Source organism: Deinococcus multiflagellatus, from assembly GCF_020166415.1.
Taxonomy (GTDB): domain Bacteria; phylum Deinococcota; class Deinococci; order Deinococcales; family Deinococcaceae; genus Deinococcus; species Deinococcus multiflagellatus.
Window position 1 is genome coordinate 1 of record NZ_JAIQXV010000027.1, and the last position, 47,725, is coordinate 47,725.

Annotated in this window: 50 protein-coding genes and 1 tRNA gene; 36 read left to right on the plus strand and 15 right to left on the minus strand. The window is 64.9% G+C overall.

Annotated elements, in window-relative coordinates:
* Positions 1-176 precede the first annotated feature (176 nt).
* On the plus strand, positions 177-788 hold the full coding sequence (locus K7W41_RS21445) for a hypothetical protein (protein WP_224612425.1): 612 nt from the start codon (positions 177-179) through the stop codon (positions 786-788).
* On the opposite strand, the gene K7W41_RS21450 is transcribed toward K7W41_RS21445, so the two are convergent.
* Together K7W41_RS21450 and K7W41_RS21455 are read right to left on the minus strand one after the other, a co-directional pair.
* On the minus strand, positions 775-1,107 hold the full coding sequence (locus K7W41_RS21450; protein ID WP_224612427.1) for a hypothetical protein: 333 nt from the start codon (positions 1,105-1,107) through the stop codon (positions 775-777). The two genes, K7W41_RS21445 and K7W41_RS21450, sit on opposite strands and share 14 nt — an antisense overlap.
* A 122-nt stretch (positions 1,108-1,229) precedes the next feature.
* On the minus strand, positions 1,230-1,877 hold the full coding sequence (locus K7W41_RS21455; protein ID WP_224612429.1) for a hypothetical protein: 648 nt from the start codon (positions 1,875-1,877) through the stop codon (positions 1,230-1,232).
* A gap of 668 nt (positions 1,878-2,545) precedes the next feature.
* Between K7W41_RS21455 and K7W41_RS21460 the strand changes: the two genes are divergently transcribed.
* From K7W41_RS21460 to K7W41_RS21490, 7 genes are all read left to right on the plus strand, one after another.
* Positions 2,546-2,797, plus strand: a complete 252-nt coding sequence (locus K7W41_RS21460; RefSeq protein WP_224612430.1) for a hypothetical protein — start codon at positions 2,546-2,548, stop codon at positions 2,795-2,797.
* Between the two features lie 749 nt (positions 2,798-3,546).
* Positions 3,547-4,173 (plus strand): 3'-5' exonuclease, encoded by a 627-nt coding sequence (locus tag K7W41_RS21465; protein ID WP_224612431.1) that lies wholly within the window; start codon positions 3,547-3,549, stop codon positions 4,171-4,173.
* 537 nt (positions 4,174-4,710) lie between these two features.
* A complete protein-coding gene (locus K7W41_RS21470; RefSeq protein ID WP_224612432.1) occupies positions 4,711-5,436 on the plus strand; it encodes a hypothetical protein in 726 nt (241 codons plus the stop codon).
* Between the two features lie 385 nt (positions 5,437-5,821).
* Entirely contained in the window at positions 5,822-7,522 is a 1,701-nt protein-coding gene (locus tag K7W41_RS21475; protein WP_224612433.1) for a hypothetical protein, read from the plus strand.
* Between the two features lie 589 nt (positions 7,523-8,111).
* Entirely contained in the window at positions 8,112-8,885 is a 774-nt protein-coding gene (locus K7W41_RS21480; RefSeq protein ID WP_224612434.1) for a hypothetical protein, read from the plus strand.
* A 147-nt stretch (positions 8,886-9,032) separates the two neighbouring features.
* Complete coding sequence (locus K7W41_RS21485) at positions 9,033-9,731, plus strand: hypothetical protein (protein ID WP_224612435.1); 699 nt, start codon at positions 9,033-9,035, stop codon at positions 9,729-9,731.
* A gap of 15 nt (positions 9,732-9,746) precedes the next feature.
* On the plus strand, positions 9,747-10,145 hold the full coding sequence (locus K7W41_RS21490; RefSeq protein ID WP_224612436.1) for a hypothetical protein: 399 nt from the start codon (positions 9,747-9,749) through the stop codon (positions 10,143-10,145).
* Between the two features lie 10 nt (positions 10,146-10,155).
* On the opposite strand, the gene K7W41_RS21495 is transcribed toward K7W41_RS21490, so the two are convergent.
* Both K7W41_RS21495 and K7W41_RS21500 read right to left on the minus strand, forming a co-directional pair.
* On the minus strand, positions 10,156-10,407 hold the full coding sequence (locus K7W41_RS21495) for a hypothetical protein (RefSeq protein WP_224612437.1): 252 nt from the start codon (positions 10,405-10,407) through the stop codon (positions 10,156-10,158).
* Between the two features lie 47 nt (positions 10,408-10,454).
* Positions 10,455-10,530: transfer RNA gene (locus tag K7W41_RS21500), tRNA-Gln, on the minus strand.
* Between the two features lie 317 nt (positions 10,531-10,847).
* Between K7W41_RS21500 and K7W41_RS21505 the strand changes: the two genes are divergently transcribed.
* From K7W41_RS21505 to K7W41_RS21525, 5 genes are all read left to right on the plus strand, one after another.
* On the plus strand, positions 10,848-11,084 hold the full coding sequence (locus tag K7W41_RS21505) for a hypothetical protein (protein ID WP_224612438.1): 237 nt from the start codon (positions 10,848-10,850) through the stop codon (positions 11,082-11,084).
* A 436-nt stretch (positions 11,085-11,520) separates the two neighbouring features.
* Positions 11,521-11,958 (plus strand): hypothetical protein, encoded by a 438-nt coding sequence (locus tag K7W41_RS21510; protein WP_224612440.1) that lies wholly within the window; start codon positions 11,521-11,523, stop codon positions 11,956-11,958.
* A 150-nt stretch (positions 11,959-12,108) separates the two neighbouring features.
* On the plus strand, positions 12,109-13,275 hold the full coding sequence (locus K7W41_RS21515; protein ID WP_224612442.1) for a class I SAM-dependent methyltransferase: 1,167 nt from the start codon (positions 12,109-12,111) through the stop codon (positions 13,273-13,275).
* Positions 13,276-13,433: 158 nt separating this feature from the next.
* On the plus strand, positions 13,434-14,372 hold the full coding sequence (locus tag K7W41_RS21520; protein ID WP_224612444.1) for a glyoxalase superfamily protein: 939 nt from the start codon (positions 13,434-13,436) through the stop codon (positions 14,370-14,372).
* Positions 14,373-14,465: 93 nt separating this feature from the next.
* A complete protein-coding gene (locus K7W41_RS21525) occupies positions 14,466-14,936 on the plus strand; it encodes a single-stranded DNA-binding protein (RefSeq protein WP_318010933.1) in 471 nt (156 codons plus the stop codon).
* Between the two features lie 99 nt (positions 14,937-15,035).
* Here K7W41_RS21525 and K7W41_RS21530 read toward each other — a convergent pair whose 3' ends face one another.
* Complete coding sequence (locus tag K7W41_RS21530) at positions 15,036-15,359, minus strand: hypothetical protein (RefSeq protein WP_224612446.1); 324 nt, start codon at positions 15,357-15,359, stop codon at positions 15,036-15,038.
* A gap of 59 nt (positions 15,360-15,418) precedes the next feature.
* Here K7W41_RS21530 and K7W41_RS21535 point away from each other — a divergent pair, with 59 nt between their 5' ends.
* The 6 genes from K7W41_RS21535 (at position 15,419) to K7W41_RS21560 (ending at position 21,179) form a co-directional block, all read left to right on the plus strand.
* Positions 15,419-16,198, plus strand: a complete 780-nt coding sequence (locus tag K7W41_RS21535) for a hypothetical protein (protein ID WP_224612448.1) — start codon at positions 15,419-15,421, stop codon at positions 16,196-16,198.
* A 59-nt stretch (positions 16,199-16,257) separates the two neighbouring features.
* On the plus strand, positions 16,258-16,890 hold the full coding sequence (locus K7W41_RS21540) for a hypothetical protein (protein WP_224612450.1): 633 nt from the start codon (positions 16,258-16,260) through the stop codon (positions 16,888-16,890).
* A 69-nt stretch (positions 16,891-16,959) separates the two neighbouring features.
* Positions 16,960-17,622 carry an adenine nucleotide alpha hydrolase family protein gene (locus K7W41_RS21545; RefSeq protein WP_224612452.1) on the plus strand — a complete coding sequence of 221 codons (663 nt, stop codon included), beginning with the start codon at positions 16,960-16,962 and terminating at the stop codon, positions 17,620-17,622.
* A 102-nt stretch (positions 17,623-17,724) separates the two neighbouring features.
* A complete protein-coding gene (locus K7W41_RS21550) occupies positions 17,725-18,459 on the plus strand; it encodes a site-specific integrase (RefSeq protein WP_224612454.1) in 735 nt (244 codons plus the stop codon).
* Positions 18,460-18,546: 87 nt separating this feature from the next.
* Positions 18,547-18,909 carry a tyrosine-type recombinase/integrase gene (locus tag K7W41_RS21555; protein ID WP_224612456.1) on the plus strand — a complete coding sequence of 121 codons (363 nt, stop codon included), beginning with the start codon at positions 18,547-18,549 and terminating at the stop codon, positions 18,907-18,909.
* A complete protein-coding gene (locus K7W41_RS21560; protein WP_224612457.1) occupies positions 18,906-21,179 on the plus strand; it encodes a tyrosine-type recombinase/integrase in 2,274 nt (757 codons plus the stop codon). Before K7W41_RS21555 ends, K7W41_RS21560 begins: the two co-directional genes overlap by 4 nt.
* A gap of 122 nt (positions 21,180-21,301) precedes the next feature.
* On the opposite strand, the gene K7W41_RS21565 is transcribed toward K7W41_RS21560, so the two are convergent.
* Positions 21,302-21,721, minus strand: a complete 420-nt coding sequence (locus tag K7W41_RS21565; RefSeq protein ID WP_224612459.1) for an SH3 domain-containing protein — start codon at positions 21,719-21,721, stop codon at positions 21,302-21,304.
* Positions 21,722-21,904: 183 nt separating this feature from the next.
* Between K7W41_RS21565 and K7W41_RS21570 the strand changes: the two genes are divergently transcribed.
* Positions 21,905-22,594: a response regulator transcription factor gene (locus K7W41_RS21570; protein WP_107139216.1), complete on the plus strand. Its 690-nt coding sequence runs from the start codon at positions 21,905-21,907 to the stop codon at positions 22,592-22,594.
* Between the two features lie 135 nt (positions 22,595-22,729).
* On the opposite strand, the gene K7W41_RS21575 is transcribed toward K7W41_RS21570, so the two are convergent.
* From K7W41_RS21575 to K7W41_RS21585, 3 genes are all read right to left on the minus strand, one after another.
* Positions 22,730-23,629 (minus strand): prolipoprotein diacylglyceryl transferase, encoded by a 900-nt coding sequence (locus tag K7W41_RS21575; RefSeq protein WP_224612461.1) that lies wholly within the window; start codon positions 23,627-23,629, stop codon positions 22,730-22,732.
* A 136-nt stretch (positions 23,630-23,765) separates the two neighbouring features.
* The gene (locus K7W41_RS21580) at positions 23,766-24,554 is read right to left on the minus strand and encodes a WD40/YVTN/BNR-like repeat-containing protein (protein ID WP_224612463.1); all 789 of its coding nucleotides are present in this window, start codon (positions 24,552-24,554) and stop codon (positions 23,766-23,768) included.
* Positions 24,555-24,578: 24 nt separating this feature from the next.
* Positions 24,579-25,697, minus strand: coding sequence for a sensor histidine kinase (locus K7W41_RS21585; protein ID WP_224612465.1), 1,119 nt, complete (start codon positions 25,695-25,697; stop codon positions 24,579-24,581).
* 69 nt (positions 25,698-25,766) lie between these two features.
* Here K7W41_RS21585 and K7W41_RS21590 point away from each other — a divergent pair, with 69 nt between their 5' ends.
* The 5 genes from K7W41_RS21590 (at position 25,767) to K7W41_RS21610 (ending at position 30,289) form a co-directional block, all read left to right on the plus strand.
* Entirely contained in the window at positions 25,767-26,399 is a 633-nt protein-coding gene (locus K7W41_RS21590) for a DUF305 domain-containing protein (RefSeq protein WP_058979647.1), read from the plus strand.
* Between the two features lie 386 nt (positions 26,400-26,785).
* Positions 26,786-27,643 (plus strand): C39 family peptidase, encoded by an 858-nt coding sequence (locus K7W41_RS21595; protein WP_224612467.1) that lies wholly within the window; start codon positions 26,786-26,788, stop codon positions 27,641-27,643.
* A 197-nt stretch (positions 27,644-27,840) separates the two neighbouring features.
* On the plus strand, positions 27,841-28,410 hold the full coding sequence (locus K7W41_RS21600; protein ID WP_058979813.1) for a TlpA disulfide reductase family protein: 570 nt from the start codon (positions 27,841-27,843) through the stop codon (positions 28,408-28,410).
* Between the two features lie 91 nt (positions 28,411-28,501).
* A complete protein-coding gene (locus tag K7W41_RS21605; RefSeq protein ID WP_224612469.1) occupies positions 28,502-28,996 on the plus strand; it encodes a DUF3105 domain-containing protein in 495 nt (164 codons plus the stop codon).
* A gap of 618 nt (positions 28,997-29,614) precedes the next feature.
* A complete protein-coding gene (locus K7W41_RS21610; RefSeq protein ID WP_189059743.1) occupies positions 29,615-30,289 on the plus strand; it encodes a response regulator transcription factor in 675 nt (224 codons plus the stop codon).
* A gap of 12 nt (positions 30,290-30,301) precedes the next feature.
* Here K7W41_RS21610 and K7W41_RS21615 read toward each other — a convergent pair whose 3' ends face one another.
* Positions 30,302-31,762: a peptidoglycan D,D-transpeptidase FtsI family protein gene (locus K7W41_RS21615; protein ID WP_224612471.1), complete on the minus strand. Its 1,461-nt coding sequence runs from the start codon at positions 31,760-31,762 to the stop codon at positions 30,302-30,304.
* 1,040 nt (positions 31,763-32,802) lie between these two features.
* Between K7W41_RS21615 and K7W41_RS21620 the strand changes: the two genes are divergently transcribed.
* A complete protein-coding gene (locus K7W41_RS21620; RefSeq protein ID WP_224612473.1) occupies positions 32,803-35,139 on the plus strand; it encodes a copper-translocating P-type ATPase in 2,337 nt (778 codons plus the stop codon).
* A 2-nt stretch (positions 35,140-35,141) separates the two neighbouring features.
* Here the strand turns inward: K7W41_RS21620 and K7W41_RS21625 are convergent, their stop codons facing one another.
* Positions 35,142-35,855: a hypothetical protein gene (locus tag K7W41_RS21625; RefSeq protein WP_224612475.1), complete on the minus strand. Its 714-nt coding sequence runs from the start codon at positions 35,853-35,855 to the stop codon at positions 35,142-35,144.
* Positions 35,856-36,486: 631 nt separating this feature from the next.
* Here K7W41_RS21625 and parS point away from each other — a divergent pair.
* The 3 genes from parS (at position 36,487) to K7W41_RS21640 (ending at position 38,343) form a co-directional block, all read left to right on the plus strand.
* On the plus strand, positions 36,487-36,933 hold the full coding sequence (parS, locus tag K7W41_RS21630; RefSeq protein ID WP_224612477.1) for a type II RES/Xre toxin-antitoxin system antitoxin: 447 nt from the start codon (positions 36,487-36,489) through the stop codon (positions 36,931-36,933).
* The gene (locus K7W41_RS21635) at positions 36,930-37,439 is read left to right on the plus strand and encodes an RES family NAD+ phosphorylase (protein ID WP_224612479.1); all 510 of its coding nucleotides are present in this window, start codon (positions 36,930-36,932) and stop codon (positions 37,437-37,439) included. The genes parS and K7W41_RS21635 overlap by 4 nt, the downstream gene beginning before the upstream one ends.
* A gap of 460 nt (positions 37,440-37,899) precedes the next feature.
* Complete coding sequence (locus K7W41_RS21640) at positions 37,900-38,343, plus strand: hypothetical protein (protein WP_107139223.1); 444 nt, start codon at positions 37,900-37,902, stop codon at positions 38,341-38,343.
* Positions 38,344-38,416: 73 nt separating this feature from the next.
* On the opposite strand, the gene K7W41_RS21645 is transcribed toward K7W41_RS21640, so the two are convergent.
* From K7W41_RS21645 to K7W41_RS21655, 3 genes are all read right to left on the minus strand, one after another.
* Positions 38,417-39,022, minus strand: coding sequence for a methyltransferase family protein (locus K7W41_RS21645; protein ID WP_107139224.1), 606 nt, complete (start codon positions 39,020-39,022; stop codon positions 38,417-38,419).
* Positions 39,023-39,089: 67 nt separating this feature from the next.
* A complete protein-coding gene (locus K7W41_RS21650; protein WP_199188435.1) occupies positions 39,090-40,274 on the minus strand; it encodes a ZIP family metal transporter in 1,185 nt (394 codons plus the stop codon).
* Positions 40,271-41,416: a multicopper oxidase domain-containing protein gene (locus K7W41_RS21655; protein WP_107139225.1), complete on the minus strand. Its 1,146-nt coding sequence runs from the start codon at positions 41,414-41,416 to the stop codon at positions 40,271-40,273. The genes K7W41_RS21650 and K7W41_RS21655 overlap by 4 nt, the downstream gene beginning before the upstream one ends.
* A gap of 100 nt (positions 41,417-41,516) precedes the next feature.
* On the opposite strand from K7W41_RS21655, the gene K7W41_RS21660 reads away from it, so the two are divergent.
* Positions 41,517-42,182, plus strand: coding sequence for a metal-dependent transcriptional regulator (locus K7W41_RS21660; RefSeq protein ID WP_107139226.1), 666 nt, complete (start codon positions 41,517-41,519; stop codon positions 42,180-42,182).
* Between the two features lie 126 nt (positions 42,183-42,308).
* Here K7W41_RS21660 and K7W41_RS21665 read toward each other — a convergent pair whose 3' ends face one another.
* Positions 42,309-43,943, minus strand: coding sequence for an IS1182 family transposase (locus tag K7W41_RS21665; RefSeq protein ID WP_224612485.1), 1,635 nt, complete (start codon positions 43,941-43,943; stop codon positions 42,309-42,311).
* 63 nt (positions 43,944-44,006) lie between these two features.
* Here K7W41_RS21665 and K7W41_RS21670 point away from each other — a divergent pair, with 63 nt between their 5' ends.
* Genes K7W41_RS21670 through trxB form a run of 6 tightly spaced genes read left to right on the plus strand, consistent with a single transcriptional unit; the run spans position 44,007 to position 47,586 of the window.
* Positions 44,007-44,327, plus strand: a complete 321-nt coding sequence (locus tag K7W41_RS21670; RefSeq protein WP_107139227.1) for an ArsR/SmtB family transcription factor — start codon at positions 44,007-44,009, stop codon at positions 44,325-44,327.
* A 9-nt stretch (positions 44,328-44,336) separates the two neighbouring features.
* Positions 44,337-44,798: an arsenate reductase ArsC gene (locus tag K7W41_RS21675; RefSeq protein WP_107139228.1), complete on the plus strand. Its 462-nt coding sequence runs from the start codon at positions 44,337-44,339 to the stop codon at positions 44,796-44,798.
* A gap of 1 nt (position 44,799) precedes the next feature.
* On the plus strand, positions 44,800-45,486 hold the full coding sequence (locus tag K7W41_RS21680) for an MIP/aquaporin family protein (RefSeq protein ID WP_224612481.1): 687 nt from the start codon (positions 44,800-44,802) through the stop codon (positions 45,484-45,486).
* Positions 45,483-45,914 carry an arsenate reductase ArsC gene (locus K7W41_RS21685; RefSeq protein ID WP_107139230.1) on the plus strand — a complete coding sequence of 144 codons (432 nt, stop codon included), beginning with the start codon at positions 45,483-45,485 and terminating at the stop codon, positions 45,912-45,914. The genes K7W41_RS21680 and K7W41_RS21685 overlap by 4 nt, the downstream gene beginning before the upstream one ends.
* Entirely contained in the window at positions 45,911-46,630 is a 720-nt protein-coding gene (locus K7W41_RS21690) for a metallophosphoesterase family protein (protein WP_107139231.1), read from the plus strand. The genes K7W41_RS21685 and K7W41_RS21690 overlap by 4 nt, the downstream gene beginning before the upstream one ends.
* The gene (gene trxB / locus K7W41_RS21695; RefSeq protein WP_224612483.1) at positions 46,627-47,586 is read left to right on the plus strand and encodes a thioredoxin-disulfide reductase; all 960 of its coding nucleotides are present in this window, start codon (positions 46,627-46,629) and stop codon (positions 47,584-47,586) included. Before K7W41_RS21690 ends, trxB begins: the two co-directional genes overlap by 4 nt.
* Positions 47,587-47,725: the final 139 nt, after the last annotated feature.

Here is a 47,725-nt window from a genome sequence, read left to right on the forward strand (position 1 = left end):
CCCAGGGCACTTTGCCTGAAGTGCCTCTTGGAGAGGTCGTGGACACAGTGGCCACTCCAAACCAGTGAACGCCGGAGCGGGGAGGGTCTGGCCAGCTTCAACCGCCGGAGCAAGTCACCCTCCGCTTCGGCAGAGGGTTTTGAGCGCCGTATGACCAGAATGTTCAAGGTGCCGGCATGGTAGTGCTCGAAACCGTCTGCTTAACTGACCACGGCGTTCGCATGACGCAGCGTCTGCTCTCTGCCGCCCTGACGATGGCTGAGCGCTCTGCGCTGCTTGATCACGCGGCCGAGGCAGTCAGTGAACCGGAACAAAACGTAGGCCTCGTCTTTGAAGCCGAAGCCCATTTCACCCGGCGCCTTGTGGTCGGCGCCCAGGATCGCCTGGGAACCGACCTCGTGGTGATCGGCATTCGCCCTGCGCGGCAGGCTGATTACGTTCGTGAACTTGCCCCTGCCCTCCAGGCGCTCGCCGCTCTGGGTGAGGCGGAAGTGACCATGACGGCGTGGCACACCGCTGGTCGGTATCTGGACGCCGGCAGTCTCCAGGCGCTTGGCCTGTCCGAAACGTTTGCACAGACCATCCACTTGGTGTCGCTGCCGTACGCGCCCATGACGATTCAGGCGCAGCAGGCAGCCGAGCTGATCAGGGCAGAGTATGACCTGCCCTTGAAAAACCTCCGGGCGACACCTGAAGAGCCGCACGGGCCGACCCAGGATGTCGGCCCGTGCGAAGAACAGAAGACAGGTTGCCCGCCGGACGTGGTGGCCCCGATCAGGAGGACATGAACTCCACCGGCCCGAAGGACAGCGTGGCGTGGGCATTGAGTTTCGCGAGAATGGGCGCCCGCTCAGGCGAAACGCTGGCCAGGGCGTCAATCTGCGCTTGCACCCAGGCCAGAGACACCTCGGCCAGAGGCCCAATCTCTACCATGAACCGCTGACCCTTGGGGCCGAAACCATCAAGGACGGACGCCTTGACGCCCAGGGCGACGGAACCTGGAGGAGTGGGCAGATGCTCCAGAGCGGAGGAGAGCGCGTCGACCAGATCATTCTGGTACAGCGGGTGGGTGGAACCAACAGAGAATTGAACAAATTGAGTGGGCATAAAACCCTCCTTTGCCGACCAGTTTGGCAAAGACGTCGGAGCTGCACAGTCAAAAAAACTTCAGCCCGAGGTGGCGCTGAAGTATTGAAATGTGCGGTATCGCACGTGGTGGGACTGATGCTTCAGATGGCAGTGCCGTCGGCGAACGACGGGGTCATGCGAAACGACAGGGTCTGACCGATGGCAGGCAGGGGCCACGCGTCCTCATGGAGGTCGTGGACGGAGCAGGAAAACACCACGGTGCCGTCTGGGCGCATCCATAAGTGGGCCCGCTCAGGCTGGGGTTCGTGGCCTTGCCGGTCCGCCAGGTACAGCCGGACATACTCGAATGGACTGCCCGCATGGTGCTCAATCTGCGGAGAGGCCACCACTACACCCCGGCCATGACTGATACTGGTGACGTACTCAATGCGTGCCAGGAAATCCAGAGGGTGCTGCCACTCATGCACGGCCAACTTCTGCCGCAGGACGTGCATTGCTTGCAGCAAAGCCCGCGAGGAGAAACCCGAATCAGGATGACGCTCGTGGAACGCCTGCACCGCTTCACCTCGCCCCTGTAGCAACCGCTCCACCAGTTCCTCTGGACTGGCGTCTGGTGCCTGGGCGAGCAGATCTGCCAGGACCGTGGTATAGAGGCCCCGCCAGTTGTCCCAGGGCGAGAGCAGTGCCCGGACGCGCTCAGGAACCCTCAAACCGCTGGCCATCAAGATGTGCTGCGCCCGGATAGGGGCAAGTTCTACGCCGTAACCACGAGCAAACCGCTGAAGCATAGGCGTCATCCTTTCTAAAGACTGCGGCGTCAGGGTAGGCTGATCCCCCAAGACGTTTGAATTACGGAAGCCGCACAGCTGGGCCAGGAGTGAATACACATGGCCACGCTTGAACTCTGGGCTGTGACGGCCAAGCTGCGTCAGCAACGACGTCGCGACGGCTCTTCTCTCTAACATCTCGTCTCCTTTCTCAGAGGCTTGAAAGGTCCCCGTTGTTTCAGCCCTCCATCAGGATGACGAAACAGAACATCTCTTCACTGCTGCGATTTACCGTTATTTCAGGGGACGGACAGGCCCGCAAAGCCACGGCCAGTATGGTCTGTTGGCTGCACGGTTGGGGGTAAGTGTCATCACGTTTGCGAGAAGATGCGCTGGCCTAGGATGAGTCGTTTTCTGGAGTCAGTCGTTGAAGGGAGGAGCGTCACCGCAGGCACGCCTGCGGTGACGGCACAGGCATGTCGCTTGTTACACCAAACCTGGCCCGTCCGCCCGTCGCACTCCGGCGCATTGCTCCCACGTCACAGGTGGCCCCCGCCTTGCCGTCTGCGCGTCCTGTAGCGCCATTAGGGCTCCTGTTCGCCCATTTGGCCCATTTGGGTGATCCAGACGGTGCACAGTTGGAGTGCAGCGTCCGCTCCGGCACACTGCTGGGGGGACCTTTCACGCCGTTGACGCCCCGGCGCCGCGGTTACCGCGCGCTTTCAGACGAGGAACTTGCTTCCGCTCACCTGGTCTTCTTGCGCCAGGCTTACCGGACTTGCCCCAAGGCCAAGCAGATTCTCGATGAGCTGGCATTCTCATATGCTTTCAGGCCGAACCGAATTGCCATCATCGGCGACGCCACGGTCGTCACCCGCAACGTCATGATTGCCGTCGAGGCCCTCGCAGCGAAACTGACACAGGCGAAAAACACGTCATAGGCGAAATTCATCGCACACTTTCCGTATTTGGCGTATTCTCTAACCATTCACCCGAAGGAGGTGAGTCGTGACCACTCAGGCTCTCGGGCAAGTGTTGCTGGTCGTCTGGCATCACGGGCCTCTCCCTGAACAAGAATTCTCAGCTCTACTGCCTGATCTTCCGTTCGCTACAGTGTCGACCGCGCTGACGGTGCTGATCCATGAGGGCCTGGTGGAGTCGTGCGTGGATCACAGCGGCACACTCTACGGTCCGGCGGTCATGTGTGATGAGGACGTGGCCCAGCGGGCCTACGCGGCATACACCGGGGCACACAGTTGCTCGTCCTGCGGATGTACGGAGGCTTGGCCTTGCCTTGAGGGCTGCTGGTGGGTGACGCCTGCCCGCTGTAGTGCCTGCAGCGAAACTGGGATGGTGGCATGACCGCGCTCCCGCACCTCAGTCAGTTGTCAGACGAAGAGTGGGCGCAGTACGTGGAGACGGCTCGCCGCCGCTTACGGTCATGGCAGGAAGCTCGCGCTGGGACACTCACAGAAGCCGCTGCTGGATCAGGCTCTGGCCCTCGCCAGTCAGGCCAGTGTTCACCGCTGTAAATGCAAAGACGCGAGTGGCCGGGCACATCTAGACTGCTGGCGCTCTCAGCCAATCTGTTCCCTTCGTCCCAGAATGCCCGCTTCGGCAGGAGGCGTCCGGGCGAAGAACTGCTTTCACCCCGCAGTCGCGGGGTTGAGGGAATTAAGGATGATGCCCTATGACGCAGACTGAGCAACCCGCCACTCCAGCCTACCCGCAGCCCAGCGCCGAAACGACCGCCAAAACCCAGGCGGCCGCCTTCGCCCAGTTCCGCGCCTGGGCCACGGACCCCCGCGCCCTCGTGCTTGATACCGAAACCACTGGCCTTAAGGGCCAGGCTTGGGAGATCGCTGCCGGCCGTCCTGGGCACACCCGGATACTCCTCGACGTGCGCGGCGAGCCTGAAACGCCCTGGACCGAAGGGGCCCTGGCCATGCAAGCCCCGGACATCCGTGAGCAGCTGCGCGGCCTCCCGCACCTGCGCACACATGTCGCTGAGGTGCTTGAGCTGCTGACCCTTAACACGCCCTTGGCGTATGTCGAAGCCTTTGACCGGCCCGTCATCGAGCGCACCTTTGATCTACGCGGCCTGCCGGAATTCGGCTGTGTGGCTTTGGCCTACGCTTCGCTCTTCCCCACGCCACGTTGGAGCACCAGCCGCGGCTTCTGGAAAACTGTCAAGCTCGCGGAAGCCTGTGAGGCTGAGGGGATCGACACCACCCAGGTCCGCGCGCACAGCGCTGCCGGCGACGCCTGGCTGGCCGGCCAACTGATCCTCGCGGTCGCCCGCCGCGCCCCAGCCTGACCAGGCCCCACTGCGCTGGGCCCCAGTTCCCTCGCCCCAGCGCTGCCTGCCACAGCAGGTGCATTGAGGCACTGTTCACCCTCCACCCGACCTGCGCGGTGGAGGGTTCTGCTGTTCACCCCAAGGAGCGTCCACCATGCATCACGCTAACCCTGATACACCTGCCATCGGCCGTCCGGCCCCTTGCTGCACCCAGTGCCACCAGCCATCCCGTCGCCCCTTGAACCAGAGCGGTCAATGCGAGGCGTGTGCCATCACCCAGTTCACTGCGTTTGTGCAACAGCGTCGCCGGGCGCCGCGCACCCAGATCATGGCCGAAAGTCACCGTCTTGGGCTGAGCCACGCGCAGACCAACCTGGTCATGATGACCGTCCGGATGAACAGGTGAGGCCGGGCAAGAAGATTGTCCTGCCTGCTCGCCGGGGCGAAACGACCCCACACAGATCCAACCGCGCCATTCGCTGAGCGACCTTCTCAACCCACCCTCTGGCCCAGGCGTCCGCCGTCTGGGCCACACTCGTTTTCATTGGAGCCCAGATGACCCTGAATGCTCTCCTGGACCTTGACGTATTCTCCGACGACTTCCCCCAGCCCCTCACCCTCCGGGCCTACCTGCAGCACCTGTTCACTGCCCTGCTCAACGACGAGACCTTCAGCGCCAAACGGCCATTTGGCAACGGCGGGTGGAAATTTGACGTGTACGCCACCCTGATCCGTGCGGGCGCCGTAACCGGCACGCTGGACGCGGACGGCGGCGTCTGCACGGTGGATCTTCCGCAGGCTCAGCAGCGCCTGACTGACCTGGTCGCGCAGCTCCTCCAGTCGTCGGCGCCGGCAGCCGCACCACCGGGAGCGCCTGCACCCCGTCCACCGTTCATCCAGCCGCCGGAGGACCCCATCGCTGACCCCCGAACAGCGCTCTTCCAGGCCATCGTTCAGGACGCCCTCGACACGCTCCCGGACCTGCGCGACACCTTGGACGAGACCTTCGCGCAGGTCAATCAGGTCACCGAGCGCCGGAGCGTACACCTGGTCGACACCCGCACGCTGGTCGGGCACTTGAGTACCCCAGGGCCCACCGTCGCGGTGATGTACCCCACCGATGACGACCACCCGAATCCCCTTGATCTGCCGACCGTGTCGCATTATTACCTCGTGATGCACGATGAGCGCATCGGGGATGTGCTGCACGTCGCCCGCTTGGAGGGTCAGCCCGCCGAGTTCACCTTCACGGACGGGATCAGCGACTACCACGCGCTCTAGGCGCTCCCGCTGCTCGTGCAGTTGGCGCCCGCAGCCACCCACCCTTCGAACGCACCGGCTCCTCAGGGGGTTGACGTTTCCGTGCAGGCGCTTCGGACGGTGCCGGCCAGTTGGGCCGCAGGGCCAATATTCACCTTGCCGGATGGATCCTGTCTACCCGGCGCCCCGTCTGGGGGCGGCCGCCTGTCCGACTTGACATCGGGCACCGGCCACTGCCTAGACTCTGGGACAGAGTGGGGTTCACTTCCCCCGTGCCGCTGGCAATTGGCAAAGGCTGTGCCGCGAAGTGTTGAGTGTCTCTCTTCCTCTCCGGTTCCCTGTTCATGTCCGCAGCGGATTCGGCCAGCCAGCACCTGAATCCCGCGCTGCGGCAAGGACCCTTTTCATGCGCATCCCCGTCACCACGGCCGATCTCCATGGACCGCTGACCCGCTCCGCACGCGGCCTGGCCAAGGCGGCCCAGCTGCCGCTCGCCACCGCCCAGACCTGGCTGGCCCAGGCCCTGGGGTACCGCGATCTCCACGATCTCCAGCAGGAGGCGCAGCCCACCCTGGACTGGACGGGTCTGCCGATACACATCCCGCCCGCCCTGCCTGTTACTGACCTGGCCACGGGCGAGCGGGTGCCACCAGACCGCTGGCCCCCGGCTGTAGCTGACCTGCTGCGCCCGACCTTACCGGCCGGTTGGATCCAGGGGCAGGTGACCTGGGCCCTCTTCCAGCGCACGACCGTCCCGCTGGACCAGGCGCAGCGGTTCGCGCAGGCCGCTCACCTGGAGAACTTGGCTGTGGCCGCGCTGGACCGCCAGTTAAGGCCGCCTCCGTCTCCCCCTTCCCGCACCGGGTCCCGTTCACTGTTCTACTTGGACGAGTTGCACAGCGGCATGAACCAGGAACGTCCCCATTCCCTGAGCGAGCGGATGGTGGCCCTGGGCGCACCGGCCCGGCGCTATCAGTTGGGCGCCGGTGAACAGGTGTACACCTGGGCGCGCCTTCAGCGGGTGCTGGCACAGATACCGGCCTGCGTCACACCCAGCGACGCGGAGCTGCGGCGGCTTATGGCGAGCGCTTGGGGGCGATTCGGTCAGGACGAGATCTGGTCGGCGCTGCCCTGGTCGGGCGTCTGGCGAGCGGCGCCCTTACAGGCAGAAACAGGCGAGGCCCTGGGCTGGGTGCTCTGGGCCCCTTCGGTGCGCGGGGTGTGGCCTGGGCTCTTCCCGACAGCAGAGGCCGCCCGGACGGCGCTGCTGTCGGGGACCAGCGTGGCCGCGTCCGAGGTTGACGAGCGCGTTACGACAGCGGGCACCCTGGCGCTCAACCTGGGGACGCATTGGCAGCAGCGGGTGCCGCTCCTGCGGTGGGATGGTCAGCAACTGCGGGGCCCCGCGTTCGTGCACGACGGCCTGACCTTGCTCTCGGCGCTGGATGACCGCTGGCGGAGGCTGCCATGGGGTTTGGTGGGCCTACCCCAACCGCCGCAGGTGCGGACGCCGCCGGAAGCCCAGGCGGCCCTGGCCGATTATCAGCAGGCCAAGAGGGCGCTGCTGACGCAAGCGCGCCAGGCTTGGCCAAGGACGGCCACCATCGCCCAACACGCGGCGGCGCTCGCGCAGGGCCGCTGGCCGGACCCGGACCCCTGGGCCTCGGATGAGCGGCCGCTTCCTGACGTCGACCTCACCAGCTGCTCCGAGCTGCAGGCCCTGCCCGCCGCCTTTGTGGCGGCCTGCACCCCAGAGAGTGTGGCGTTCGAGATCGACTTTGATGGGAACGAGGCGCAGGCCGCGCGGGCAGTCGCGCTCCGGGCATTGGAGTGGGCGGTGCTGCAAGACCGGCGCCCCTTGACCGAGAATGACGACATCCTGGGGGTGGTGATGCTGCTTGAACGGGGCATACCTCTGCGCCTGGCGCGCCGTCTGCTGCACCCGGTCCGCTGGGATGAGTCCCCGTGTCCTGCTCTGGCTGTCGTGGAGCGGACCGGACCGCCTGTGTCCCTTCAGCCGTCACCTCACCCAGGCTGGCCACTGATGGTGCGGTCCTTCCAGCCGGTTCTGACACAGGTGACGCAGGGGCTCCCGAAAGAAGGATAGGGTGACCCTGCACGTGGCCACGGCCCCCGCACCATGAGACTGGGAGACCCCGCATCTCGGCACAAGCCGGCTCCCTTCAGGGTCATCGGCGCTGACTTCACGCCTTCTGAAGGGAGCCGGTCGCCAAGTGCGCCGCTTGGACCAGAACACTTCGGGTCAACTCCTACCGGTCAAACAACGGGCGGGGCGCACAATCTACCTGCGCGCCCCGCCCCATTCGGCGTGACCGCCGCGTCCCCACGCGGCCAGGCACGGGTGCGAGTGTACCAGGGATTCAAAGAGCCCACTTGTGAAGCTGATGGTGCTGGCCTGGCGGTACCGCCCCTCCAAAGTCTTCAGGGGCTTGCACCTGAACAGCCCTCTCTGAGCCCCAGACGACCCAGAAATTGGAGAAGACCTGAGCTGAAGCCCTTGACCGCTTCCCTGGCCCAACCCACAATGAAATCGGCCCTGGTTCGCCGCCTATGCCGCTCGCAGCCAGCACGTCTGGTCAGGTGAAGCGCGACCCGAGTAATTACCCAGACCACCGCCCTCAGACGGGGTTGGGGAATGCGGGACCCTCAACCTCTTTCGTCTGAAGGAGCCTGTAATGTCCAACGCCCCGTCTCGCCTCCACCAGGAGGCGCTGCGGCGTGCCCACAAGCGCACCGCCCAACGACTCATCCGTCACTTGGCAGACCTAGGTCTCAACCCCCTGGGGTCTCAGCGGGCCCTGGAAGTCATTGCCGCGCTACACGGCACCGACTGGAACACCCTCTCAGCCCGGCCAGGGCTGGAGCGGCTCCCAGCACTGGCACAGGACCTGGCCCTCCGACAGGCCTTGACTCGGTACGGCGCCGATCTGACCGAGCACCAGAGCCAGGACGCGCTGGAGCGTGTCTTTGAACTGCCTCAGTCTGGGCTGGCAGAAGACGTTCCCTCAGAACCGGCCGTGCCGGGAGCGGACGTTCTCACCATTCCTGAGGACAGCCCCCTCACCATGGGCCGGGCCAGTCGCCAGCCCTCTTCCCGCCAAGCGGTACAGCAGGGCGACCTTGACTCCACCGCTGCGCTCCAGGCCCCGCCCACTCCGCTGCGGCTGCCCGCAGGGGCCCAGCTTGTCCTGGACCCGGCCGGGCCGTTCAGTCACCCGCTGGCGATCCTCGGCAGCGCGGGGGCGGGCAAGACCTTTCTCCTGCAGGAAATACTCTCGGCCACGAAGCGTACCGGCCGGACCGCCGCTGTGATTCCCAATATCGATGCGCTGGAGCGCCCCGAGCCGGAAGACACCCGGCCACCCCTGCCCGCGGCTGTCCCCAACCACGACGTCGACCGCTTGCGTGACCACCTTAGAGAGCCACAGCCGCCTTGTTCTGAGCCTTGAACAGATGGGCGATCTGATGGACAGCCACAGGAGGTTGAGCTGATCTTTCACCCCCGCACCATGCGGGGGTTCTGGCCGCTCATGTGGTACTTCGCTTCAACCAGCAGTGATCTTGACCGCTTGGATGCACATCCGCGTCTGGGGGTGATGACAGGCCCGCGTATGGGCAACACCAGCAGCATCCGTCAGGGGCGCCGGTGGGCCAGTGACTGTGACGCCCTGAGTAAGCACGGTTACGACCACGAAAGCTACGTGCGCCACTTGGGTCGGCTTCAAGCCCACCAGGCCACCTGCGCCTTCGTGGTGGTGCCAGACGTGCCTGGCGACGGCGCCGCCACCCTCAGCGCTTACCTCCACTACGCCCCTCTGATGGCCAGTGACGGTTTCCCCCTGGCTTATTGCCTGCAAGACGGTGCTGAACACCTGGAGTTGCCTCCATGCGATGTGGCGTTCCTCGGCGGTACAGATGCCTGGCGCGCCGCTCAGGGGGCCTGGCTGCTTCAAGAGGCCCATGCGGCAGGCTGCCGGACCCACGTTGGCCGGGTCAACAGCGCCCGGCGCATGCGTCATCTGACGTTTTGCCACGCCGACTCTTGTGACGGCACCTATGTCGGGTACCGGGGTGTAGAGCGGGGACTGCGGGAGATTGGCCAGTGGTTGTCGCAGGTGCACACCCCCCAGCTGTTCAGTCCCGCTGATCTTCAGGCCACGCGGGGATCAGCAGGCGAGGTGCTCCAGAGCCGTCCCGCTTCACCGCAGCGTGTTTCCACCGGAGCGCCTCTTCTCAAGCTGAACAGTTCCGCCGAATCCGGTTCACTCTTCCCCGACTTCCCCCACGCCAGCTGAACCGAGGAGCCTGCCATGTTAGATCTTGCCGCACTGTCTGCCCTGACCCCTGAAGAGCGCCTGGTCCGCTATCAAGAACTGCGCGCGCTGATTGCTCCACTTGAAGCTGAAAAAGATGCCCTCAACGCTCTGATTAAAGCTGACCTGCAGGGCGGTCTCACAGTGCAGAGCGCAGGTTTGCGGGCGGTGCTGAAAACGAGTCACAGCACGGTCTATCCACTCGAAAGCTTCGTGGAGCAGTTTGGAGCGGACCAAGCGCTGGCTGTAGCCACCATCGACGCCAAGAAAGTGCAGAACCTGATCAAGACGAAGGTATTGCACGCCGGAGAGGTAAAAGAGGTGGCGGTCACGGTCCCGCGCAGCACAGCACTTGTGATTGAGCTGGTGGACAAGGGAGAGGGACGGGCAGCCTAACCGGCTGTCATCACCGCTCTTTCTGTTGGGGCCACCCGTCGTCAAGGAGCTGAAGTATCTGAGTCAGAACGGTCTGTGCGGACCAGCAGCCGGTTACGGTCAGGGTGTGCTGCGTGGGCTGCAGGGTGGAAGGATCATGTGAGCGCAGAAGGACGGTCAATGCCTCTGACCCCTGCTCTGAGACACTGTCGACCACAATGCCGTGGGGAAGTTGAGCCTGCAGATCGTCACGGAGGATCTTGTGTTTCGCGGCCAGCGTCATGTCCAGACCGTAAAGGCGTCAGGGTCCCCACAGGGACCCCGACGTCGTGGCTGCCTGACCAGGACTCGAACCTGGAACACACCGGTCCAAAGCCGGTTGCTCTCCCAATTGAGCTATCAAGCATCAGCAGGGGAATTTCCACTGGCTACGGGCTGGACCGGTGTGCTTTGAACCGGCTCAACTCGCGTCCTTAGAGGCTAGCCCGCACGCACGCGCTGCTCATCCGCGCAGTGGCATAGCTGGCCTGCGCCGTTTGACGCAGCTAACCCGCTGAAGTGTTGCAACACTTGATCTTGTGACCCTCGCGCGCTCACGGTAAAGACAGCCGCGGTTGAATGCCAGCCGCGGACATGACCTGCGGACCAACGCCCGGCTGTGACGGGCCCGCTGGCGCCCGGGCTGGACGCAGAGAGCGTCCAGCCCTTTCTCAGGAGCTCTGCATGCACTTACCTATTGAACGAACACTGAAAGCGGTCCATCTGGCGGGCCGTGAACTTGGCCGGGATCCCACGCTGCCCGAAATTGCTGAAGCCTGCGCTGTCCGGCTTAAAGAGATTGAAGGGCAGGTACTTGAACTCTCCCGCTACGGGTACACCCGCCTGAACCAGGCTGGGGTGCGCATCACGGATGCTGGCCGCGCCGCCGCGCAGCGACCAGGAAAACTCATCGCGGCTTAGACGCCAAGGCCGGCTCGTGCCACTTCGAATCCACGCAGCACCGGGAGCCCACCGTGTACTGGAGGAATATCGCTCTTTTAAGCGCCCTGTGGGCGCTGCTCTACCTCGCGCTCTCGACGGCTACCGAGACCAGCAACACGACGGACAACATGGCAGCTGTCGTGGCCACATTGCTCGTCACCTCTCTTTCAGCCGCCTACTTGCCTATCCGGCGCCCACGGGAGGCCCAACATCCTGAAAAGGCGCTCGGTGCTGACGGTCAACCCCCTAGCGCAGCCCAAGAACATGATTCAAACTCTGATCAGTGAGGACCCACGCATGTCAAAAAGCCTCGCGCGTCACAAAGGAGTTGCGTGATTTCCCTCTGTACAGTCGATGACGGAAAACAAGCCGGGGGTCGCTGCCGGGCATCTCTTTCATCAACTCAAGGGCCGCCATGCTGAGTTGGGGCAACCTTGCACTGTTGGTTGGCCTCTGTTTTTTGGCTTGCGTTGGTCTGCGGCTGCTAAACCTGACAGGCGGCCTCTGGCCCCTGCTGGTCTGCGGTGTACTCGGCACGCTGGCAACCCGGTATTTTCCTGTCTGGAGCCCAGATCTTCTGGCGCGCCGTCAAGTTGAGCGTGGCCGCCGCCTGGCCTTGCTGCGGCTGCTTCAAACCAGCGAACGTCAAGGGCAGCATCCCACGCTGTTCGAGCTGGAAGCCCTGTCGGGCATCGGTGAGGGCACGACACAGAATGTGCTGGTCCGTATGGTCAGCCGGCAGTTGGTGGTCGCCTCGCCCCACCCTGTTCAACGGCACAAGGTGACCTGGCGGCTTACTCAGAAGGGAAGAGCCGTACTTGACGAAGCGCCAGCTGACCCTTCTCCAGCATAGGCATTGGCGCCAAAAAGCCACGTCGGCTCCTTATCCAGCGCTTGAGCGCCGCTTCTTGGCCGACAACTCTTCAATGTGAATGCCTCGCCCCTCGCTTCGTCTTGCGTCACCCACCCGCGACCCGGGTGGGTTTCAGGTTGGCCGATGCCCATGACGCCCCTTGCCTCAGACCTTCATGCGGTGCTGTCCAGTGCCACACGCAGCGGTGCCCAGGCACTGGAATTGCACCTCCCGCCGCTTGATCCTGACCTCTATGCCCGGTTGAAAGATGTACTTCAGCGACTCTCGGCGCGCTGGGTCAAGCGGCGGGAGTGCCATGTATTTGACGGTTCCCGGAAAGAGGGCGAAGGGCGGTTGGATGAAGCGCTGGCCACGCGCCTCCTGCCTGACCGCAATCCGCTGGCGTTTTTCCCCACGCCGCCGCCGCTCGCGGACCAGGTGGCGCGTCTCGTGAGCGAGGCGATTGGCTGGGCCAGTGGAATCCGATCCCTGCGCATCTTGGAACCTCATGGCGGAGAAGGTGCTCTGCTCACCGCCCTTGAGCGGTGCCTTCCCTCGCCGCACGGGTTTGAAATCAATGTATGCGAGCTGGATCCTGTCCGGGCCCAGCGTCTGCAAGCCGGTGGGTGGACGGTCGTGCATGACGATTATTTGACGTTTCAGCCCACAGCGCTTTACGACGTGATTCTGGCCAATCCGCCATTTTCCGTACCGGGCGACAAGCAGGCCTGGCAGACTCACCTACGGCGCTGCTGGCACCATCTGGCGGTGGATGGCCTGCTGGTGGCCATCTTGCCCGCATCAGCGCTGGCCAGGCAGGGCACTTTTTTTGAGGAAACCAGGGGATTTCCTGTCTCACTTCAGACCAACGCCCCTGGGAGCTTCAAGGCCAGTGGGACCGAAGTGGCCACCGTCACCCTGACCTTCTGGAAGGAGGATCAGAGCTGGAAGCGCCGACCATTCAACGCCAGTGGCACCCTTTATCCCTCATGGCACGCCTTTCAGGCACTGCTGACGTTTGAGAATGATCAGGCCTATTACCTGGCTGCAGAAAGGCTCGAGGCGAAGTGGCGCGGCGGTCAGGACATCAGGGCTGATTTACAGACCCTATACAGCCGTCTTTGCCGCGATCTTCAAAAAATCGACGTTGACCTTGAACTGTTGGACGAGGATCACGCTTATCTGTACCAGGCTTTCATTGAGCGGAGACAGGCGTCATGGCTCGGCGCCCCGTGCCCCGAGCTGCCCGCCGCAATCCGGCCTGTAGAGCTCGTCCCGCTCCAGCGGGACCGCGGCAATCAACCGGCGCTGCTGTAAAGGGCGGCCCAAAAGGCTTACACTAAGGCCGGTCGCTTGCCGCCGACCTCCCGCAGCCTCTGGCATGGTAAAGGCAAGTGCACATTTGACCTCCAGAGCATCGGCAGGTCAGGTAACGCGGGAAACCTGATCGCCCTACTCGCTCTAAGGAGGCTGTAATGTCCGCGTATCCCACTGAGGCCGCTGCCTGTCAGGCTGGCCAAAAGCAACTCGCCCACGCTATTCGGCACGATCTGGCCCAGAGAGGTGTTGAGTTCTCTCACCTGCAATGCTTGCACGTGGTCGCGGCCCGCTACGGGCTGGACTCCTGGAATGTGTTGCAGGCCAGGCCGCTGGCCCCGCAGCTGCATCCTTCAGCCGCCGCCGCAGGCATCATGCGGGCTTTGCTGAAGCGCGGCCTCACGGCTGATGCTGAGCTGGGCGAGCAGCTGGCCGCCTTGCCTGTGCCTCTCACGTACACGGTGCTGGACGAGTCACTGACTGACTACGCTGCCAAGGCGCAGGTGGCCCTCTCCCTGCTCTTGGTTGGAGACCTGACCGACGCCGCAGTGAGGCAGCTCCTTGAGGATGTGTTTGAGGCGCAGTGTCTGCGGACGGACTTCTCGGCGCGTCCATCCCCCAACAGTGTTTTCGTGTGGGCCTACGCCTCTGAAGCGCAGTTTCGATCCGACGCCGGGCATTGGGCCGGTATGGTCATGCGTTCAGCCGACGATTGGCGGACAGGAAGGCCGGCCACCTATGACGTCAAGAGCGCCTTGATTCGCGCCGTCCAGACGCCGGCCGAGGAACGGTTCGGACTATCGGAGCCGCGCCGCCGGCAACTGTATTTGGACCATTGCCGCGCCACCAATCGTGCCCGCGTCACAGCTGACCAGGCCTATCCCATTGATGCGCAGGACAGCCTCAACTCCGTTCGGGCCAATCAGGCCCATAAGCACGCGGAACTGGAGAGGTGGGAAGCGAGGCTGCAGGTCGCATTCGGGGTGACGGCCGAGCAGCTGCATGAGATCGTGGTTGAAGGCATGACCAAGTACTGGCCGATGAGCACCATCAGAGACACCCACGTCGCGTCGCTGGAGACCAGCTCGTTGGCCTGATAGCTCCCGTCTTTCCGGCCATTTACCGGAGAACTTCACCCCCGGCTTGCCGGGGGTGAATGCTTGGCATGAATCACCTTCTGGAGGGCCGACATGCTACACATTGAGTTTCTGACCGACCTGGGCGCACGGGTTACAGTGGATGTTGGAAGCGCCGACAAACTCCTAGAGGTCCAGCGCCAGTATGGCCGTCTGGGCTGGACCAGCGGTTCGGTGCCCACTGGGGGTTATCAGTTTCCCCTTGACAACGAAGCCGATTTCGACTGGAGCCTGATCGGTGCGCGGCGGTGGACCAATCCAGACGGGGAGGAAATGATTCTTCACCGGGGCCACGCCTATCGCCGGCGTGAGCTGGAAGCCGTGGACAACCGCAAGATGAAGTTGCCTCCGGCCGTCAAGTTCTCGCGCGGCGCGAAGGCGACTGACCCGGAACATATCCGTGAGAAGGCGGACGGCGATTTCGAATATGTCACCCTGGCCATCTTCAGAGGCGGAAAGCGGCAAGACCGCTACGCCCTCTCCACCGCGTCAACGAAACGCTCTGAGGCGGACCGCGCCGCCTAGCGGTGAGGTCGCGCGGCTTCCCTGAGCCCAAAGCCTCGCGCCCCTAGGCTGCGCAAGAGGCTCAAGGCCTCAGGGAGGGACTGGATGACACTGAGGGACTCACCCTTGTTCTGGCAGCGATTTGGGTTCCCAGGCCGGCCGGACCTCCGAGCCGCGAACCCCTGGCCCAGGCAACAGCCAATACCCTACGCCCAGCAGGTCGATCAGGGCTTGTGCGGTCGGCCACGGCACCCGGCTCACATCCAGCACCTCTTCATCAGCGGACCAGACAGACAAGCCCGCGTCGGTGCTCACCATAACGGTCATGGCCTCCGGCAGGACGCTGCGGAGGGCGTCCGCCAATTGTCGCCACTGCCTCTGGACCTGCGCGACCTGTTCGCGCGGCACCACGAGCTCGAACCGAAAAAGACTGACCCGCTCCATAGGGTCAGGATGCTTGGCGCAAGGGTTCGCCTGAGCCGCCCCTTTTCTGGAGGATGCACATGTCCGTACTTGCCACACTCAGACGTCTGAAACAGCAGGCCGCTGCATGCGCCTCGAGTAGCCAGGCCATGCCCTTGACCGGAACAACTGGGCTGATTGCCGAGCTGGAAGGGGCCATTGCCAACCTGTGCTATGAAGGCCGTGAGCTTGACGGCAGCGTGCAACTACATGTGGAAGACATCTTGACCACGTTTCTGACCACGCCAGAAGGCGGCGCGCTGAATCTGGAGACCGGCGAGCGGATCAGTGCAGCGCTGCTGTGCCTGGTGGCGCAGCACCTGACAGTGCGTGAATTTGAGCAGCTCCGCGCGGGCTACGGATTGGGCCGAACAGCCGTCACCTTGTATGAAGATGAGGGTATGTCCCTCCAACTCCGGGCGGGGCAGCCGTACCTTTCAATCAACGGCGGGGCCCGCGTGTGTATTGAAGGTCAGATCCACCAGCAGTTTGCGGCGGAATCAGGGGCCAGCTTAGTGCCCCTGATTCCGCCGTTGCCCTACACGGTCACGGCGGGGCCTGCTGGGCCAGACATAGAGTTTTGGCATCATCAGGAGGGCGCGGCCGCAGATGAGCGGGCTGGGAACGCCCATGTGGTCACCGAGTATGGATACGGCCACCTGAGAGTGATGTGTCACGGCCGGGAGCGGGAGGAGCTGTGTGAAGTGGTGCTCGATACGGACTCAGTCAATCTCGACCCGCGGGCATCTGCGGGTCCAGCGGCTGTAGGGCGGGCGTGGCTATCTGAGCAGCCTGCGTCAGAGGAGTTGACGACAGCCTAGTCCAGTCAGTCATGCTAGGGCGTGCCCTTCACCCAAGTCAGCGTCTCCACCTGCTCTGCATGGCGGGCTTTGTGATGATCCAGGTCAGGCGCTCCGCCTCGCCGCCTCCAGCGTCTTGGACGGAGGCCTCGCCTGATCTGGTGGTGTCTCCCGAAGAAGCCACCTTTCTTCTGCGAACCTTGCAGTTAACGAGTCTTGCGGTCCTAACAGTTGGTGGCACCCCACTGACGGTCTTTCAGGAGGGTCAGTGGGCTGGGGGGCAACCGCAGGTCACGGTGTATCTGGACCGGGGGTTAGACGCCCACCTGCAAGTCCCGCTGCTGTCACTGCTGATGGAGCTCACGGCGCAGTTGGAGACCTGCGGTCCGGTACCGGAACAGTCGCCGACGTTGCCCCTGCATTACGGATACGCGCTGATGGCCCGGCGCCACGTGGGGACCGTCGAACTCCTGACTGAAGAGTTGTCAGTGGCGGCACAGGTGCAGCGACGTGACCTGAGTTTGCTGGTGCAGGCTCAGACAAGTGCCGTGACGACCCTCCTGTCAGACGGGAGCACCCTGCGCAGCTGGCCCGCTGCTGGGCGGTTTGTCATCGCGCCGTTACGAGGGCTCAGGCTTGAACTGAACGCGGCAGGCTACGCTTCTCTTCTGGCTTATCTGCCGCAGGTGCTTGCAGAAAGCGTGGCTCGTTAGATTTAGACCAGAAAGGTGCAGATCTGGCGTGCGTCACCCCTGGACCAGTCCAGGGGTGCATGACACAGGATGAACACTTTCGAGGCTCCCTTGCTGACGCCCAGTAAAGCCCCCCTGACCGTCATTTCGGACGGCCTGGGTCAGGACAGCGCCACATTGGTGGCGTTGGCGTTGGAAGACAGTGCGTTCCGGCGCCGGTATGTACAGGGTGACCTGTTGGTGGTTTCCAGCGATACAGGGGACGAGTACACGGAAACGACAGCCTACCTGCAACGGAAAAAGGCGCTGCTGGCCGAGCGTAACGTCACGTTCGTTCACCTGACACCAGACATGGGCTTCCACAGTCCGGCGTGGCAGAGTCTGTATCACCAGTGGGCACGCAACAACACGATCGGCGGGGTTGGCTTCAGCTCCACCTGCTCGCCCAACTTGAAAACAGAAGTGATTTACCGCTTCCTGAATCATCTGCTGGCCCAGCGGTATGGGTACGTCGAGCGCCAGGGACGGTCCAGCAAGGCGGCACTCTACGGGTACCGTCAAGATTTCGGCCCTCTGCGGGTCATGATTGGATTTAGTGCCGGCGAAGAGCGCCGGGTCTGCGCCGCGCCGCAGCGGTACGTGCAGGACACCATCGAGCGGGCCTTTCCGCTGATTGACTTGGGGTTGAGTCGCCAGGGCTGTCAGGACGTGACCCGGCATCTGGGTCACGAAGTGCCTACACCCTCAAACTGACTTGTTAAACGTACTACTCCCCCACAAGGTCTGATGGTGTGTCACGGTAAGGCCATCAAGCCAACCAGTGATTGGGCCAGTTCAGCCCGTGGGGAGGTTGCCATGTCGCGGTACCGTGTTCGTGCTCAGGTTCAGCTCCAGCCCCCCTACACGCTGATAGACCAGGACGACGCGGTGTTCGCGCCTGGTGAGCAGTACCTCATGGAGCTGCTGGCCTGTGACGTCAGCCCCCTCACCATCAAGGCGTACGCCGATCAGCTGAAGTCGTTTCTCAACGCGCTTGCCCCTCTCGGCATCGCCTGGGACGCCGTTCGCTCTGATCAGGTACGCGACCACATCCTCTGGATGAAGCGGGCCACCAAGACCAACCGGATCCCTCGAGGGCTGACTTCCCCTGTTCCCGGCAGCCTCAACCCACAGACAGGCAAACCGTACCTGCCGACCACGTATCAGCCCACCACCATCAACCACCGCCTCACGGTCATCACGGGGTTCTATCAGCATCACATCGGGCGGGGCACCTTCGCACCCCCCAACCCCGCCCGGCCGTCCGTGCGGCGGCGCTTCGCCCATCACAACCCAGAAGAACGCTGGGCTCAAGAAGCCCGCACACCGTACCGCCAGCGGCTCCCGAAAACCCAGCCGCGGTATCTCTCCGACGCCCAGTGGGATGCGTTTTTCCACAGCCTCACCTGCGACCGGGACCGCGCCCTCTTTATTCTCGCGATTTCGGCTGGCAGTCGCGCCGGGGAGAGCTTGCGCCTCCGTCTGTGCGACGTCAACTTTGGAGACCAAACAGTCCGCCTGATCGCCAAGGGCACCCGAAACGAAGATTGAATTCGGGCTGCACCCGAGTTTTTTACCTGGCTCACCCTCTATCTCGCCAAAGGTTATACCGACATCCTGCCAGACGCTCCGCTCTGGGTGACCCGCCGCCACCCCCGCCAGGCACTGACCTACGACGCCCTGCGCGCCGTGCTCACCCGTGCCAATGCCACATTGGAGACGAACTGGACGTTTCACGACTTCCGGCACACGTGCGGTTACCGCCTTGGACGCGATCCACAGATGACCCTGGTCGCGATTCAGGCCCATCTGCGGCATGCCCACGTCACCACCACCCAGCGCTACCTGGCCCAGCGGGAAGACGACGTTCAGCAGCAACTCGCCGAGCATCACCAGCGGCGCCTGAACGGCGAGTTGCGCCCGAGGCCCATGGCGGCCAGCTACGGCTACGATCCAGCGGACCTGGAAGAGTTTTTCGATGACGCGGGGCTCCGGAAATGACGGTCCTCACCCGAACATCGGCGCCGTTTGAGTCCATCCTGCACGATTACGCCAGCTTCATGACGCAGGTGGGGCTCCTGAACGACAAATACCGCCGGGCCAACCTGCGCCTGGCCGAGCAGTACCTCGCGGCACTCCTGGCGCACCCTGGCGACACCTGGCAGGAGCGGTGGATCCACCTTGAGCCGCTGTACGACGAGATTTTCATTGAATCGAGGCCGAACTGGCAGAGCTTGCAGCGCCGTGTGCTGTGCACCCTGATCTGCCTGCGGGTGTTCCGGCCCAGTCTGGCCTTTTTGCTTCGCCCGGACTGCGTGTGGCTGAAAGAATACTTCTGGCGGACCGAAGCGGCTGACTTCTACGCCTCTGCCTGTGACACGGGCCGTACACGCAAGGTCGCCACCCATTCACTGGCCAGTTCCATGCAACTCCTGGCCCGGATCGCGCTTCATCAGGGCAAACCACTTCTGGCACTCACCGAAGGGGATTTCCTAGAATTTGCGGCCCTGGCGACCACCACAACGAATCCCGTGGCGGGCACCCGAGGCGTATCCACCGCCAGCGAGATCCTGCGCGATCTCGGCGTCAAGGTGCCCTTGATGCACGCTGGGCAGAAACAACGGGCCGGTCAGTTCAGTGTGGAGTACCTCGTCGAGCGTCATGGTGTGGTCAGTCCCGAGGTGCGCCATCTGCTGATTCGGTACCTGCAGGAACGGGCCCCGTCGCTGGACTACGGCTCGCTCGACAACCTTTCGGCCATTCTGGTCCGGAACTTCTGGTGTGACGTTGAGAAACACCATCCCGAGGTCACCACGCTCGCCTTGCCCCCTCAAGTGGCGCAGGCCTGGCGGGAGCGTTACGCCTACAAGCCCAATGGCGAGCCCCGAAGGAATGCGATCAACGGCTTTACCGCCGTCCGCGCCATGTACCTCGATTTGCGGGAATGGGCGCTGACCGACCCTGAACAGTGGGGCGGGCATGTGTACGCCTCACCCGTCAGCCTGTCGCATCTGGCAGGCGGCATCAAACAGAAGCGGCGGCATCGGTTGGAGATGCAGGCCCATACCCGTTTCATTCGCCCGTATGTTGAGCGGCTCGTGGTGCACAGCCGCCAGCGCCTGGACCTCGCGCAGGGCCTCCTCCAGGAAACCCGGCACCAGGAGCACGGGGCACGCTTCCTCTTCCGGGGCACCGAGTATAAGCGACCCTGGATTGCCACCGGCAAGCGACGGTTGAGACTGCTGCAGGATGGCCGGACGCCTGTCATGGTTCAGCGCGTGGCCGACGGCCTGAGGTGGAATGCGGAGATCGAGGAGGAACGCGCGTTCTGGACCTGGGCCATCATTCAGGTGCTGCGGCTGACCGCCATTCGGGTGGAAGAACTGCTCGAACTCACGGACTTGTCGATCATGCCCTCCATCGTGGATCCGGCGGTGAAGGTGCTGCATATCGTGGCGTCCAAGACGGATCAGGAGCGCTATCTCCCGATTGATCCGGAACTGATGAGCGTGCTGGCAGCCATCAAACGGCGCGCCAAGGGTCGGGATGGCCGCGTCCCCCTGATCATCGCGTATGACCTGGTGGAGAAAGTCCACTCGCCGCCATTGCCCTTTCTCTTTCAGCACGTCACGCATGGGTCGCGCCGGCTGTTCCGGCAGGGGATCGTGAATGAGATGCTCCGGCGCGCGGTGCAGCAGGCCAACCTGCGAACCCCTCAAGGCGACCTGGTGCGCATCACCACGCATGATTTCCGGCGTGTGTACGCGACTGAGATGGTCAATGGCGGTCTCCCACTCCACATCGCGGCCCGGTTCCTGGGCCACAGCAACCTGGAAACCACGCGCGGGTACGTCGCCACCTATGAGCAGGAGGTGGTGCAGCAGTACGGGGCGTTTCTCGCGCGCCGCCGCAAGAACCGGCCCGAGGAGGAATACCATCAGCCAACGGCGGAAGAAATGGCCGAGTTTGCCGAGCACTTCAAGCAGCGAACAGTTGCGCTGGGCCGGTGTTTCCGCCCATTTCGCGCGCCATGCCACCATGAGCATGCCTGTGTTCGCTGTGGCAGCCTGGCCATGGACGTGGAGCAATTGCCCCGGTTACTGCGCATTGAGGAGGAAACCCGGGCGTCCCTCAATGAAGCGCGCGAAGCCGGATGGACAGGCGATATTGAGGGCTACGAAACGACACTGGCGCACATTGAGGAGAAGAAAGCGCAGGTCGCACGAATCGTGCATATCGCTACAGCGGATTCACCTCCGCCCCCGGACTGACCGGAAGTCGTATCGAAACGACATTGTCTCAGTCTGCGGCCTCAACACGCACAGATCTAGCGAACGCTCCACGCCTGATTGAGACAAAAGGGGCCAGTCCGGTGGCCGACGCGACTGGTCCCTTACCGCCGCAGGTACGCCTGGGCCACATATCCAGTCTGACCCTGCCACGTCACCCGGCACCAGCCGACCGCGCAGCCCAGCAGACTGACCCGCACCCCTTTCGCCAGCGTGGCCAGCTTCAGCGTCTGCGCACTGGGCCCAGCGCGCAGGTTCACGCCCGTGGTCGTGTACCGCGCATTCGACCCACTCACTGGCGGCGCCGACGCGGCCTGCGGCGCCGCGGCGGGCGCGGCCGTGCCCCCGCACTCCGTGGTGTATCCCAGGTCCCCGCACACGTACGAGCCGGTGTCACTGGGGCAGGAGTGCCAGCGGTGACAGCCGTCCCGGTGCGCCTGCGCCGGCGCCGCGAGCAGGAACAGCACCGACAGGGCCGCGAAACTGACCACGCGCCGCGTGGCCCACCAGGTGTTTGGGGTCATGGGTCAGCCTCCCCAGCGCCGTGGCCCGCCGTCAGGTCAACATGACCACCCCCCTGCCGGGGGCACGCACCACCCTGGTCCTCGCCGCCCACCGGCCGCTGTCCCGGCACACCCAGCGCCCCTGAGCCTGCGACTGTTCCCTCACCACGCCCTCCCCTCACCCTGTCACCCTGAAGGCCGGCCATGCCCACCGTCCTGATTGTCGATGACGACCCCGCCATCCTGGAGGTCCTGCGCGTGTACCTCCGGGCGGAAGGGCACACGGTGCTCGAAGCGCAGACCGGCCCGGACGCCTGGGCCCTGCTGCCCCGCGCGGACCTCGCCGTCCTTGACTGGATGCTGCCCGGCATGACCGGCGTGCAACTCGCCCGGGGCGCCCGCGCCGCCGGCCTGAGCCTGCCCATCCTGATGCTCACTGGCCGCGGGGAAGAGGACGACAAACTGCTCGGCCTGGACGGCGGCGTGGACGACTATGTGGTCAAACCGTTCAGCCCCCGCGAAGTCACCGCCCGCATCCGCGCCCTGCTGCGCCGCGCCGGCGTGCACCACACCCTCACGCTGGGCGACCTCACCATCAACCTGCGCGCCCGGGACGTGCACCTGGCCGGTGTGCGGGTCGAGCTCTCGAAACTGGAATTCGACCTGCTCAGCACCATGGCGCAGCACCCCGGCATGGCCTGGTCCCGCGAACGCCTGCTCGAGCGCGTCTGGGGGCCGGACTTCCCCGGCACCGAACGCGTGGTGGACGTGCACATCACCGCCCTGCGCCGCAAACTGGGCGATCCCCCGGACGCCCCCCGCTTTCTGGAGACGGTGCGTGGCGTCGGGTACCGCTTCCGCGATGAGGACGCGCCCCGGGCCATACCGGGCTGACCATCTGGAGACCGCCCACCTCACTTCCACTGCGGTGGACCACCCTCATCCCCCAGGACCTTCCGAGGCGGGCCCAGGCTCAACAGGGAGGCGCGGTTCCACCAGAATGGCCATGGGAGCACTGCGGATCAGGCGCTACACCGGCACGGCCGCTGTCCTTCTTCTCAACCGCAGCAGCATCCAGATGCTGACCAGAATCAGGGGAATGCTGATCAGGTGCGTGTCGGTAAAGAAGCCGATGCCGGGGGCGTCCAGGCCCTGGTTCAGGTAGGCCCTGGGCGACAGGGGGTTGAGGCGGAAGGTTTCTTCCCAGCCGGCGCGCAGAATCGAGTACCACAGCCAGAACTGCCAGAAGGCCCAGCCGGGAATGCGCGACCGCAGCCAGAAAAAGGCGGCGACCGACAGGATGATGCCGATAATCACGCCGTACAGCTGGGTGAAGTGCACCGGCGCGGTCATGACGAGCTGATCGCCAATGCGCTGGCAGTACTGCGACAGGTCCATGTCAGGGTTGGGATTCTTGATGCACATGCCGTCGTGGAAGGCGCGGGCGCTGTCCGGCCAGCGGAAGCCCACGGGCCAACCGGTCACGCGGCCCACGGTGTCGGTGCCGTTCATGATGTTGCCGATGCGCCCGCCGATGATGCCGAAGGCCACGCCCGGGACACACAGGTCGGCGTAGCGGTAGAAGTCCATGCCTTTGCGGCGGGCGTAGTACAGCATGACCAGAATGCCGCCGATCAGGCCCCCGTGAATGGAAATGCCGCCCTGGCGCAGGTTGACGATGTCCAGCAGCACCCGGGGGAAGGGAATGTTCTCGAACTGGTGCCAGGAGGTGGCCACAAACACCAGCCGGGCGCCCACCAGGCCCCAGACGATCATCCACAGAATCATGTCGTTGAACAGGTCCACGTTCAGGCCACGCTCCCGCGCCATCTTTGTGCCCAGCCACACGCCCGCGACAATCCCCAGCGTGATCAGCACGCCGTACCAGGCAATCGTGAAATTGCCAATCTGCACAAACACCGGATCCATCTGTCCTCCTTACGATTGGAACGCTGCTTACCGTAACCAAAGCTCGTTAAGCTTCTGTCAGACAGGTGATGGAGCCGGTCCGGCAGGTCAGGGCGTGACGGGGGTCAAGGCACGAACCCCGGTGCACCCCCTTCCCTTACTGCCACCGGCCTCCACCATTCGCCGAGCGGTACACCGCGCCACTGCGCCCCACCGCGATCAACTGATCCCCATTCTGAGGCGACACCGCGATGAGCCGCGCGCCTTCCGGCAACGCGAGGGACGTCCACGTCCGCCCCTGATTGGTGGACCGGAACGCGCCGTCCGGCCCCGCCAGGAACAGCACGCCACTGTCCGGGTGCACATCCAGATGCACGCCGCGCGGCGCGTCCGGGCGCCGGGTCCAGGTCACGCCGTCCGGCGACACCAGCAGACCCTGGGCGTCCAGCGCGTACAGCGCGGGCTGCGGGCCTGCCGCGAGCACCGACGCGCCCGCCGTGGCGTCCGACAGGTGCGTCCAGTCCTGACCGTCTGCCGTGCGGAACACCCCCCGCCCCATCACGTTCGCGTACCACACCTCCGGCCGGCCCGGGTCCACCGCGAACCCGTGCAGGTCCCGGCCCGGCAGGTTCCCGAACCCCAGGTCCGTCCAGGTCCGGCCGTCATCCCGGCTGACCTTCAGCACCTCATGCCCTGCCAGGACCGTGCCGTCCCGGGTCCGGGTGAGCGCCATGGCGTCGCCTGCCCCGTCCGGCGCGGCCCACGTCCGCCCCCCGTCCACGCTGCGGCGCACCCCCGCATGCTCCCCGTACAGGACCGTGCCGCTGCCCAGCACCTGCAGCGCGTGAAAGTCCCCACTCAAGGTCTGCGCCTGCGGCGCCCGCCCGCACCCCACGAGCGCCAGCACCAGCGCCGCCCCCACCCCCCAGCCGACCATCCGTCTCATCCCGGCCACCGTACGGGTCGGACGTTACGTTTCTGTAAAGGCGGGCGGGTCCAGCCGGTCCCTGCTGGCCGGCAACTCCACCTGAAACACGCTCCCCACACCGGGCGTGGAGGTTACGCTCAACTCGCCCCCCATCGCCCGCGTCAGGCCCCGCGCGACCGTCAGGCCCACCCCGCTGCCCTCGCCCCGCGTGCGGGCCGCGTCCGCCCGGAAGAAGCGCTCGAACACCCGGTGCAGGTGCTCGGGCGCGATGCCGGTGCCGGTGTCCTGCACCACGAGGCGCACCCCACCGCCGGCGTCCTGCGCGCCCACCCGCACCGCACCGCCCGGCGCGGTGTGCCGCAGCGCGTTGCTCAGCAGATTCGCGAGAATCTGCGCTGATCGCGCCGGATCCGCCCGCACCTGCAGTCCTGCCCGGCCTGCGTCTACCTGGAGTGTCACGCCTTTGTCCTCGAACGCCAGCGCGTACCGGTCCTGCACCTGGGCGAGCAACGCCGCCACCAGCACGTCCTGCAGCGTCAACTCCACCTGCCCGGCCTCCACCCGGCTGACCAGACTCAGGTCCCCCGCCAGGCGCTCCAGGCCCGCCAGTTCCCGTTGAATGGCGCTCAAGGCCTGGTCATGCGCCATCACGCCGTCCTGCGCGGCCTCCACGTACCCGCGCACCGCCGCGACCGGCGCGCGCAACTCATGCGCGACGTTCCCGATCAGTTCCACCCGCGACTGCTCCACGCTGGCCAGGGTGCTGGCCATGGTGTTGAAGCTGTGCGCGAGCTCCGCCAGTTCATCCTGCCCGCCTTCCGGCAGCCGGCGGCGGTACTCCCCCCGGGCCAGGGCAGCGCTGCCCGCCTGCAGGGTGCGCACCGACGCCGTCACCCGGCGCGCGGCCACCCACGCAGTCACGGCCGCCACCAGCAGCGCGGGCGGCAGGGCACTGAGCAGCGCGCGGGTCAGGGTGGCGCGCATGCCCTCGTTCAAGTCGCCGCGCATGGCGGCCCCCGCGTCCCCCAGCAGCTGCACCATCTCGTTGACGTGGTGCTGAATGAACGGATGCGCCGCCAGTTCTGCGGCCACCAGCAGCACCACGCTGAGCACCGCCATCACGGCCAGGTGGTTGAGCAGCAGTCGGGGAAACAGGCGCATACGCCCCCTGAGCCTACCGCGCGGGGCGGGCTTTACAGGAACTTTACATGTCTTCTCTAGGGTGAAGGTATGACGACCACACGACGCACTCCCAAACCTGCTGGCCTGATCACCCTCCTGACGGCAGGAGCCCTGCTGACCGGCGCGGCCCTTGCCCAGGGCATGGCCGGGATGGACCACAGCAATATGCCGGGCATGGGCAACGCGTCCAGCGCCATGAAGATGGACAAAATGGACCTGAGCGCCCTGACCAAACTCGAGGGAAAAGCCTTTGACCGCGCGTTCCTGAGCATGATGGTGCCCCATCACCAGATGGCGGTGGATATGGCCAAGGCCGCGCTCCCGGTGAGCAAGGACGCCACCGTGAAAGCCTGGGCGAACGCCGTGATCAAGGATCAGACCCGCGAGATTACCCAGATGAACACCCTCCTCAAAAGCATGGGCGGTGTGAACACCGCCATGGCCAACCAGATGAAAAGCAGCATGAGCGGCATGGCCGACATGGTGAAGAAGTCCAAGACCCCGGATGTGGCGTTCGTGCAGGGCATGCTGCCCCACCATGCGTCCGCCATCGACATGGCCAACCTCGCCTTGCAGCAGGGGCAGGACGCCCGTGTGCTGAGCCTTGCCAAAACCATCATCACGGCGCAGGCGAAAGAAATGCTCGACTACCGCACGTGGCTCAAGAAGCGCGGCCTGTAAGGCGCGGCGCCCCAGGCGGAGGGGCCAGCAGCGGATAAGATCCGCCGCGTCCAGGCCACACCTCACCACAAGAACCGGCCGAAGGCACCCAGCGCGGGTGCCTTCCACATGGGGTGAAGCTGGCGAGGCCCAGGCGGCGTGCGGGCCCCACGTTCGCCTTAACACGAACAAAACAGGGCGCACTTAAGGTCAGGACTGTGAAGCTTGCACGCACGACCTTGTTCGGAACAGGCCTGTTGTCTGTGGGGGCCGCCGCACCCTACGCTCAGCAGACCAGTTTTGGCGTTCCCTCCCCTCTGATTCAGGCGGCACAGGCCGAGACCAGTGTGCCGTCCACCTGGCAGGTCCTGCCAGCCACGGCAGGGGGCCGGCTGGAGACCCCCGTCATGGAAGTCGCGCCATTCAATGAGCTGATTCCCAGCTGGAACGTGACGGGCCCAGCGGGCAGCGCCCTGCAGCTCGAGGTGCGGGTGCGCAGGCCCGATGGCCGCTGGACGCCGTACTTCGGATTCGGCACCTGGCGGGCCAGTGGCGCGCGGCGCAGCGCGCCCGTCACACGCACAGCTGACGGCACGGTCAACACCGACACCCTGACGCTGGGCTTCCGCAGCACCGCCTTTCAGACGCGCGTGACCCTGGGCGCGGGTCTCCAAGTTCACCTGCTGTCCGTCAATACGTCTGACACCGCGCTGCGCCTGAGAGATCAGGGCAAAGCCGGCCAGCACAATGCCTGGAACCGCGTGCTCGACGTTCCCCGCCGGTCGCAGATGATCTACCCGGGTGGTGGGGAGGTCTGGTGCAGTCCCACCAGCGTCAGCATGCTGCTCGGCTTCTGGAACCGGCCTGTACCGGTGCCGGTCGCCGCCGCAGCCACCTTTGATCAGGCGTACGACGGGTATGGCAATTGGTCGTTTAATACCGCTTACGCCGGGGGACAGGGCCTCCAGGCGTATGTCACCCGCCTGGGAAGCTTGCGGGACGCGGAGGTGTTCGTGCAGCGCAGCATACCGTTGGCCGTCAGCATTCGGTTTCAAGCGGGCGAACTCCCTGGCGCGCCCCTGTCGTGGTCGAATGGGCATCTGCTGGTCCTGGCTGGCTTTGACGCCCGAGGGAACCCGGTCGTGAACGACCCGGCCGCGCCGTCCGACGCGACCGTTAAACGCACGTACCCCCGGGCCGTGTTCGAACGGCTGTGGCTGAACCATGCGGGCGGCATGGCCTACGTGATGGCGCCGCGCCCTTGAAGGAGCAGTCGGGCACGACGGCTGAGGTCACCGCGTGCGCGGAGAGATCGAGGCGTGGCCCTCCGTGTTCGCCATGTCTGACCGTCGGAAAGGCCTCACCCCCGGCTGCAGATGCGTCGCAACTGTCTTGCTGGACTTTCCCGGCCCCCTGAGCATCAAACGCCCACGCCCAAATGGTCGTGGTCCTGGAGCCACACATGACACCATTCTTCTCCGCTTCACCACGTCCGCCCCTGTGGCGCCAGCTCTTGCCCCCCCTCCTGGCTGCTGGTCTGGTTGCTCTTCTGGCGGCCACCCTCCTGAGTCCCGCGCGCAACGCCACTGATGGCGGTCCTCTTGTGGGAAAATCAGCGCCTCCGCTCACCTTGCAGACCCTCGACGGTTCTACCATCAGCCTCGTCTCACTCCAGGGACGGCCGGTCATCCTCAATTTCTGGGCGTCCTGGTGTGGGCCTTGCCGTGAGGAAGCGCCCCTTTTCCGGGAACTGAGTACGCGTCAGACGGGTCAGGAGGGGCTTGTGGTCCTCGGCGTGCTGTATCTGGAGCCCAGTGAGCAGAACGCCCGCGACTTTATCCGCGAGTACAGCTTGGCCTACCCCAACCTTCGTGATCCTGGCACGCGGACGGGCATTAACTACGGGGTGGCTGGCGTACCAGAGACCTTCTTCATCAGCGCTGATGGCGTGGTTCAGCATGTGGACCGGGGCGGCCTGAGCCGGGAACGCTTGAATATCGGCCTTCAAAAGATCGGGGTGCCCACGCTGTGATATCGAACGCCCTCAGGGAAAGGCTCGTGTCCGACTCCACCTCAGTTCGCTCAATTCGACCGCCGCAAGGTCAATCTGTGAAAGGAGTGCCATGAAACGTCTTCTGCCGCTCGCCGTCCTGCTCGCTGCCTGTGCCCAAAACGGCGGTGAAATTGAGGGCGTGAAGAGCTTCAAGAATGAAGGTGGGCTGCACCAAGCTGGGCGACTGGACTATGCCCAGCGCTCACCGGCGGGCGGGGCGCACAACAGTACCTGGCAGAATTGCGGGGTGTACGACCGACCCATCTACGATGAATACGCCGTCCACAGCCTGGAGCACGGCGCCGTATGGGTGTCGTATCAGCCGGACTTGGGCGCCAGTCAGGTGCAGCAGCTCAATGGGCTGGTGGATGGGCGTTCCTCCACCCTCCTCTCTCCTCATGAGTCTCAGTCGGCGCCGATCATGGTGACAGCCTGGAACAAACAACTTGAAGTGCAGGACGCCGGGGATGCACGCATCGCGCAGTTCATCCAGAAGTACGAGCAGGCCGGTGAAGCCCCTGAGGTTGGCGCTTCCTGCACGGGCGCGTCCGACGATACGGTCTGAGCGGGCAACTGAACCTCTCTTCTCCGCCGTGGTCCACGGTCAGATGCAACCCGAAGTCGGGAGGGTGAGAGCGCCGTGCGCACAGGGCTCAGGGGTAGGAGGGCCAGACCGCGCGCCACATGGCGCCCGGCGGAACCACATGAACACCACAACAGGCTGTCCTGGGCGACGCGGCATCAACGGCGCCAGGCGCGGTGTGGACAGAACGTCGTGGCGGCGGGCATCAAGGGGACGGCCGGCGGCAGTGCGGTCCGCCAGGGCCCATCTGTGTGGACTTCGAATTGTCGCGGGGTCTTCTGACCGGCGGCGACTGGTCCAGCGTGCTTCGGCGCCGCACCCTTTGATCACGCCCGTGCCCCGGTCGCTGAACAGGAGCACACTGTGTTCAGGCGCAAGGTCAGACAAGGCTCGCCTCAAATTCTGCAGTGCGTGGAGTAGTCGGCGGCAGTGGGCCTGCTGACCCTGCTTGTCCTCTCACGTCTTGACAGGAACTTAACAGGAACCCAGCACAGTGGTGCGTATGCCGCACGGTCATGTGTCCTGCCGCTGGGCACCTACGCCTCATCTCAGGAAGGTAACCCCCATCAGCCGGTGCCCAGCTGACCGGGGCCATTCGCCGTGACGCAGGTGCTGATCGTGGATGATGACCCAGCCATCCTGGAGGTGCTGCGTGCCTATCTGGGCGCCGCGGGTTATACCGTGCTGGACGCGGAAGATGGGTTGAGCGCGTGGCCTCTGCTAACACAAGTGGACGTGGCCGTGCTGGACTGGATGTTGCCTGGCCGCTCGGGCTTGGACCTGGCCCGCGCCGCCCGGGCCGCAGGGCTGACCCTGCCGATCCTGATGTTAACCGGCCGCGGCGAAGAAGCTGACAAACTGCACGGTTTGGACAGTGGGATGGATGATTATGTGGTCAAGCCCTTCAGTCCGCGTGAAGTGACGGCCCGTATCCGGGCGCTGCTCCGCCGCGCAGGCATCCAGAACATCCTGAGCGCGGGTGAGCTCCTGATAGATGTTCGCGGCCGGGAAGCGCGACTGTCGGGCGAACGGCTCGACCTCACCAAACTGGAGTTTGAACTGCTTGCCACCATGGCGCAGCACGCTGGACTTGCCTGGACCCGGACACGGCTGCTGGAACGCATCTGGGGTCTGGACTTTCCGGGCACGGAACGTGTCGTGGATGTCCACATGACGGCCTTGCGCCGTAAACTTGGGGATACCATGGACACACCGCGCTTTATCGAAACCGTTCGCGGCGTCGGGTACCGCTTTAAAGAAGTCGCTGACGAGTAGCTGCAGCACGTGTCATGGTCCATGTACGGGGCCTGCCTCCGGCCCGGCTGCCTCTCTGGAAGCCCTCGCGGAGCGCTCTGCAGCACGGTCCGACTGGGCTCCGACCTCATCCGCCTCGTGGGTGGTGGGCGGCGGGATCAGTGCAGGCAGCGCGCCATTCATGGAGAGGATGGAGGCGGTGATGTCACGGAAAATCGGGGCGGCCAGCTGCGAGCCCTGATATTCACGTTTTGCGCCGCGCACCATCACCGTCACGGTATAACGCGGCTGTTCGGCTGGAAAGAAGCCAGCGAACGTACTGGTAAACACTTCGCTGCTGTACCGGCCGCCGATAGCGACCTGCGCTGTACCAGTTTTTCCGCCCACATGATACCCCGGCAATTCTGCGCGGCTTTGAATGCCTTCATCAATGACCGCGTGAAGGAGCCGCTGCATGGTGCGGGCGACATCTGGGCGCAGCACGCGGCGCGTGCGCCGCGGTTGGTCGGGAGAAAGTCGGGGGGCGATATACACGCCATCATTCGCAATCACATTGAACGCAGCGGCCATCTGGAGGTTGGTCACGCTCAGGCCCTGCCCGAACGACATGGTGGCTTGCGTCAAGGGCGTCCATCTGTCTGGAGCGGCGAGGCTCCCGTTTGCAGTGGGGCCGGGAAGCTCAACTGCCAGGCCCAGTCCGAAGGCCTGAAACGCGCGGTGAAGGGTCATGGGCGGCACGTTTTCGATTAAGCGCGTCATCCCAACATTGCTGGAGTACCGCAGGATCTCCCACGTCCGCAGGACCGAGGGGTGCGGGACCAGGTCATTGATGACCGTGCCGGCGTACGGCCGGCGCATCGGCGTCTCATACACCTGCGCCGGTGACGTCAGGTTCTCTTCCAGGAGCGCGGCCACCGTCAGTGCCTTGATCACACTGCCCGGCTCGTACTCGTCCACAAATGCCCGGTTGCGCCACTGCGCTGGAACGGTTCCTGCCCAGGCACCAGGATCAAAGGTGGGCCAGTTGGCAACCGCCAGGAGGTGCCCGGTGTGGCGGTCCATTACCACCACAGACCCTGACGCTGCTTCCACCCGCTTGACCGCCTCTTCCAACACCTGCTCGGCCGCCGCCTGGATGGTGCCGTTCAGCGTCAGGGTCTGGGACTTGCCCTGCGCAAGCTCAGCATTCAGCGTTCGCTCCAGTCCTTCCAGACCTCCATCTGCGCCCAGAAACCCAACCACGTTCGCCGCCATCGGGCCCAGGGGATACTGCCGGCCCTGGGCGGTGTGGACGGCCACCAGGGTGCCGTCCATCAAGCGAATGGCGCCGCGGGTGGGCGTCACCGCATTTACGCGCGGTTCCCCGGCCCAGGACAGTTTGAAGAATGCTGGGAGGAGTGACGTGAACGCAAGGAAGGCAGCCGTCCACATCAGGCGAACCCGGCGGCGCTGCCGGGCTTGATGTGAACCTTGAAACAAGTGGGGAAACCTCATGAACCCGATCAGTCTAGAGGTCACGTATTGCGTTTCTGTAAAGGTGCACCGCCGGAGTGCCAGCGGGACCGCAGAACCTCTCCCACCGTCTTCCGCGCGGGCGCCCCTGATCAGCGCTGGCCATCCTAGGCCCGACCCTGACCACGTTCTCCTGGCCATCCCGGCGTGACCGTTCCGCAGTCAGTCAGGCCGAGCTGCCGCTCTTTTTGCGTTCAGCGCCTGGCGTCCAACCTGGACCTGCTGTACCAGGCGGCTGCAGCACCTGCCGCCAAGGTGTCTGCCGGTGCAGGCACAAGGTTCAAGCCCGTGTCCTTCGCTGTTGTTGGGTTAGTCCTGGACGCTGACCTTCTGCGCCGTGTACTGCCGCGTGGCTGCTGTGCTGCCGCTGCCGTCGCTGTTAGGCGCGGTCTGAAGAGACACTGCGCACCGAATAGGCGCGCAAGACTATGGCCACCCACGGTGGTTTCGTCAGGCAGAGCCACCAGAGGGCACCAACTCCTCCGGGCACAGGCCAACCTTCATGTCCACCGGGCATTTCTGGACCTCTTGTTTGAGTCTCGTTATGGACTCGGGGGACAGGCAGCATGAGTGCGGCGCTGCGTTTACATCAAGGCCACCTTCCATGCCTCAAAGCTGGCTACCGTCTCTCTGTCCCACCCGCCTTCGTTTCTCCTGGGTGTTTCCCTTGGTGCGCTGGTGTGATTCCAGCTGGAAAGGTCAGAGGTTCAACGGCGTTGATGACATGCAGCCCTGGACAAACCTTTCACAGTGTCGGGACTGAAGGTCAAACGAAGGGTGGACCGACAGGGGGGCTGAGCGCTCCTGAAGCTGAGGGGCGACTTCGGGCCCCAGCCGCACGCCCTGCGCTTTACTCGAACTTAACACGGGCGTTTCACAGTACAACCGTGGAGCGGCAAGGACGTGGAACCAGCAACAGGGCAGGCCGCGTTACACAGCACTGGGCTTCTGAGCGCTGACTCCCGACACTGGTGTGCCGAGCACGTCAATTTTCCCCACTGACCATTCCTCAGGAGGCCACCATGACCCACGCGCATCATTCATCCGACGCGGCCAGGCTGGAGGTGGCGCTGCGCACCTGCCACAGCGGCACCGACCTGCAAGGCGCAGACACCTTTATTCGTCAGCGGCCAGGCGTGACGCAGGTCCACCTGGACCGCACCCGCAGTGTGGCACACGTGCAGATTGACCCGGCGGTCACGGATGAAACGCGTCTCCGGGCCCAGCTGGAGGCCGCTGGGTACCTCTGCACCTGTGAACGCGCGCCTGACGCCGGAGCAGGGCATGCGCACCACCCGGTCGCCTCACACGCCGGCCCTGCCCCAGCGCCGGGCGGGCACGCGGACCATGCCGGACACGGGGACGCGCATGCCGGGCATGGGGAAGCGATGGTCGCCGACATGCTGCGCCGCTTCACGGTGTCGCTGCTGCTCACCATTCCAGCGGTGCTGTACTCCCCGATCGGAGAAGCCATCGGTTTTACGGCCATGCCGCCTTTCGGCCTGGGCATGAATGTCTTCGGGCTGCTGCTCACCACGCCCGTCGTGTGGTGGGGCGGGTGGCCCTTCATCTCCGCCGCTTGGCGCGCCCTGCGGCGGGGCGAAGCGAACATGATGACCCTGATCGCGCTGGGCATCCTGGTGTCGTACGCGTACTCGGTGTGGGCCACCCTGGCGCTGGGCTCGCAGGAGGTGTTTTTCGAGGCGGCCGCGATGCTGACCACCTTCTCCCTGCTGGGCCACTGGCTGGAGATGCGCTCGCGATTCGCCACGGGGCGGGCGGTGGAGGCCCTGCTGCGCCTGGCACCTGCGACCGCCCGGGTGATCCGGGACGGCGCCGAGGTCGAACTGCCGGTCGAACAGGTGGTGACGGGTGACCTCGTGGCTATACGCCCGGGTGACCGCGTACCGGTGGACGGCGAGGTGATGAGCGGCACGTCCTTCGTGGACGAGAGCATGCTGACCGGGGAGCCGGTGCCGGTTGAGAAAACGCCAGGGGCGAAGGTCGCTGCGGGCACCGTGAACCAGAACGGGGCGTTTCAGTTCCGGGCCACGGCCGTGGGCGCGGACACCGCCCTGGCGCGCATCGTGCAGCTCGTACAGGACGCGCAGGCGAGCAAAGCGCCCGCGCAGCGCCTGGCGGACACGGCCGGGAAATACCTGGTGTTCGTGGCGCTCGGGAGCGGCCTCCTCGCCTTTCTCGCGTGGACGCTGCTGGGGGAGAGCCTGGTGTTCGCCCTGACGGCCGCCGTGTCCGCCATCGTGATTGCCTGCCCGGACGCCCTGGCGCTGGCCACGCCGACCGCCATCACGGTGGGGGTCGGGCGGGGCGCGCAGGCGGGGGTGCTGTTCAAGAACGCCTCAGCACTGGAGGCAGCAGCGGGCGTGACCACGGTGGTGTTCGATAAGACGGGCACCTTGACGGAAGGCAAGCCGGCCCTGACGGATGTGGTGCCTGCACCGGGGGTCGCCGAGCATGAGCTGCTGCGCCTGGCCGCGTCCGCCGATCAGCCCTCCCAGCATCCGCTGGCCGACGCGATCGTGCGCGGCGCCCGGGACCGGGGCTTGACGGTGACCGCACCGGAGGCCTTCGAGGCCGTGCCGGGGCGGGGGGTGCAGGCGACGGTGGATGGGCGGCAGGTCTGGATTGGCAACCGGGCGCTGATGACGCAGGCCGGGGTGAGTGTCGCGGCCGCGGAAGACCAGGCGGCGCAACTGGCGTCAGACGGCAAAACCGCCATGTTCGTGGCCGCCGATGGGCAGTTCCTGGGACTTGTGGCGGTGGCGGACCGCGTCCGGGCGTCGGCCCGCGCGGCGGTGGCCGAACTCCAGGCCCTCGGTGTGCGCACCGTCATGCTCACCGGCGACACCGAGCGTACCGCGCAGGCGGTGGCGCGGCAGCTGGGTCTGGACACGGTGATTGCGGACGTCCTGCCCGAGGAGAAAGCCGCGCAGGTGCAGGCCCTGCAGGGCCAGGGGCAGCGGGTGGCCATGGTGGGGGACGGGGTGAATGACGCGCCGGCCCTTGCGCAGGCCGAGGTGGGCATCGCGATTGGGGCCGGCACGGACGTGGCGGTGGAGACGGCGGACGTGGTGCTGGTGAACAGTGACCCGGCGGCGGTCGCGGCCAGCCTCCGTCTGGCGCGGCGCGTGCAGCGCAAGATCCGCCAGAACCTGTTCTGGGCCGTGATCTACAACGTGCTCGCCATTCCCTTCGCGGCAGGCGTGCTGTACCCGGCGTACGGGGTGCTGCTGCGCCCGGAGTGGGCGGCGCTGCTGATGAGCGTCAGCACCCTGATCGTTACGGGGAACGCGCTCCTGCTCAACCGGGGGCGACTGGGGCAGGCCACCTCTGGGTGACGTTAGTGGTCGTCGTGCCCGTCCTCGCCGCCTTCTGGGTGGGCGTCCGTGTGAGGCTCGGCGTGGGCGGGGGCCGCCTCGGGGGTCTGGGCGGCGAGAAGGGTGGTCTCCGTGGCCGGGGTTGCAGAGACGATGGCCTCGGCCGGGGTGCTGGCTGCTGTGGCCTGAGCGGGCTCAGCTGCGGCTGAGCCGTGGGCATGTCCAGCCGTGCCGGGCACGGTGATGGCCCGGCCGATGGTGGACAGGCCGCCAAACAGAAGGGCGGCCACCGCCACCGTGCCGCCCATCAGGGCCGGCAGCTTGGGGCCAAGCGTCACCCCTTCACGGCTCAGGAAGGCCAGCACCGCCAGGATCAGACCCACCGGAATCAGCACGGAGGAATAAGCCGGGTTATCCAGGTAGTGCTGCACGCCGCCGGTCATCATGCCCATGCCCACGGAGAGGACAAACGACACCAGCAGGAACGCGCCCAGGTTCGTGGGGCGGGTGTTCTTGCGCAGCACGAATTCCTGCAGGTAGTTGCCGATGGTGAAGCACACGACGCCCAGCACCGCGAGCGCCAGGTAGTACGCGGTGTTCTCCCCCAATCCGAGGTGCACGATGCCGCCGGCGATGAAACTCGTGGAGGCCAGCAGGAGGAAGTACGCAAAAAACGGCAGCAGCAGCTGACGGCGGACGGAAGTCTCACTGCGGGACGTCGGTTGGGGGAGGCTCACAAAAAAGGACCTTAACGGCGGAATGTAAAGCTCTTGTAAAGCTTTAATGAAGGTCGCCGACCCGGTCCTCAGCTGCGTGAACGGGTGCTCAGGAGCAGATTCGCCTGTCTCCCAAGACGTTGAAGAGTGGGGCAAACAGGAAGAGGGCGTGCCTGAACATTGCTGCCACGAACACGCCAGTTCCTGGTTCACGACGGGCTTAAGGCTACCTCTACCTGCTCGCCTCTTATGCAAAGAGACTGACCCCTGTTCCTCCCTGGGTCACGCTTCTGGGCTGGAGTGCTGACTCTTCGTCCTGTCACCTGCGAGCTTCACTTCATTTCTGGAGTTTAAAACTGCTAAAGTAGAGCCGTTGGGAGTGCCTCCCTACCGGCCTGGGCCCTGGACCCAGCCGCCAGCGCCGCCGATCACTTGACCAGGGGTCAAGGCGCTCATGTCCAGGGGACATGGGCGCAGATCGCCCGCCCACCGCGCCGACCAGGCGGCGTGGTCCCCACGAAGCAGTGCAGGGCACCGCTGCGTGGGCTGCTTCCCGGCAGGTCACGGCCCATCAGGGATGGCCGTGACCCAGCAGACCGGTGCGCACACCAGGGGTGAGCGCCCGCCGGACTCGCCCAGAAGGCTGTGAGACATGACGCAGACGTTTTCCCCCACCCGCACCGTTCCTGCCCTGCCCGGCACGTCGCTGCTCGGGCTGAAGGCGACCACCCTGCTCGACCTGGGCGACGCGGTTCACGCGGGCTTCAAGCCCACCACCCTGCAGCGCCTCGCGCAGCACATCGGCCTGTCCATCGGTGAAACACTGGCCCTGATCGGGCTCAGTGACAGCACGTACCACAGCTACCGCCGCAATGGACGGGCGCTGAGCCCGGACGTGAGCACGCACCTGTACCAACTGGCGCGCGTGACCGAAGCGGCTGAAGCGTACTTCGAGGACGCGCCGGCGGCCCACGCCTGGCTGCAGACCGCCCGACCCACGTTCGGCCACCGGACCCCCCTTCAGTTCGCCCTCCTGCCTGGAGGTGCCGAGTACGTGACGACCGTGCTGAGCAGACTTGAGCACGGAGTCTACACGTGAGCCTGACCCTCCACCGCATCAGCAAACTCAAGTACGCCACCCTACAAACTCTCGACGCGCACGGCCTGGGCGCCGCGCAGTACGGCGGCCGCTGGAACAGCCCCGACCCCGCGCTGGAGCATGACCGGCGCATCATCTACGCCAGTGATACCCTCGCTCAGGCGACCCTGGAAGTCATCGTGCACGTGGACAGTCAGGTGCTGCACACCGTGGCCCATGGGCACGTCACCCTGGAGGTGGACCCAGCCGGCATTCTGGACCTCGCGCCCGGCGATCTACCCGCCACCTGGAATGCCCAACCGGAAACCCCGGCCACGCAGGTGATCGGGGACGAGTGGTATGACCTTCAGGCCTCACCAGTCCTGCGGATTCCGTCCGCAGTGCTGCCCCTCTCGGTTTTCGTGCCTGGCCAGGCCAATTACCTGATCAACGCGCGCCACCCGCAGGCGGCGGCCATGGTGCGCCTCCTGGGCGCTGTGCCCCTCACGTTTGACCCTCGGCTGTAACCGTCCTGTGCAGGGCGCTCCCGTCACCGCTCAGCCGCTCTGACACCATCGGCAGCAGGCGCGGGCCCCTCCTTGAGGGGCCCGCGCCTGCTGCCTTCGGATTCGCCCCTTCCCGGTTGGGTGTGTTGAACCAGGAAGGGGAGGTTTGACTCGTCAAGTTCCGCCACGTTTCTTCCAACATTGAAGCAATGGCCCGCTGGGCTGAGGCGTCAGGCGCCCCGGTTCCAGACATGCTCCGCGCGGACACGGGTCAGCACCGAGACTCACGCGGCCATCAGTCCGAAGCAGATTACGGCGGCATCGCACGCCGAACCCGTTAAGTGAAATGCGGCCCGTAAGCGTGAACCCATAGGCTTCTGGTCCAGCATCAGCGCCGGCGCCCGTGGTGACGGCCGCTTTCCGTTTCTCCCGCACCGCAGGTTGCCGTGTGGCTGCGGCGTTCGTCTCTGTAGCATAGGGGATGCCGCCCCGGACCCTCTTCTTGCAGCCATCCCTTCGACAGTTCATTGACGAGCGGCGTCAAGCGGCCCTGAAAGAAGCCAATCAAGTCAAAGACCAAGACCTGATGTACGGCGACCTCAACGAGATCGCCATGCAATTAGCGGCGAGACACCGCTTGGACACGCCACGTTTCGGAAAACCAAGTGTAGACGCGCCGAAAGCAGTCACGCTCTCTGCCGACGATGTGCAGCGGATGCCTGAGGCGTTTTCGCTGGCGCTCTGGCCAGGACGCGCCAGCTACCCAGGTGTGCGCGTCACTGTCCGGGTGCCTTTTGAAGGGCACCCTGAACTGTTCAAGTACCAGCCCAGCAGTTTCAATATGAGCCGGCATTGCAGTAGCAATGAGCCGGAGAATCGGGGGTTCACCCGCCCGTTCATGGGGACGTTGGCCAACGCGGGCTGACGACACAGCGGCGTGCGTGTGCGGCGGCTGTCTGCCTTCACCAGAGGGCCGCCACGGTCTCGTCGGAGGCAGCTCACAGCCAACGCGGCACCCGCGCGCGGTACGCGACATACGCCTCCCCATGCACGCCGTGCAGGTAGGCCTCCTCGAGCCGGACCTGAACCTGCATCAGCACCTCCCCCGCCACCAGCAGCGTCAGGGTCACCGCCTGTGGCGCGGCCAAAAACAGACCCAGCAACATCAGGCGCATGGCCAGGAAGATCGGATTGCGCGAGCGGGCAAACACGCCGCTTTGCACCAAAGCGGTCCGCGCCCGCGCATCCAGTCCGATTCGCCAGGACGCGCCCATCTGGGCCTGGGCCACCAGGGTCAGCCCCAGGGCAGCGGCCATCAGGAGCCAGCCCCCACCCTGAAGCGCGGGGCTGACCAACCAGGGCAACGTCCCCACCAGCTCTGCCGCTTGAGGTACGGCGGCGAGTCCCCCCGTGGTCAGCAGGACAGCGGCCATCAGCAGGCGCATGGCCGCGCCCACATACCCCTGCGGACTGTCATCCTGGGGCAACACGTATGGATTGATCCCGGTGCGTCGCCAGACCAGCACTGAGCGCCAGACGAACGCGAGCAGCAGGTAAAGCAGGGTGAGGGCAAACAGCGCTGGATACAATACTTGAGATTCCATATCTGAGCATACATTCATATATAGAGCCAAGCAAGGGGCCCAGAGCGCGTCTCCCTGGGCCGGTCCTTTAAAACTTGACGAAGAAGGCGGTGAAGTACATCAGGGCGACGCCGACGGTAAAGCCGCCCAGGGTGGACCAGCCCACCAGGGGCGCGCCCAAGGCCGCCGTGTTGCGCGCCACCAGGCGGCTGACTTCCCAGACCACCTGCACGATGGCGCCCACCCCCACCGCCAGGAACACGGTCGCCAGCACCGGATTGAAGGCGAAGCCGCCCAGCCAGGTGCCCAGGATGGCGGGTCCACCAGCGATCAGCGCCAGCAGGGCAAACTGAGTGAGCCTGGGCCTGTGGCGCACGACGGGGGCCACGATGCCCACCCCCTCCGTGATGTTGTGCAGGGTGAAGCCCAGAATCAGGAAGGTGCCCAGCGCCGCTTCGCCCAGCGCAAACGCCGCCCCAATCGCCAGGCCCTCGCCAAGGTTGTGCAGCCCGATCCCCGTGGCGATGCGGTAGGACAGGCCCAGCGGCGCGTCCTCGGGCTTGCGCTTGCCCCCCAGGGCCAGCAGGACCCCCAGGGTCAACAGGGCGATCAGCAGCACGGCTGGGGTGCCCTGCCAGAAGGCGGGCAGCGCGGCCGCGAACGCCTGCGCGTCCAGGTAGGTGCCCACCGCGAGGTAGACGAGCAGGCCCACCGTCAGGGCCAGAATGAAGTTCATGGCCGGGGCACTCAGGCGGCGCATCCAGGGAAACCAGAGCATGCCCAGCAGCACCGGCACCACGCCCACATACAACCCGACCAGGCCGAAGCGCACGAACAGATCGCGGCCCGGCTGCGGGGTCAGGGTGGCGACCGGAATCTCTGCTTCGAACACCGTGCCCAGTGAGGTCAGCAGCGCCACGTTGTGGGCCTCGCCCTCCACCCAGGGATAAGGAATCGTCAGCGTTGCGGTGCCCAGGCGGGGAATGGCCCCAGCGGGCCGGGCCGTGAACGACCAGAACGCGTCATCCACCATCACCTGCGGAATCGTGACGGCCTGCGGGCCGTCGTTGATCACCTGCACCTGAATGACGCCGCGCTCGGGGAGGGTCACGCGGCCCACCTTGACCTGCTCGACGGGCGGCCCCTGAAGCGTCTTGAGCCCGCCGCCGGTCGCCACCAGATACGCAAGCACCGCGCCCAGCAGCAACAGCGGCACCAGGGCCAGGCCCCAGAGACTGGCCCAGCGGCCGCCCCCCACGGCCGGCGCACTCACGAGCGGCCCCCGGCAGCGCCTTGCCGACTGCGCTGGTCCCACCCGGCATCCACGCCCGCCGCTTTCAACGCGGCGGGATAGGCATCTGGCTCCACCACCTGAAACGAGCCCATCCAGCCGAGTTCGGTGAACTCGCTGATGTGCGGGTGGAACATGAAATTGCCCGTGAATTTGTACTTGAATTCCAGGATCCCGCGCTGGCCCTGCGCCTGCATGATGGTGTCCACGATGCGGCTGGTAGGTTCCAGGGTGGTGCCGGTGTCGTAATAGTTGAAAAAGTTCGCGTGCAGGTGGAACGAATTGATCAGATCAAACTCCAGGATGTTGATCAGGTAGATGCGAATGAGTTCCCCCTTCTGCACGGGAATGGGCCGGCGCGCGAACTCGAAGCCCACCGTGTTCACCGCGTAGATCTCATTGGCCCCGTCAAAGTTGGTGTCGAAGGCGTTTTGCACCATCACGAACTCGCGCGCGGGTGGCCGCCCCTCCTTGGGGTCCACGATGAACGCGCCGTACATGCCCTTGTGAATGTGCCGCTTTAGACTGGTGGCGTGGCAGTGGTACAGGTGGCAGCCGAAGGGCTCGGCGTCGAACTCGTACACGAAGCGCCCGCCCGGCTGGATTTCACCGGGCCCGGCGCCCGGCACCCCGTCCATTTCGGCCGAATGCACGCCGTGAAAGTGGATGGTGTGCGCGTGAATGGTCGCGTTGATGAACGTGATGCGCAGCCGGTCGCCTTCCGTGCAGCGCAGGGTCGGCCCCGGCACGCGGCCGTTGTAGGTCCAGGCGGGGAAGAAGATGCCGGGGGCAATCTCAATCTCCTTGTCCTGCGCGATCATGGTGTACTCGCGCAGGGTCTGGCCGTTCGGGAGGGTGCTGACCTTGCCCCAGTCCCAGTCGGTGAGCATCGCCATGGGGTCAAAGCCGTTGCGCTTGTGGTTCACGGCGCCCACCATCAGGTTGTTGCCGTGCCCAGCGTGGGCCGTGGTGGAGGGTACTGGGCTGACTGGGGCTGTTCCCGTGTGCCCGGCAGGGTGGGTCCCACCCTGCCCCAGTGCCGCGCTGCCTGCCAGCGCCGCAGCGCCGCCTGCCCCCACGCGCAGCACGTCACGCCGGGACAGCAGGGACCGCCACCAGCTCACCGCGTCACCGCTGGATGACCGACCAATCTGAATTTTATGTTCAACATAATTGAGTATTAGTCTTGCCTAAAATATTGTCAAGGCGTGCCATACTTTTCGCATGCCCGGGCACACCTTCTCCCCGTCCGTGGAGGACTATCTCAAACAGATGTACCTGCTCGGGCAGGGCGGGCGCGTCTCCACCCAGGCCCTGGCCGACGCGCACGGCGTCAACCCGGCCAGCGTGACCGCCATGCTGCGCCGCCTCACCGAGCGGGGCCTGGTCCGGCACGTGCCCTACCGCGGCGCGCACCTCACGCCCGCAGGCGTGCGCGCCGCCCTGAACGTGTTGCGGCGCCACACCCTGCTGGAACTGTACCTGCATGAAGCCCTGGGCTACCCCATGAGCGACGTGCATGAGGAGGCCGAGCGCCTGGAGCACGTGATGAGTGAGGGGCTTGAAGCGCGGGTGACCGCGTGGCTGGGCCATCCCGTCATTGATCCGCACGGTGACGCCATCCCGGGCAGTGACGGCCACCCAGCGACCGGGTCTGGACTTCGCCTCACGGACGTGCCCCTGGCCACCCTGGCCCGCATCATTCAGCTTCCCCATCAGCCTCAGGCGGCGCAGGCCCTTCAAGTCCACGCCCTGAGGCCAGGCGTCAGGGTCACGGTGCGGGCACGCTGTCCAGGCCTGGGCACCCTGACCGTTCAGGCAGAGGGCGCAGGCCAGCCCGTGGTCCTGGCTGAAACCGTGGCCCGCCGCATTGGTGTCACCCTGACATAACGGCTGAGAAGCAGCGTGCCCGCACCACGAAGCACCGGACGGTTTCCTGGCCGTCCGGTGCCCGCGACGCGTGACTGGCCTTTCAGGCGGGGAGGGCCTCACAGCGAACCAGTTGATTCTGTCGGCTTATTGGGGTTTCAGAGCCGCAAAGCGTGATATGCGAGTGCCCTGCCGGGGGACATGCTCAAGCCAGGCTGCGACACGCATGAGGTTGATTGCCGCCGCAGTCGCCACATGTTGCACATGGGTTTTCGCTTGTCCCCGATACCTTGACCGGCGCAAACCCATGGTCCGCACGCCCAATGAGTGTGTCCCCTCAATGCCGGCACGGCGTGTATAGACCTTGCCCCACTGGACGCTGGTCTCCAATGCCCGGCCTTCCTGAATCGCCTCATGCTGCGCCTGCCCCCGTAACGACAGTTTCCGCCCAGCCGATTTCACTCTGGTGCAGCGCGCTTTGACCGGACACTTCTGACAGTCCCGTTCTCGAAATCGCACTTCAATCAGGTCATACCCGCGCTTTTCCCGCAGGTTTTTCCAATAGTACGAGGTGTGTCCCTGTGGACACACGGCCTGCTCCTTGGCCCAGTCAATCTGAAACGCCGTCACATCGTAGCCTCCTGACCGTGCCTGCCAGCTGGCGTTCTGCCGTGCTGGCCCAATCACCCGGACCCCATGGTGCTCTTTCGCCCGAACCACCAGATCGCCACTGATGTAGCCGCCATCCAGCAAATGTTCCTCTGGGAGCAGCTGGCGTTCTGCCAATGACTGATGGATGTCGTCGATCACCTGATAGTCCGTGAGGGCGGCTTCCGTGGTGCGCACAGCAGTCATGACATGAGGCGTGTCCTCCTCGCAGCTTTCGGTGAAATGCACCTTATAGCCCGACCACTTGAGGCCCCCTCTCGCCCCGTACCCCGCTTCCGGGTCATAGGGTGAGTTGAACCGCTCACGCGCATTGGTCACCATCCCGTCCTGCCACCGCACGTCTCCGTCCACCTGCGTGAACTGCAGGGCCCACATCCGCCGTAAGGTCTGCACGGCTGGCAAGTCGCCGAGCTGCACGTGGGCTGTGCCGTCGATCTGAGTCAGGAGTGCACAGCCATCCTGGCCAATTTGACAGGCATACGCGTGGCCCTCTTCCTGGCCTTTCGGCAGCCGTGCACTCTCCAGCCGTTCGCCGTACCTTGAAAACCACTCCGGTGGGCACCAGGCCAACCACGTTGGTTGGATGGTCGCAATCGCGTTTAGCGCAGCCCTCAACGTTTCCCCCACCGATTCCAGGCGAGTCAGGGACCGGACGCGGGCCAGGACATGGGTTGAGTCTGTCCGTTGCCGGCCACGCCTCTTGATCAGACCCCGGTCTCGAAACTTGCTCAGGAGACCATCCAGCAACTGCCCTTCAGCGCTTCCGGCAATGAGCCTGGACCGAAACTCGCTCAGCACGCTGAAGTGAAAGCCAGGATCGTCCAGGGGCAGGCCCAGGAGATACTTCAGGTCGATGCGAGCCCGCACCTGATCGGCAGCCTGCCGGTCGGTCACACCTTCCAGAAATTGCACCACAGTGATGAGGGCCAGGCGCCACGGCGGCAACGCGGGCCGACCCCGTCTCGAAAACAAGTCCTGGAAGGCACCATCATCGAAGAGTTCGCCAAACTCGTCTCGAAGGCTGAGATACAGGTTGCCCTGAGGAAAGGCCATGTGGGCGATGCGTGCCGTGTCTTCGGGAAGGGAGAGGGAATTGGTTGGACGCAGCATGATTGAGTGTGCCCCACCATCTGTCAGACTCACACCCAACGGCACATCACTGAATAGAATAGATGGGTGACCACTCTGACTGCGCCTCCGGTGCTTGACCAGCTTAAGGCGCTTGCACAAGACACCCGATACGACCTGGTGCGTCATCTGGCTCAGGGCGAACACTGTGTTTGCGACCTCGAAGCCCTGCTGGGCTTACCTCAATCCAAAGTCTCTTACCACCTGGGCATCCTCAAAGAAGCGGGCCTCGTGACGGCAGAACAGCGCGGAAAGAATACGTACTACACGCTGCGCCGCGAACCCCTGTTCCGCATTGGTGGTCACCTGCTCGTGGATCTCTTCCCAGATCACGTCGGCTTGACACATCAACCGAAATCGGTGTGTTAACGTGGCCGGGTGCCCCGTGTCCTGATTCTCTGCACCCACAATTCCGCCCGCTCCCAAATGGCCGAAGCCCTCACCCGTAACGCGGCCCAGCGCCTGGGCGTGGACCTGGAGGTGCATTCCGCCGGAACCGAAGCCACGCGGGTCAAAGATGACGCTAAAACCGTGATGGCCGAACTGGGCATTGACCTGTCGACCCATATCAGCAAGACCCTCTGGGATGTGCCTGACGCACAGAACTTCGACTACGTCGTCACCGTTTGTGACAGTGCCGCTGAAGCGTGCCCGGTGTACCCCGGCAAAACCAACCGGCGTCACTACCCGTTCACGGACCCCAGTGGCGGCAGCCTGGACCGCTGGCGCACCGTACGCGACCAGCTTAAAGTCCAGTTCGATGCCTTCGTGCAGGCGCTGAAAGATGGCGAGGACGCGCCCCCCACCTACGAAGACAGTCCTGCCGTCACGGTGGCCTGAGATGACGGTGCCCCTGTCCCGCGCCGTCACGGCTGAAGGTCTAGGCACCTTTGCCCTGGTGTTCTTCGGGCCTGGTGCGGCAGTTGTTCAGGCACAGACGGGGGCTCTCGGGCACCTCGGGGTCGCGGTGGTCTTCGGTCTCACGGTGACGGCCGTCATTGCCGCCCTCGCCCCCATCAGCGGCGCACACATCAACCCAGCCGCTACGTTTGCGCTGACGCTGGCTGGAAAGTTCCCGAAGGCGCGTGTGGTGCCCTACGTGGCCGCTCAGTTGATCGGGGCGACTCTGGCGGCCTTTGTCCTGCTCGCTCTGTTCGGCATGAAGGGCAATCTGGGCGTCACCGTGCCGGCTGGCAGCGTTATGCAGGCGTTCGTTCTGGAACTGATCCTGACCTTCTTCCTCCTCCTGGTCGCCCTGCGGTCGGGATTGCCTTGGGTTGTGGGCGGTGTAGTGGCCCTGGAAGCCGCCATGGGCGGCCCCATCACGGGCGCAAGCATGAACCCGGCCCGCTCCTTTGGTCCGGCCTTGGCCAGCGGCATCTGGACGGCCCACTGGCTGTACTGGGTTGCCCCTTTGCTTGGTGCGGCGCTTGCGGTCGCGGCCAACCACCTCCTGGCCCCCACTGAACCAGTCGAAACCCAGCCCCGCAGGGCCCAGGAATTTGTTCCTGAAGGAGAAACTGCATGACCGACGCTCCCCGCCCCATCCGTGTGCTCTTCCTCTGCACCGGCAACACCGCCCGGTCCCAGATGGCCCAGGTGCTGCTTGAACACCACGGGGGGGACAGGTTTCAGGTCACCTCTGCTGGCCTGGAACCAGGTGAGGTGAATCCCCTCACGGTGCAGGTCCTCAAAGAGCAGGGCTTCCCAACGGAGCACCTCCAGGCCAAGGGTGTGCGGCCCTTGATCGCGGAGCACTTCACCTACGTGATCACCGTCTGTGACCGTGCAGAAGCAAATTGCCCCAGCTTCCCGAATGCGACCTACCGATTGTCGTGGTCGTTCGATGATCCAGCTGCGGCCACAGGTACTGAAGACGAGCGCCTGCAGGTGTTCCGCCGCGTGCGGGATGAGATTGACGCCCGCGTGCAGGCCTGGGTCGCGGAGCGCGCATGAAGATTGCGGTCTATGGAGACGTACATGGCAACCGTTTCGCTCTGGAGGCGGTCGTTGAAGACATCAAGGCCCACCAACCGGACGCCTGGGTCAATCTGGGGGACCAGCTCTTTGGTGGTGCCGACCCCGCTGGGGCGTGGCAGCTTCAACAACAGCTCAAAGCCGAGTACGGCGTCCTGGAAGTGCGGGGGAATACCGATGAGCGCCTGGGGCAGCCGCTCACCGAGACCACCGAAAAGCGCGAGATGCTGGCCTGGCTCCATGAGCAGCTCCCCGAGGGTGCTGGAGCGTACGTGGCTGGCCTGCCCACCTCCGTCTCCTTGGCCGACGGTCAAGTCCTGGCCGCCCACGGGACCCCAGACTCCGCCTGGACCTACCTGCTGCGCGATGGCAACGCCTGGGCACATGACGACTTGGTGCAGGAACGGCTGAGCAACCCCGGGAACGCCCGTGTCGTCATCGTGGGCCACTCCCACCTGGAACACCTTCGCCAGATAGGTGCCTTGACCGTGGTGAACGCGGGTGCGGTCTCCCGGCAGAAAGACGGCTCGCCCCTCGCCCGCTGGGTGCTGCTGGAGGGTGAAGGGGGCGCATGGAACGTCACCTTCCGGCGTGTGCCCTACAACATTGAGGCGGCGGCTCAATGGGCCGACCAACACGCCTATCACGGCACAAAAGAAGCCACGCAGCTCCGGACTGGAAAGGACTCAAAATGACCCAGCACTACGACGTGGTGATCGTCGGCGGCGGCCCCGCCGGCCTGACCGCTGCGATTTACACCGGCCGCGCCAGCCTGAAGACCCTGATTCTGGAAAAGGGCCTGCCCGGCGGCCAGATTGCTCAGACAGAAGAAGTCGAGAACTACCCCGGTTTCCCCGAGCCCATCAGCGGCATGGAACTGGCGGGCCGCATGCAGCAGCAGGCCGAGAAATTCGGCGGCGTGATCGAAATGGACGAGGTGCAGGCCATCGTGCGCGACGAGCAGGACCACGAGTACCCGTTCACGGTGACGGGCTACGGCGGCACCTACCGCGCCAAGGCCGTGATTCTGGCCACCGGGGCCAACCCCAAGCGCCTGAACGTGCCCGGCGAGGAGCACTTCTGGGGCAAGGGCGTCAGCACCTGCGCCACCTGCGACGGTTTCTTTTACCGGGGCAAGAAGGTGGTCGTGGTGGGCGGCGGCGACGCCGCCGTGGAAGAGGGCCTGTTCCTGACCAAGTTTGCTGACGAGGTGACCCTGATTCACCGCCGCGATACCCTGCGCGCCAACAAGGTGGCCCAGGCCCGGGCGTTTTCCAATCCCAAGATGAAGTTCATCTGGGACACGGCGGTCGAGGAAATCGAGGGCGACGACACCGTGACCGGGGTGCACCTGAAGAACCTGAAAACCGGCGAGGTGACCGATATGGCCACCGACGGCGTGTTCATCTTCATCGGTCATGTGCCGAACACCGACTTCGTGAAGGACACCGTGAAGCTGCGCCCCGACGGCTACGTGGACGTGACCGACGAGATCTACACCAGCGTGCCCATGCTGTTCGCTGCGGGCGACGTGAGTGATTACATCTACCGCCAACTGGGCACCAGCGTCGGGGCCGGCACCCGCGCCGCCATGAGCGCCGAGCGCGCCCTGGCCGCCCTGGAAGTCGAAGCCGAAACTGCCGCAGACTGATCAGGCGTCTGGCGTTTCCCCTTCTTCAAGTTTGAAGTCCTTGAAGAAGGGGATGCGTTGTTCAGGCAGGGCTTCGTGTTCAGTATTCCGGCCGAGGAGCGGACGCTGTTCCAGATACAGCCGCTCCTCCAAAGGATCA

Bases quoted from the DNA above. Each gene is read 5' to 3' on its own strand.
- K7W41_RS21445 (WP_224612425.1), top strand. From the start codon at position 177: ATGGTAGTGCTCGAAACCGTCTGCTTAACTGACCACGGCGTTCGCATG.
- K7W41_RS21450 (WP_224612427.1), bottom strand. From the start codon at position 1,107: ATGCCCACTCAATTTGTTCAATTCTCTGTTGGTTCCACCCACCCGCTG.
- K7W41_RS21455 (WP_224612429.1), bottom strand. From the start codon at position 1,877: ATGCTTCAGCGGTTTGCTCGTGGTTACGGCGTAGAACTTGCCCCTATC.
- K7W41_RS21465 (WP_224612431.1), top strand. From the start codon at position 3,547: ATGACGCAGACTGAGCAACCCGCCACTCCAGCCTACCCGCAGCCCAGC.
- K7W41_RS21470 (WP_224612432.1), top strand. From the start codon at position 4,711: ATGACCCTGAATGCTCTCCTGGACCTTGACGTATTCTCCGACGACTTC.
- K7W41_RS21475 (WP_224612433.1), top strand. From the start codon at position 5,822: ATGCGCATCCCCGTCACCACGGCCGATCTCCATGGACCGCTGACCCGC.
- K7W41_RS21480 (WP_224612434.1), top strand. From the start codon at position 8,112: ATGTCCAACGCCCCGTCTCGCCTCCACCAGGAGGCGCTGCGGCGTGCC.
- K7W41_RS21485 (WP_224612435.1), top strand. From the start codon at position 9,033: ATGACAGGCCCGCGTATGGGCAACACCAGCAGCATCCGTCAGGGGCGC.
- K7W41_RS21490 (WP_224612436.1), top strand. From the start codon at position 9,747: ATGTTAGATCTTGCCGCACTGTCTGCCCTGACCCCTGAAGAGCGCCTG.
- K7W41_RS21495 (WP_224612437.1), bottom strand. From the start codon at position 10,407: ATGACGCTGGCCGCGAAACACAAGATCCTCCGTGACGATCTGCAGGCT.
- K7W41_RS21505 (WP_224612438.1), top strand. From the start codon at position 10,848: ATGCACTTACCTATTGAACGAACACTGAAAGCGGTCCATCTGGCGGGC.
- K7W41_RS21510 (WP_224612440.1), top strand. From the start codon at position 11,521: ATGCTGAGTTGGGGCAACCTTGCACTGTTGGTTGGCCTCTGTTTTTTG.
- K7W41_RS21515 (WP_224612442.1), top strand. From the start codon at position 12,109: ATGACGCCCCTTGCCTCAGACCTTCATGCGGTGCTGTCCAGTGCCACA.
- K7W41_RS21520 (WP_224612444.1), top strand. From the start codon at position 13,434: ATGTCCGCGTATCCCACTGAGGCCGCTGCCTGTCAGGCTGGCCAAAAG.
- K7W41_RS21525 (WP_318010933.1), top strand. From the start codon at position 14,466: ATGCTACACATTGAGTTTCTGACCGACCTGGGCGCACGGGTTACAGTG.
- K7W41_RS21530 (WP_224612446.1), bottom strand. From the start codon at position 15,359: ATGGAGCGGGTCAGTCTTTTTCGGTTCGAGCTCGTGGTGCCGCGCGAA.
- K7W41_RS21535 (WP_224612448.1), top strand. From the start codon at position 15,419: ATGTCCGTACTTGCCACACTCAGACGTCTGAAACAGCAGGCCGCTGCA.
- K7W41_RS21540 (WP_224612450.1), top strand. From the start codon at position 16,258: ATGGCGGGCTTTGTGATGATCCAGGTCAGGCGCTCCGCCTCGCCGCCT.
- K7W41_RS21545 (WP_224612452.1), top strand. From the start codon at position 16,960: ATGAACACTTTCGAGGCTCCCTTGCTGACGCCCAGTAAAGCCCCCCTG.
- K7W41_RS21550 (WP_224612454.1), top strand. From the start codon at position 17,725: ATGTCGCGGTACCGTGTTCGTGCTCAGGTTCAGCTCCAGCCCCCCTAC.
- K7W41_RS21560 (WP_224612457.1), top strand. From the start codon at position 18,906: ATGACGGTCCTCACCCGAACATCGGCGCCGTTTGAGTCCATCCTGCAC.
- K7W41_RS21565 (WP_224612459.1), bottom strand. From the start codon at position 21,721: ATGACCCCAAACACCTGGTGGGCCACGCGGCGCGTGGTCAGTTTCGCG.
- K7W41_RS21570 (WP_107139216.1), top strand. From the start codon at position 21,905: ATGCCCACCGTCCTGATTGTCGATGACGACCCCGCCATCCTGGAGGTC.
- K7W41_RS21575 (WP_224612461.1), bottom strand. From the start codon at position 23,629: ATGGATCCGGTGTTTGTGCAGATTGGCAATTTCACGATTGCCTGGTAC.
- K7W41_RS21580 (WP_224612463.1), bottom strand. From the start codon at position 24,554: ATGAGACGGATGGTCGGCTGGGGGGTGGGGGCGGCGCTGGTGCTGGCG.
- K7W41_RS21585 (WP_224612465.1), bottom strand. From the start codon at position 25,697: ATGCGCCTGTTTCCCCGACTGCTGCTCAACCACCTGGCCGTGATGGCG.
- K7W41_RS21590 (WP_058979647.1), top strand. From the start codon at position 25,767: ATGACGACCACACGACGCACTCCCAAACCTGCTGGCCTGATCACCCTC.
- K7W41_RS21595 (WP_224612467.1), top strand. From the start codon at position 26,786: ATGGAAGTCGCGCCATTCAATGAGCTGATTCCCAGCTGGAACGTGACG.
- K7W41_RS21600 (WP_058979813.1), top strand. From the start codon at position 27,841: ATGACACCATTCTTCTCCGCTTCACCACGTCCGCCCCTGTGGCGCCAG.
- K7W41_RS21605 (WP_224612469.1), top strand. From the start codon at position 28,502: ATGAAACGTCTTCTGCCGCTCGCCGTCCTGCTCGCTGCCTGTGCCCAA.
- K7W41_RS21615 (WP_224612471.1), bottom strand. From the start codon at position 31,762: ATGAGGTTTCCCCACTTGTTTCAAGGTTCACATCAAGCCCGGCAGCGC.
- K7W41_RS21620 (WP_224612473.1), top strand. From the start codon at position 32,803: ATGACCCACGCGCATCATTCATCCGACGCGGCCAGGCTGGAGGTGGCG.
- parS (WP_224612477.1), top strand. From the start codon at position 36,487: ATGACGCAGACGTTTTCCCCCACCCGCACCGTTCCTGCCCTGCCCGGC.
- K7W41_RS21640 (WP_107139223.1), top strand. From the start codon at position 37,900: ATGCCGCCCCGGACCCTCTTCTTGCAGCCATCCCTTCGACAGTTCATT.
- K7W41_RS21645 (WP_107139224.1), bottom strand. From the start codon at position 39,022: ATGGAATCTCAAGTATTGTATCCAGCGCTGTTTGCCCTCACCCTGCTT.
- K7W41_RS21660 (WP_107139226.1), top strand. From the start codon at position 41,517: ATGCCCGGGCACACCTTCTCCCCGTCCGTGGAGGACTATCTCAAACAG.
- K7W41_RS21680 (WP_224612481.1), top strand. From the start codon at position 44,800: ATGACGGTGCCCCTGTCCCGCGCCGTCACGGCTGAAGGTCTAGGCACC.
- K7W41_RS21685 (WP_107139230.1), top strand. From the start codon at position 45,483: ATGACCGACGCTCCCCGCCCCATCCGTGTGCTCTTCCTCTGCACCGGC.
- K7W41_RS21690 (WP_107139231.1), top strand. From the start codon at position 45,911: ATGAAGATTGCGGTCTATGGAGACGTACATGGCAACCGTTTCGCTCTG.
- trxB (WP_224612483.1), top strand. From the start codon at position 46,627: ATGACCCAGCACTACGACGTGGTGATCGTCGGCGGCGGCCCCGCCGGC.